Consider the following 57671-nt stretch of genomic DNA (forward strand, 5'->3'; position numbering starts at 1 on the left):
CAACTGTCTATAATAATTTGCATGTTTTTAAAGATGCAAATATTGTGAAAGAATTATCATACGGAGATTCATCAAGCCGTTTTGATTTTACAACGCACGATCATTATCATGCAATTTGTAATAAGTGTGGTAAGATTGTTGATTTTTCATATCCTGGGTTAGAAGAAGTTGAAAGTTTAGCGTCACATGTGACAGGTTTTGAAATAGCGAGCCATCGTCTGGAAGTTTATGGTATTTGCGAAGAGTGTAAGAAAAAAGGTTAAAAAGTAATAAAGTTATTGACGGCGGTAAGATGATTTGATAATATAAAGAATGTTCTTGTTAAAACAACGTTTGAAAAAGAATTGCATGAATGCAAAAAACTTTGTAAATGTTGTTAAGATACTGTTTGTAAATGCATGAAAAGTTATTTTAGTAAATTACTAATAAGTCTTTAAAAAACAATTGACACACAGGTTCATATAGTGTTATTATTAGTAAGTCTTAAATAAGTTTCCTTGAAGAAACATTTTTTATAAATAAAAAAATGTTGACTTAAGAAACATGGCGTGTTATTATTAAGTAGTTGTCAGCGAGAGCTTGATAACGATTGACCTTTGAAAACTGAATGAACGAAAAGACATATTATATGCTTAAACTCTTCGGAGTTTAACCAATTAATTTCGTAACGCAAACAAGTAACAAATTTTTAGCTAGCGAACTAGTTAAGGATCATTTGATGGTTTAAACACTATCACTTTTTAACGAGAGTTTGATCCTGGCTCAGGACGAACGCTGGCGGCGTGCCTAATACATGCAAGTCGAACGAACGGATAAAGAGCTTGCTCTTTTGAAGTTAGTGGCGGACGGGTGAGTAACACGTGGGTAACCTGCCTCACAGCTGGGGATAACATCGAGAAATCGATGCTAATACCGAATGTGCTGAACATCATAAGATGTTCAAGTGAAAGACGGTTTCGGCTGTCACTGTGAGATGGACCCGCGCTGGATTAGCTAGTTGGTAAGGTAATGGCTTACCAAGGCGACGATCCATAGCCGACCTGAGAGGGTGATCGGCCACATTGGGACTGAGACACGGCCCAAACTCCTACGGGAGGCAGCAGTAGGGAATCTTCGGCAATGGACGAAAGTCTGACCGAGCAACGCCGCGTGAGCGAAGAAGGCCTTCGGGTCGTAAAGCTCTGTTGTTAGAGAAGAACATGGGTGAGAGTAACTGTTCACCCCTTGACGGTATCTAACCAGAAAGCCACGGCTAACTACGTGCCAGCAGCCGCGGTAATACGTAGGTGGCAAGCGTTGTCCGGAATTATTGGGCGTAAAGCGCGCGCAGGCGGTCTCTTAAGTCTGATGTGAAAGCCCCCGGCTCAACCGGGGAGGGTCATTGGAAACTGGGAGACTTGAGGACAGAAGAGGAGAGTGGAATTCCAAGTGTAGCGGTGAAATGCGTAGATATTTGGAGGAACACCAGTGGCGAAGGCGGCTCTCTGGTCTGTTACTGACGCTGAGGCGCGAAAGCGTGGGGAGCAAACAGGATTAGATACCCTGGTAGTCCACGCCGTAAACGATGAGTGCTAAGTGTTAGGGGGTTTCCGCCCCTTAGTGCTGCAGTTAACGCATTAAGCACTCCGCCTGGGGAGTACGACCGCAAGGTTGAAACTCAAAGGAATTGACGGGGGCCCGCACAAGCGGTGGAGCATGTGGTTTAATTCGAAGCAACGCGAAGAACCTTACCAGGTCTTGACATCCTTTGACCATTCTGGAGACAGAACTTTCCCTTCGGGGACAAAGTGACAGGTGGTGCATGGTTGTCGTCAGCTCGTGTCGTGAGATGTTGGGTTAAGTCCCGCAACGAGCGCAACCCTTGATTTTAGTTGCCAGCATTTAGTTGGGCACTCTAAAGTGACTGCCGGTGTAAGCCGGAGGAAGGTGGGGATGACGTCAAATCATCATGCCCCTTATGACCTGGGCTACACACGTGCTACAATGGATAATACAAAGGGTCGCGAAGCCGCGAGGTGGAGCCAATCCCATAAAATTATTCTCAGTTCGGATTGCAGGCTGCAACTCGCCTGCATGAAGCCGGAATCGCTAGTAATCGTAGATCAGCATGCTACGGTGAATACGTTCCCGGGCCTTGTACACACCGCCCGTCACACCACGAGAGTTTGTAACACCCAAAGCCGGTTTGGTAACCTTCGGGAGCTAGCCGTCTAAGGTGGGATAGATAATTGGGGTGAAGTCGTAACAAGGTAGCCGTATCGGAAGGTGCGGCTGGATCACCTCCTTTCTAAGGAATAGGAACACATCTTCGGATGTGATAATGTTACAAATTAATTGTTTTAAAATGATGAGAAACGCTCGCATACACCGTTATCAATGCACACTCTCAGACACGTACGTAAAGTACGCTTTCTTATGAGTATTGTTGATACCTAGTATGACAAACGTCATCACTCACTTTAAAATATATATGATATGTCTAGCGTTCATTTAGTTTTGAGAAGTCAATCTTCTCTATAAAAATTTGTTCTTTGAAAACTGAATACTAATTGATATTAAATAGAAAGACCAAGTAACAACCGAGACTCATTTTAGGTGATTTATAATCATCAGATCGTATCGCACGATCAACCAGACATGTGTTCATCATGTCGAACTTTGCCTCTTCGGAGGCAAGGTAAAGACGAAGTTGTTTTTTTATCAATCGAGGAAGAACGAGCACTCGTAAGTAATTGTACTTCGGTACATGTCTGAGAGCGCGCAATTCTGACAAAGAGAGATAGGAAAAGAAGTAAGTCTGAAGGTTAAGTTAGAAAGGGCGCACGGTGAATGCCTTGGCACTAGGAGCCGATGAAGGACGGGACTAACACCGATATGCTTTGGGGAGCTGTACGTAAGCTTTGATCCAGAGATTTCCGAATGGGGAAACCTACTATGCTTGATCGCATAGTGTCTTCAACTGAATACATAGGTTGTTGACGGCAGACGCAGGGAACTGAAACATCTTATTACCTGCAGGAAGAGAAAGAAAAATCGATTTCCTAAGTAGCGGCGAGCGAAACGGAAACAGCCCAAACCAAAGAGCTTGCTCTTTGGGGTTGTAGGACACTCTACACGGAGTTACAAAAGAAACGTTTAGTTGAGTAACCTGGAAAGGTTAACCAAAGAGGGTAACAGTCCCGTAAACGAAAAGCGTTTCTCTCCAGAGTGGATCCTGAGTACGGCGGGACACGAGAAATCCCGTCGGAATCCACGGGGACCATCCCGTAAGGCTAAATACTCCCTAGTGACCGATAGTGTACCAGTACCGTGAGGGAAAGGTGAAAAGAACCCCGGAAGGGGAGTGAAATAGTTCCTGAAACCGTGTGCCTACAAGTAGTTAAAGCCCGTTAATGGGTGATAGCGTGCCTTTTGTAGAATGAACCGGCGAGTTACGTTTACTAGCAAGGTTAAGTTGATAAGACGGAGCCGCAGCGAAAGCGAGTCTGAATAGGGCGAATTAGTTAGTAGGCGTAGACCCGAAACCAGGTGATCTACCCATGTCCAGGATGAAGGTAAGGTAAAACTTACTGGAGGTCCGAACCCACGTAAGTTGAAAATTGCGGGGATGAGGTGTGGGTAGCGGAGAAATTCCAATCGAACCTGGAGATAGCTGGTTCTCTCCGAAATAGCTTTAGGGCTAGCCTCGAGGTTGAGAGTCATGGAGGTAGAGCACTGTTTGAACTAGGGGCCCATCTAGGGTTACTGAATTCAGATAAACTCCGAATGCCATCGACTTATACTCGGGAGTCAGACAGTGAGTGATAAGATCCATTGTCGAGAGGGAAACAGCCCAGACCACCAGTTAAGGTCCCTAAATATACGTTAAGTGGAAAAGGATGTAGTATTGCTTAGACAACTAGGATGTTGGCTCAGAAGCAGCCACCATTTAAAGAGTGCGTAATAGCTCACTAGTCGAGTGACACCGCGCCGAAAATGTACCGGGGCTAAACGTATTACCGAAACTGTGGATGGACATCTAAGATGTCCGTGGTAGGAGAGCGTTCTAAGGACAGTGAAGTCAGACCGAGAGGACTGGTGGAGTGCTTAGAAGTGAGAATGCCGGTATGAGTAGCGAAAGACGGGTGAGAATCCCGTCCACCGAATATCTAAGGTTTCCTGGGGAAGGCTCGTCCGCCCAGGGTTAGTCGGGACCTAAGCTGAGGCCGATAGGCGTAGGCGATGGACAACAGATTGATATTTCTGTACCAGTCATTAATGTTTGAGCGATGGGGGGACGCAGGAGGATACGAACGCATGCTGATGGATATGCATGTACAAGCAATTAGGCAGGGAAGTAGGCAAATCCGCTTTCCGTGTAAGCTGAGTTGTGATGTGGTGGCACCTAGTGCCGTAGGTTCTGATTCCACACTGCCAAGAAAAGCCTCTAGTTAGTTAATGACTGCCCGTACCGCAATCCGACACAGGTAGATGAGGAGAGAATCCTAAGGTGAGCGAGAGAACTCTTGTTAAGGAACTCGGCAAAATGACCCCGTAACTTCGGGAGAAGGGGTGCTCTATTAAGGTGAAAGCCTGAGAGAGCCGCAGTGAATAGGCCCAAGCGACTGTTTACCAAAAACACAGGTCTATGCAAAATCGTAAGATGACGTATATGGGCTGACACCTGCCCGGTGCTGGAAGGTTAAGAGGAGTGCTTAGCGCAAGCGAAGGTGCGAATTGAAGCCCCAGTAAACGGCGGCCGTAACTATAACGGTCCTAAGGTAGCGAAATTCCTTGTCGGGTAAGTTCCGACCCGCACGAAAGGTGTAACGATTTGGGCACTGTCTCAACAAGAGACTCGGTGAAATTATAGTACCTGTGAAGATGCAGGTTACCCGCGACAGGACGGAAAGACCCCGTGGAGCTTTACTGCAATCTGATATTGAATGTTTGTGTCACTTGTACAGGATAGGTAGGAGCCTTAGATTCCGGAGCGCTAGCTTCGGAGGAGGCGTTGGTGGGATACTACCCTTGTGACATGACCATTCTAACCCGCACCCCTTATCGGGGTGGGAGACAGTGTCAGATGGGCAGTTTGACTGGGGCGGTCGCCTCCTAAAGAGTAACGGAGGCGCCCAAAGGTTCCCTCAGAATGGTTGGAAATCATTCGCAGAGTGTAAAGGCACAAGGGAGCTTGACTGTGAGACCTACAAGTCGAACAGGGACGAAAGTCGGGCTTAGTGATCCGGTGGTTCCGCATGGAAGGGCCATCGCTCAACGGATAAAAGCTACCCCGGGGATAACAGGCTTATCTCCCCCAAGAGTCCACATCGACGGGGAGGTTTGGCACCTCGATGTCGGCTCATCGCATCCTGGGGCTGTAGTCGGTCCCAAGGGTTGGGCTGTTCGCCCATTAAAGCGGTACGCGAGCTGGGTTCAGAACGTCGTGAGACAGTTCGGTCCCTATCCGTCGCGGGCGCAGGAAATTTGAGAGGAGCTGTCCTTAGTACGAGAGGACCGGGATGGACACACCGCTGGTGTACCAGTTGTTCCGCCAGGAGCATCGCTGGGTAGCTATGTGTGGAAGGGATAAACGCTGAAAGCATCTAAGCGTGAAGCCCCCCTCGAGATGAGATTTCCCATCACTTTATGTGAGTAAGACCCCTGAGAGACGATCAGGTTGATAGGTTCGGAGTGGAAGTACAGCAATGTATGGAGCGGACGAATACTAATAGGTCGAGGACTTAACCTTATTAATTTTTAAAAAAGCGAAAATGACGATTGGTTGTCGCAAATTCTTTCTATATCAATAAGTATTCAGTTTTGAGAGTGCAAATTCTCTTGATAATTTCATATTATCCAAGCAATTAACAGGTAATGTATCTGTTAATATGAATTTTGTAAAAGCGAGTTATTCTAGGCGTTTATGAATCGATTGAGGAACATACTTAGGGTATGTGACAATTGAGATGAAGAAGACAACAACGAAAAACGAAGCTTAGATAAAATTCAAAAAAACGTTTGGTGACGATAGCAAAGAGGATACACCTGTTCCCATCCCGAACACAGTAGTTAAGCTCTTTAGCGCCGATGGTAGTTGGGGGTCTCCCCCTGTGAGAGTAGGACGTTGCCAAGCAATGGGGGATTAGCTCAGCTGGGAGAGCATCTGCCTTACAAGCAGAGGGTCGGCGGTTCGAGCCCGTCATCCCCCACCATTTTTTTGCCGACTTAGCTCAGCTGGTAGAGCAACTGATTTGTAATCAGTAGGTCGCGGATTCGACTTCTGCAGTCGGCATATATTTTTTGGAAAAATTCAAAAAATACTTGTCAAAACCATATCGAAATGTTATAATTAATCTTGTTGACAAATGACAAGAGCCGTTAGCTCAGTTGGTAGAGCATCTGACTTTTAATCAGAGGGTCGCTGGTTCGAGCCCAGCACGGCTCATATGCGAAAGTAGTTCAGTGGTAGAACATCACCTTGCCAAGGTGGGGGTCGCGAGTTCGAATCTCGTCTTTCGCTTGTAATAAAATTTTTAAGCCGGGGTGGCGGAACTGGCAGACGCACAGGACTTAAAATCCTGCGGTGAGTGATCACCGTGCCGGTTCGATTCCGGCCCTCGGCATAGTACGACTAATAAAAAGCGCCCATAGCTCAATTGGATAGAGTACTTGACTACGAATCAAGCGGTTAGAGGTTCGACTCCTCTTGGGCGCATTTACAGCACGGGAAGTAGCTCAGCTTGGTAGAGCACTTGGTTTGGGACCAAGGGGTCGCAGGTTCGAATCCTGTCTTCCCGATTGTATAGACATACATATACAAACGTAATATTCCAGTAATTACCCATTTTTATGGGGCCTTAGCTCAGCTGGGAGAGCGCCTGCCTTGCACGCAGGAGGTCAGCGGTTCGATCCCGCTAGGCTCCACCAATTTTTATTAATAGTTAAGTAATAACATCATGGCGGTGTAGCTCAGCTGGCTAGAGCATTCGGTTCATACCCGAAAGGTCGTGGGTTCGACTCCCTCTGCCGCTATATATTTTCACCTTGGAGGATTACCCAAGTCTGGCTGAAGGGAACGGTCTTGAAAACCGTCAGGCGAGTAAAATCGCGCGGGGGTTCGAATCCCTCATCCTCCTTAACTGAAATTACTGTGATGGTTTTGTACTATAACAGGTAATAACAGTGCTTTGTAAACGAAGTAAGCAAAGTAGTCTTGACTCTGTAAAGAGTTGTAATCTAATATTTTTATTTCGGAGGATTACCCAAGTCTGGCTGAAGGGAACGGTCTTGAAAACCGTCAGGCGAGTAAAATCGCGCGGGGGTTCGAATCCCTCATCCTCCTTAACTGAACTCACTGTGATGGTTTTATACTATAGCAGCTGATAACAGTAACTTACAAACGTAAGCGAGTAAGGTAAGCAAAACTAGTTAAAAGTTAAAATCAAATATTTTTATTTCGGAGGATTACCCAAGTCTGGCTGAAGGGAACGGTCTTGAAAACCGTCAGGCGAGTAAAATCGCGCGGGGGTTCGAATCCCTCATCCTCCTTAACTGAACTCACTGTGATGGTTTATACTATAGCAGTTGATAACAGTAACTTACAAACATAAGTGAGTAAGGTAAGCAAAACTAGTTAAAAGTTAAAATCAAATATTTTTATTTCGGAGGATTACCCAAGTCTGGCTGAAGGGAACGGTCTTGAAAACCGTCAGGCGAGTAAAATCGCGCGGGGGTTCGAATCCCTCATCCTCCTTAACTGAGAATCACTGTGAAGGTTTTAATCGAGCAGTTGATACACAGTAAATTAACAAGTACTATTTATATTATCGCGGGATGGAGCAGTCTGGTAGCTCGTCGGGCTCATAACCCGAAGGTCGTTGGTTCAAATCCAGCTCCCGCAATTGCAAGTTAGCTTGCAAACAAGTTTTTGGTCTGGTAGTTCAGCTGGTTAGAATGCCTGCCTGTCACGCAGGAGGTCGCGGGTTCGAGTCCCGTCCAGACCGTTTTTTTTTGGCTCAGTAGCTCAGTTGGTAGAGCAACGGATTGAAGCTCCGTGTGTCGGCAGTTCGACTCTGTCCTGAGCCATATTTTATGATGGCGGTTGTGGTGAAGTGGTTAACACACCTGATTGTGGTTCAGGCATGCGTGGGTTCGATCCCCATCATCCGCCTTTTGTATATGCGAGTGTAGTTTAGTGGTAAAACTACAGCCTTCCAAGCTGTTGTCGTCGGTTCGATCCCGATCACTCGCTTTAGTAAGTTAGAAAATAGGGCCTATAGCTCAGCTGGTTAGAGCGCACGCCTGATAAGCGTGAGGTCGATGGTTCGAGTCCATTTAGGCCCATTGTTATCCGCAATAGCTCAGTTGGTAGAGCACACGACTGTTAATCGTGTTGTCGTAGGTTCGAGCCCTACTTGCGGAGTTAGGGGAAATACTCAAGTGGCTGAAGAGGCGCCCCTGCTAAGGGTGTAGGTCGCGAAAGCGGCGCGAGGGTTCAAATCCCTCTTTCTCCGTATTATATTTAGGCCCGTTGGTCAAGCGGTTAAGACACCGCCCTTTCACGGCGGTATCACGGGTTCGAATCCCGTACGGGTCATAGCAGTAAAAAAATATTGACAATGAAAGCATACGTGTTATACTTACTATTGTCGTGTTAAGCCGACTTAGCTCAGTTGGTAGAGCAACTGATTTGTAATCAGTAGGTCGCGGGTTCGACTCCTGCAGTCGGCATACATCTTCCTAGAAGATGTTGCTAGAAATAAATATTCAGCTTGTTGAAAAACAAGAGCCGTTAGCTCAGTTGGTAGAGCATCTGACTTTTAATCAGAGGGTCGCTGGTTCGAGCCCAGCACGGCTCATATGCGAAAGTAGTTCAGTGGTAGAACATCACCTTGCCAAGGTGGGGGTCGCGAGTTCGAATCTCGTCTTTCGCTTGTAATAAAATTTTTAAGCCGGGGTGGCGGAACTGGCAGACGCACAGGACTTAAAATCCTGCGGTGAGTGATCACCGTGCCGGTTCGATTCCGGCCCTCGGCATAGTACGACTAATAAAAAGCGCCCATAGCTCAATTGGATAGAGTACTTGACTACGAATCAAGCGGTTAGAGGTTCGACTCCTCTTGGGCGCATTTACAGCACGGGAAGTAGCTCAGCTTGGTAGAGCACTTGGTTTGGGACCAAGGGGTCGCAGGTTCGAATCCTGTCTTCCCGATTGTATAGACATACATATACAAACGTAATATTCCAGTAATTACCCATTTTTATGGGGCCTTAGCTCAGCTGGGAGAGCGCCTGCCTTGCACGCAGGAGGTCAGCGGTTCGATCCCGCTAGGCTCCACCAACAAAAGCAAACTCATTATATTATATATGGCGGTGTAGCTCAGCTGGCTAGAGCATTCGGTTCATACCCGAAAGGTCGTGGGTTCGACTCCCTCTGCCGCTACCATTTTTTTATTATAATGCAGGACCTTTAGCTCAGTTGGTTAGAGCAGACGGCTCATAACCGTCCGGTCGTAGGTTCGAGTCCTACAAGGTCCATTATCATCATTTTTATTTCGGAGGATTACCCAAGTCTGGCTGAAGGGAACGGTCTTGAAAACCGTCAGGCGAGTAAAATCGCGCGGGGGTTCGAATCCCTCATCCTCCTTAACTGAGAATCACTGTGAAGGTTTTAATCGAGCAGTTGATACACAGTAAATTAACAAGTACTATTTATATTATCGCGGGATGGAGCAGTCTGGTAGCTCGTCGGGCTCATAACCCGAAGGTCGTTGGTTCAAATCCAGCTCCCGCAATTGCAAGTTAGCTTGCAAACAAGTTTTTGGTCTGGTAGTTCAGCTGGTTAGAATGCCTGCCTGTCACGCAGGAGGTCGCGGGTTCGAGTCCCGTCCAGACCGTTTTTTTTTGGCTCAGTAGCTCAGTTGGTAGAGCAACGGATTGAAGCTCCGTGTGTCGGCAGTTCGACTCTGTCCTGAGCCATATTTTATGATGGCGGTTGTGGTGAAGTGGTTAACACACCTGATTGTGGTTCAGGCATGCGTGGGTTCGATCCCCATCATCCGCCTTTTGTATATGCGAGTGTAGTTTAGTGGTAAAACTACAGCCTTCCAAGCTGTTGTCGTCGGTTCGATCCCGATCACTCGCTTTAGTAAGTTAGAAAATAGGGCCTATAGCTCAGCTGGTTAGAGCGCACGCCTGATAAGCGTGAGGTCGATGGTTCGAGTCCATTTAGGCCCATTGTTATCCGCAATAGCTCAGTTGGTAGAGCACACGACTGTTAATCGTGTTGTCGTAGGTTCGAGCCCTACTTGCGGAGTTAGGGGAAATACTCAAGTGGCTGAAGAGGCGCCCCTGCTAAGGGTGTAGGTCGCGAAAGCGGCGCGAGGGTTCAAATCCCTCTTTCTCCGTATTATATTTAGGCCCGTTGGTCAAGCGGTTAAGACACCGCCCTTTCACGGCGGTATCACGGGTTCGAATCCCGTACGGGTCATAACAGTAAAGATGTTAACTTTTAAAGTTAGCATCTTTTTTTATTTTTCTCGTAGTGAATTTCTCCGCATACGAGGACAGTATGGGGCGGAGTGAAAGCGAGTACCAATCCATTCTATTAAATTAAGAACCTTTTTGGAGTATAGATTAAGTTCTATCCTCTTTTTTTGTATACGATTAATTATTGAAACAGAGAAAAAACGATTTCGGAATTTGTGAAATTATTAGCTCCAAAAAAGAAGCACTTATGAGGGCCTATTTGCCGACGTAAGTGCTTCTTTAATATAATAACTGTTTGATTTAAAAAGCTAAGCCAATGATTAAAGCGAGTGCTGTCAGTAATCCGTAATATTTGATTGCCTTAGAACATGTAGCCATTCCAGGAATCATCTTCATGACTTCATTTTGTTTCCAAAAGATATAGATAGACATGAGTGCTGGTGGTACAGCAATAAGTGTAATAAAGAGGAATGGTGTAAGGTTCATTGTAAATACTAATGACCAAGTCCATCCAAATGCGAATAACCACATAGCTGCATAAAATACCGTTGCCCAACGTCTACCCAGTAAGATTGCTAAAGTGAGTCGTCCGTTGCGAGTATCTTCTTCAATATCACGTAAGCTGTTTGCTAACAACATGTTACCAATCATAACGATTAACGGGAATGAAAGGAAAATAATTGTTTTATTCAAGTAGCCTGTCTGAATAAAAAAGCTGAGGTAAGTAATAATACCACCCATGAAAAATCCAGCGATCAATTCACCAAAGGGTGTATGTGCAATTGGGAGTGGACCACCGGTATATAAAAAGCCGACAATCATTGAAATTACTCCGATAGCAGCGAGATACCAACTCACAGTGATACAAAGATAGACGCCTAGAAGAAGGGCGATTAGGAAGCTTAAAATGGCTAAATTGCGAATCAAGCTAGCAGACATCTTCTCTTTTGTGATAGCACCACCATGACCTACTTTATTTTCATCGTCATGACCACGTTTATAATCGTAGTACTCATTAAATAGATTAGTTCCTGTTTGAATTAAAAAGGCTGCAAATAACATTGCTAAAAATGGTAAGACCTTAAAGGTTGAATAGTGCAATGCTGCTGCAGAACCAACAAATACAGGAACATAGCTGGAAGCCAACGTATGTGGACGTAATAATTTCCACCATTTATTTTGTGTGATGCGAGCCAGTTTAGAACTCTGACCTTGTTTCAAAAAAACCCTCTCCTTTATTGCGTAATTATACAAATTTAACTATAACACACTATAAACTGCCATAACAGTAAGTAAGAGTATGATACAGTGATATTTTTTGTTATAATTGGTGTGGCAGAGTAAACATAAGCTGATATAAAAAGAGCTATTCGTTGGTTTTATGCGTTCGAATAGTTTCTCTCTTTTTATATGGAGCATCTATATAGGGGCGATATATCTAATGAAACTAGCAAATAAAGTGACAGAGTCTATTAAACAGGCAGTTGAACAAGCAAGAAAGACTGAAAATGCAGTGTTATTGAGCATCATTACTCCGATAGAAGAAATTAATTTTCCAAAGGTGTTAATTAATTTACCTCAAACAGAGGATGCTTTTTATTGGCAAACACCCGATGATTCATTAGAATTTACAGGGATAAAGACAGCGGCAGTGTTTAATGAAAAAATGATGAGTGCAACAGGGGTACAACAAGAGTGGTCGCAGCTTCTAAAAGATGCAGTAATAAGCGATCAAGATAAGGCAAATAGTGGTTTGCCATTACTTTTTGGTGGTTTTAGTTTTGATGATAAAGCAGAAACAACTGGAACAATTTGGAGTGTTTTTGGAAAACAGATGTTTTTGTTACCTGAGTTAATGTTTATGCGCAAAGAGAAGCTAAATACGTTGACAATTAATTGCATTGTTCAAGCGGATGATACTTTTATGAGTATTGAAAAAAAACTGAATAACAGTTATGCGCAAGCAAGGACTTTAAATATAACGTCAGAAAAAGAAAGAACACCTTTAATAATTAAGAAGATTGAAGATTTGATTACGCCCACTGATTGGGATAAGATGTTAAATAAGGGCATTGAACATATTGAGGCAGGTGTATTTACGAAAGTCGTCCTTGCACGCCAAAAAGAAATTGTGTTTAATCGTTCATTACACATTGGTGAATTAATGGCAGCCTTACTTTTACAACAACCGAATTGTTACCGTTATTTGTTGCGTTATCAAGGCACTAGCTTTTTAGGTGCATCACCTGAGCGTTTATTATATAAAGAAGGGCAATCAATCTATTCAGCAGGTGTCGCAGGGTCAATTGCAGCAGGAAAAACAGAAGAACAGCGACAAATGTACGCCGATGAATTATTGGCAGATCCTAAAAATCTACATGAGCATGAAATTGTTGTGAGCATGATTACTAATAAATTAGCAGGTCTTTGTCATGATTTAAACTACTCATCACAGCCTCAAATTTTAAGCAATCGTGATATTCAACATCTATATACACCCATTAAGGCCGAATTAAATAGTGGAATGTCTTTTTTAACATTGGTGAAACAAATGCATCCAACCCCAGCTTTAGGTGGTTTTCCATCTAAGAAAACAGTGGAATGGATTGCAAAAGAAGAACCGCTTATCCGAGGCTTTTTTGGTGCACCAATCGGTTGGTATGATAGTAATGAAAACGGCGAATTCGCAGTAGGTATTCGCTCATTAGCTGCACAAGAAAAAACAGCTCGCTTATTTGCGGGTTGTGGGATTGTTGCGGATTCTGTTCCTGAAAATGAATGGCATGAAACAGCAATGAAATTTCAACCAATGTTAAGATTATTAGGAGGGACAGACAATGACACAGCATCAAATTGAAATGACGCGTTATCTTTCGTCTTTTATTGAAGAGCTTGTACAAGCAGGAGTCAAGGATGCAGTGATCAGTCCAGGTTCACGTTCAACGCCGTTAGCAATGCTAATGGCAGAACATCCGACTTTAAAAATATATGTGGATATTGATGAACGTTCAGCAGGTTTTTTCGCATTGGGATTGGCTAAAGCGTCACACCGTCCCGTTGTATTGCTTTGCACATCAGGCACAGCAGCAGCTAACTATATGCCAGCAGTAGTAGAAGCTAACCTCTCTCAAATTCCATTGGTTGTATTAACATCAGATCGCCCACACGAATTGCGCGGTGTAGGTGCACCACAAACAATTGATCAAATTCATTTGTATGGTCATCATGTGAAAGATTTTGTTGATATGGCTTTACCAGAAGATCGTCCAGAAATGTTACAATATGCCAAATGGCATGGAGCACGTGCTGTAGATTTGGCTTTAAAGGCGCCTAGTGGGCCAGTTCACCTTAATTTCCCACTAAGACAACCATTGATGCCTATATTAGACCCCTCGCCTTTTAGTGGCGAAGAAAAGCGTCATCATGTACATATCTATTTGACAAAAGAAACAGTTGAAAAAGATCTTTTAAACCAAATTATCGCAGTTTGTCATGGGAAAAAAGGTTTGATTGTCATTGGTGATCTTGATAAAGCTGAAGGTTTTGCAGAAAAATTGGTTGAGCTATCCTTGCAACTAGGTTTCCCCGTTTTAGCAGATCCGTTATCGCAAATTCGTTCTTTTGGTAAAAATGATATTAAAGTAATTGATCAATACGATAGTTTCTTACGTATCGATAGAGTAAAACAAGCGATGAAAGCAGATGTGGTTATCCGTTTTGGAGCAATGCCGGTTTCAAAATTCCTTAGTCAATATCTTGATACCTTAGACGATGCCCGTCATTTTGTAGTTGACCCAGGCTCTAGTTGGCGCGATCCAATTAAAGCAGTGACAGATATGATTCATTGTGAAGAACACGTTTTTGTAGAAGAATTGTTAACGACAGTTGATTATACACAACGCAATACGGAATGGTATGATCAATGGCAACGATTAAATACTTTAAGTAAAGCTACTGTTAATAAGTATTTACAAACAATTGAAGGTTTGGATGAAGGGAAAGTTATTAGTGAATTACAGCAACATCTTCCGAACAATGCGACTTTATATATCGGAAATAGTATGCCAATTCGTGATATTGATACGTTCTTCCAACAAACAGAACGTCACATTAAACTCTACGCCAACAGAGGCGCTAACGGTATTGATGGTAATGTGTCAACTGCGTTAGGAATGAGTGTTGTTAAGCAACCAATGTATGCCTTAATCGGCGATGTCACATTCTTTCATGATATGAATGGTTTATTGATGTCACGTACAAATCAACTTAACATGACTTTAATTGTTATTAATAATAATGGTGGAGGTATCTTTTCATTTTTACCACAAGCAGACAGTCCGCGTCATTATGAGCAGCTATTTGGAACACCAACGGACATATCTATTGAGAAAGCAACTTCATTGTATGATGGTAATTACTATGGCATATCAGATTGGGAAGAATTCCAAGACGCTTTAGACCAATCTGCACATGATAAAGGCTTAAATATTATTGAAATTAAAACAAATCGTTATGAAAATGTAGTCACTCATCGCAGTGTGTGGGATAATATACAGGAAGTGATTGGTTATGAAAGCTTATAATGTGAAGATACGTTCGCGTTCCTATCATCTGTTGATAGAAGGTTCTGATGAATTACCTACAATATTATGGTTACATGGTTTTACTGGCAGTTCACAAACCTTTTTAAAGACCGCTACTTCAATCGATGGTTTTCGCCATGTTTTACTTGATTTAGCAGGGCATGGTCAAACTATTGCCACAGAATGTAATTATGCTGAACAGTTGGCTGATATCATCGCTATAATGACTCAATTGGGTAGTGAACACTTTAATGTTGTTGGCTATTCAATGGGTGGCAGAGTGGCATTGGGATTAGCTTGTGAATACCCTGAAAAAGTGACACGACTTGTTATTGAAAGTAGTTCTCCGGGGTTGGCAACAGCAGAAGAACGGGCAGAACGCCGTCACAGTGATCAAAAACTTGCTCAACGGTTGGAAACAAATGGATTGGAAGCCTTTATTGATTTTTGGGAAGGGATTCCACTGTTTGAGTCGCAACGAATATTATCAACGACTGTAAAAGAACACCTTCGCAAACAGCGAGAAAATAATACTGTGGTTGGTTTGCAGGAATCGTTGTATGGCATGGGAACAGGTTCACAACCCAGTTACTGGGATAAACTTAGTGACATTAACTGTCCTGTTACATGCATTGTTGGTCTATTGGACAATAAATATGTCAGCATCGCAAATGCGATGAGGCTCAACCAGCCAAGCTTCGAAATCGAAGGTGTACCAGATGCAGGTCATGCGGTACATATTGAAAAAAGTGGTTATTTTAATAACTATTTAAAAAAAGTGTTTAAAAATTAGGAGGAATAGAGAATGAAAACATATGACTGGAAACAAGTGAAAGAATATCAAGAGATTAAATTTGAAAAAACAAACCACGTGGCAAAAATAACAATTAATCGTCCACATGTACGTAATGCATTTACACCTTTAACTGTAATGGAAATGATTGATGCATTTACAATCTGTCGTGAAGATGCAGATACAGGTGTTATTATTTTAACTGGTGAAGGCGATTTAGCATTCTGCTCAGGTGGGGATCAAAAAGTACGTGGAAACGGTGGTTATGTAGGTGATGATAACATCCCACGTTTAAACGTTTTAGATTTACAACGCCTTATCCGTGTAATGCCTAAACCTGTTATTGCAATGGTTCGTGGTTATTCTATCGGTGGTGGTAACGTTCTACAATTAGTGTGTGATATTACAATTGCAGCAGACAACGCCATCTTTGGTCAAACAGGGCCTAATGTTGGTAGCTTTGATGCTGGATATGGTTCAGGCTACTTGGCACGAGTTATAGGTCATAAACGTGCGAAAGAAGTTTGGTTCATGTGTCGTCAATATACTGCAGCAGAAGCTTATGATATGAACTGGGTAAATAAAGTGGTACCATTGGCACAAGTAGAAGAAGAAACAATGGATTGGGCAGAGGAAATGTTGAAGAAAAGCCCAACATCATTACGTTTCATCAAAGCAGCCTTTAACGCAGATACAGATGGTTTAGCTGGTTTACAACAATTTGCTGGTGATGCAACATTGTTATACTATACAACAGACGAAGCAAAAGAAGGCCGCGATGCTTTTAAAGAAAAACGTGAGCCAAACTTTGATCAATTCCCTAAATTCCCATAAAGTGAGAGGGTGGAGTAAATGTTTGTGAATAATTGGTTAAGCCAAAGGGTGGAACAGTCACCCACAGCCAGTGCACTTATTTATGATAACGAAACAACGACCTTCCGTGAATTAGGGAAACGTGTGTGGTCAATAGCGGGGAAATTACAAACAGTTATTTCTCCGGGACAACACGTGGCGTTGCTAGGTGAAAATAATCGTGCAATGTATGAGCTAATATTGGCATTACAACAAATCGGAGCGGTAACCGTTTTTATTAATAACCGCTTAACCGCCTCTGAAATTAACTATCAATTAGAGCAAAGTGATACAACACAACTCCTTTATGCAGATAACTTCAAAGAGTTGGTTGCCGTGCTAGATTTAGCACAGCGACCTGCTCTTTCGTTTGTATCGTTAGAGAAGTTAACCGCACCTGCGATGATACCAAATAAAACGGTATCTTTAAAGGCGACAGCATCCATGATGTTTACGTCAGGCTCGACGGGTCATCCTAAAGCGGTGCAACAAACCTACGGAAACCATCTCGCATCAGCAATGGGAACCGCCATGACAAACGCTTTAGGAGTGGGTGATTGTTGGTACTGTGCGGTGCCCTTGTTTCACATAAGTGGTTTATCAATTATGATGCGCTCATTATTGTTTGGTACGGCTGTGATGCTAGAACAAAAATTTGATGCGTTTCGCCTCGGTTTATTATTAACCGAAGGTACCATTACGCATGCGTCAGTTGTAACAACAATGTTGCATCGACTGCTTGATACAACATCATCAACCTATCGTTGTCACCCAGCAGTTAAAGTAGTATTGCTTGGTGGTGGACCGGTGACAAAAGAATTATTAGCAGCCTGCCAAGAACGAAATATTCCAGTCATACCTTCATACGGTATGACAGAAACCGCAGCACAAGCTGTTGCAATGCCTTTGGACAAAGTTGCTGATAAATTAGGTTCTGCAGGTTTGCCGCTTTTTCAAACGCAATTGCGTATTAATAAGGGAACTGAAGCCGCTGATACTGTCGGTGATATTTGGCTCAAAGGTGCTAATATTACACCAGGCTACTATGGTAAACAATCAACTGATTTTCAAAACGGATGGTTTAGAACAGGCGATGTCGGTTACCTTGATAACGAAGGCTTTTTATATGTAAAAGAACGTGCGGGTGATTTGATTATTTCTGGTGGCGAGAATATTTACCCCACTGAAATTGAACATGTACTTTTGGGTCATCCTGCAATAAAGGAAATTGCTGTTGTCGGTGTTCCAAATGAGCAATGGACACAAGTGCCTGTTGCCTACATTGTTACAGATAAAGCAGTGACAGAAGCTGAACTCGCTCACTTTTTGAAGAATAAACTAGCAAAATATAAATGGCCACAGGCCTATTATCACGTAGAAAAGTTACCACGAACAGCTACGGGTAAGATACAACGCCACTTGTTGCGTCAACAATAGCTTACTATTTTGGAAGAAACAACACATGTGGTAAAATAAATTGAATGAATACGATTGATTGGAAGGGGAAATAACATGTCACTACGTAGTAAAATGGCAGCTGTGGTCGGGAAAACCGTCTACATGACAGTGCAGACATTAACCAAAGGAGGAAGCAGTTTTCCAGGCCGTGTTGCGCTGAAACTTGATCCGACTGTGTTAGAAGAAATCTCTAAAAATTATGAAGTGATAATTGTTACCGGTACAAATGGTAAAACAGTAACGTCAGCTTTGATGCATAATGTATTGAAACAACTTGATCCTGATACGATTTCGAACACAACAGGGGCTAATATGTTACAAGGAATTACCTCAACATTTTTGAAAAATTATCAACCAGGTCGCAAAGAAAAATGTCATGCTATTTTAGAAGTAGATGAAGCAAGTCTTGTGAGTATTACTGAGTATGTAAAACCACATGCGATTGTTTTTACCAATGTATTCCGCGATCAACTTGATCGTTATGGTGAAGTCTATACGACATTAAAATTAATGCTTGATGGCGCTCGTTTAACGCCTGAAACAAAATTATTTGTAAATGGTGATGCACCGATCTTCCATGATTTAGATGTACCGAATCCAGTAACTTATTTTGGTTTTGACATTGAAAAAGGTGAAGCACAAGAAGCGCAAATCAATGCAACCGCTACTTTGTGTCCACATTGTAAAAAACCATTAAAATATAACTTTATTACTTATAATAATCTTGGAGATTACTATTGTGAAACATGTGATTATAAACGTCCAGAACTGACGTATCGCTTGAATGAAGTGACGCGTTTAACGGACCAAGAAGCGGATGTTCAAATTGATAATGACCCTTACCACTTAACTGTCGGAGGCTTGTATAATAGCTATAATGCTTTATCGGCTTATGCAATTGGACGTGAATTTGGTTTATCAACAGAGCAACTTCAACGAGGATTAGTCCTTGATCAAGCTGTTTTTGGACGTCAAGAAGCCGTAATGGTTGGTGACAAACGAGTACATGTTATTTTAGTTAAAAACCCTGTTGGGTTTAATCAAGCGATTGAAACGATTGCTTTGCATGAGAAGGAGTTCTCATTGTTCTTACTGATGAACAACCATTATGCAGATGGTATTGACGTGAGTTGGATTTGGGATGTTAATTTTGAAAAATTAGCTGAAATGCCAATCCCAAGTTATAGTGTAGGTGGCGAACGTTATTACGATTTAGGTGTGCGTTTGAATGTTGCTGGAATTCCAGAAGATGAAATTGGCATTGTACCGACAATCGATGGTTTAATCGAAGCGATTCAAAAAGAAAAAACAGATGATGTCTACGTATTAACAACGTACACAGCAATGTTGCGTTTCCGTGAAGAGCTGTACAAAAATAACATGTTGAAAGGAAAGTGGTAATATGGATATGTCATTAACAATGTGTCATCTTTACGCCAACCTGTTAAATACGTATGGCGATAATGGCAATTTATTAGTGCTTAAACATCGTGCGAATGCGCGCGGTATTGCTTTCGATATCGAAACAATCAGCTTGGATCAACCATTTGATGGCGATAAATACGATATGGTTTTTATTGGTGGCGGTCAAGATTATGAACAACTATTAGTAGCAAAAGATTTACAAACAAAAAAAGCAGCCTTAACAGCCTACATTGAGAATAATAAAGTGATGTTAGCTATTTGTGGTGGCTATCAAATGTTGGGTCAATATTACATGGACGCTGATGGCAATCGTATCGATGGTATTAGTGTGATGCCACACTATACGGTGAATGGCGACGAACGTTTTATCGGTGATGTAATTTTACACAATAAAACGTTTGACGAAAAATATGTTGGCTTTGAAAATCATGGGGGACGTACATACCTTGGTGAAGGTCAACAACCGTTGGCAATGGTTGAAAAAGGACGAGGCAACAACGGTGAAGATGGTACAGAAGGAACGATTTATAAAAATACATTTGGTTCGTATTTACATGGTGCATTGTTAGCAAATAATGCGGATTTAGCTGACCGTTTATTATTAAATGCGTTACAAACGAAATATCCTGAATTAGCGGAATTACCACCGTTAGTAAGTAAATTCCAGGCAAAAGCGAAAGCCGAACGTCTATTGGGACGAGATGCTACAGATAAGTAATACCGTAAAACTATGGCTCTATGTCAAATAGTGTTGTTATTCAAAATTTAGTAAAATAAGTCATTTTTGCAGCTGCCTTTTTTGGTAGCTGCTTATTTTTTGTCATTGCTAATACCGTAGCGGATTGCTAATATCGTTGCGAATTCATGAGCTTACGAGAATAGTATGGGACGGAGATTGCGTAAGCAATTGAGTACCAATCAGTAGTTAGAAGCTTTACGAGAGTACCATTCCTTTCAACTATTTCTTCTAAATTTGCGGATAACTCCTTATCCTCCTCGCTCCGCGGTGGGGTATTCGGACGCCACTTTTCCGTTTCGCGCAGTCACCCTCACAACCATCACGACTGTACACGTTTATGTTTAAAAGCAAATAGAATTCAATTTCGAAATGAGTGGGATTTCGATAACCAAAAGAAACCCGTTTGATGAGCTTAATTTTGTTGTTGATTCCTTCTATATGTCCATTCTAATCTTTGTATATAAAGCTGATTGATAAGCTGAATTTTTTTGGTTTGCAGATCAATCAGTAATTTATATGTTAATGGATAGACTTCCTTGGATTTAACATCCTCCTTGATACACACACTGCGGTGTATTAAAATGTCACTCTTTCCGACAGCTCCACGCTCAAAATTGTCATGACTATCTTTGAGGCGTATACACTCACACGGAATAGAAACCCATCGTAAGTTTAATAACGTTATCAACCGTCGGATAGCTGGTTATGTAAGATTAATGTGAAATATAACGGTGTTAATGAGGTGTTGATTAATGGATTATTCAGAAGATACAGGTTATTAGGAAAAGAAAATGCTTGATTGTTTTAATAATGGTTTCAGTCGTTTCTTTTATCTTAAATAGCCATTGATTCGTCTATTAATTCCTTCGACTGATTACATGGATCTAGATTTTTTTTAAAAGTTTTTTGTAACAGGTCTGTTTCTTTACTAATAATCTATTTTGTTAAGTTGTTCCATACCATAAAGATGTTAAGTGCTTTTTTGTCATCGTAGTACCTCATAATTTTAAATGTTTTTTAATTGTACAACATATAAAGTTTCTAAGAGCGCAAAAAAACTAGTATTAAACGAACAATAACGTATAATTAAAGTATATTATTGATATTGGAGGGTGAATTTTGACAGAAGATGAGTTACAAGCACTGTATACAAAAAGAAAAGAGATAAAAAAAGAATTTGATGGAATTTTGGAAGATCTTTTCGATGACGATGAAGCTAAGGAATTACATAGGGTACAAAACCCTGATGAAACAGAAGAATATTTAAGTAGCCTTCCAGAAAACAGGTTGAGTGATTTAAAAAAACAATTACATACTATTGATAATCGGTTAGGCACGCATCATCAAAAAGAATTTCTAGACAAGCATCGAATCTCTATTGAGGAAGAATATACAACACATATATCTGAAGATTATTTAGACCGCAGTTCTTTGGCCGATTCAGTTGCTAAGTTAATTGGATCAAATAATTCGAAAAATAATATGAGTGTAGGCATTATAGGAGAGTGGGGGAGTGGTAAATCTACATTTTTAGAGTTAATTAAAAAGAAAATGATAGCTAATAAATTTGAAGGAGTTTCTGTTGATTTTAATGCCTCGAAGTACGATGATCAGGAACAAATATGGCATTCACTCCTTCAATCTGTTTCTGAAAAACAGTTATTATTGCAACCATACTTTGGTAAAATACGTTTTATTTTGAAGTCTATTAAAAACAAGAAAAAAATAAAGTCAACAATTGTATCTATTTCGATGCCTTTTGTTTTTATAATCCTATTAAATTGGACGATACATATACTAGCTGACGCTAACTTTAAATACAATAGTTTAAGTCTAGTAACAGGTTTTTCGAGTTTAATAGCGGGTGTTATTTCTTATGACCTTATCAAAAAACTATATTTAGATACGTTAAGTTATTTTAAAAGAAAAGGAGAAGATATACTGCGGAGTCATAAATACCCTAATTATGAGAAAATGTTAGGTTTAAGAGCTAACGTTCGTCAAGAACTTACTACTTTCAAGGACGTCATGGTTAATAAAAATAAAGATAGCAGCTTAGTTATATTCGTGGATGAACTTGATAGGTGTTCTAAAGATACAATAATAAACTTCTTCTCGTCAATAGAGGCTTTTATAGACATAAAAGGAATAACTTTTGTGTTCTCTATAAATCCATTTGTTGTATACCCAGCTTTAGATAAGATATCTTCTTTAGATAGTACAAATTCCATGTTAAATAGTGATGAACCTTATTATGAAGATAGTTCTGGCAAGCTCTTTATAGAGAAATATATAACGAATTTTATAACGCTACCTGTCAGTAATGACTATAAAGAATTTATAAATATAAATTTGAAACAAGCGCTTAAATCAGATGTTATAGATAATATCTCTAATCTAATAACCTCTATCGCGCATTATCAAACGATGACTCCTAGAGAAGTTAAAAAGATATTAGATATCATCTTAATTAATTCCAATTACTTTAATGATTTTACTACAACTCAATTTGCATCTTTAGTTATAATGAAAAGATATTTCAAAGACTGTATGAAATTGTTTAACGAAGTTCCTGAAAATTCAAATGCTTTAATAAAAGATATTGCTAGTACATATATAAAATACAGTGATACAAAAATACCTTTTGATGTTTTTTCACAATTTATCGCAATGATAGGTAGCTCAAGTACATATACAGTTAAGAGTTATAGCGATAAAATTGATCGTATACTTTATTACGTATAAAAATACCTCTTGTATACAACTGAAGTATTTTGACACTTTATGTCAGAATGCTTTTTTTAGTGTGATAATTAGCCATCAACCCGACACAGAAAAACGAGCTGACAAATGTTATAATCATGAGATAGTATATAAAGTAGTATAAAGGAGCGGAACGTATGAAAATAACGATTGTGGGCGGTGGCATTGTCGGAATGACAGCAGCCTATTTATTAACAAAAGAAGCAGATATTGAGGTGACATTGATTGATCGTGAAGGTGCTGGTCAATCATCGGCAGCAGCATCCGGAATTGTTTGTCCATGGGTATCAAAAAGACGTAATAAAACATGGTATCGTTTAGCTGTAGAAGGCGCACGTTTTTACCGTGAATTAATTCCTCTATTGGAGCAAGAAGCGACAGTTGATACAGGGTATAAACAAACGGGTGCATTAATATTACGCGATCAACTTTCTAAAATCGTTGAGTTGCAGGAGATTATTACTGAACGTTTAGAAGAAGCCCCTGAAATAGGAGAGCTATTAATACTAGATGAAGCGGATATTCAAAATCGTTACCCATTTTTAGCAGCTGAATTAGTGGGACTCTTTGTGAGTGGGGGAGCCCGTGTTGATGGTACTAATCTTGTGGCAGCTTTACAAGAAGTGGCACTACGTAATGGATTGAAGTTAGTGAAAGGCACAGCTGTATTAAAACGCAAAGAAGAACAACTGCAGGTGTGGGTAAATGATAACGAACTAATTGCTGATAAAATCATTTTAGCTGCAGGTGCGTGGTTAGGAAAAATGTTTGATGATGATGTTTTTTGTGATATTGATACGCAAAAAGGGCAACTTTTTCACTTGAACCCTCAACAAGCGACAGGAGAATGGCCAGTGATGATGCCAGCTTCTGCTTATAGTTTCGTGCCGTTTGATGGTCAGCATCTTGTCATTGGGGCTTCACATGAAAAGGGCAAAGACTTTGATTTAGCACCCACTATCGGTGAACTGAATGATATTGCAACAGAAAGTTTACGTTTTGCGCCGGGATGGCGCGATTCTCAAATAATTGAAGTGCGTACGGGCACACGAGCCTATACCTCGGATTATACACCAGTAATTGGTCAAGTACCGTTTGCTAGTAATGCCTACGTAGCAAACGGACTAGGTGCATCTGGGTTAACTGTAGGACCTTATGCTGCCAAAATCGTAGCCGATTTAGTTTTAGGGCGTGATGTTCAAATTGATTTGAGTGACTATCCTGTGGCGCAGTATTTACGATTGAAAGATTGAACAATTGAACGTTTTTTTGATTTAGAATGTTTTCAATCGTTAAGAGTATTATCACAGCTGCTTTCCAAGTACAATTTTCCCTATAAAAAAAGCTTAATCAGATGATTAGGCTTTTAAACGGATCATTTATTGCAAGAAGGGGTAAGGATAAAATAAGGTATGATTGATTGAGTTGATTATTCTCTGAAATTATAAACGGATGACATGCTAATAACAGCAAATAATCCTAGTGAAAAAAGGAAATTAATAAACAATGTACGAATAATGTTATCACTCGAGTTGAAAATGATGCTTAAAAGTGAGATGAAGACGAAAAAAGCGAGACAAATCAATAATTTTTTTAGCATAGTGGACCTCCTAGTATGAATCATAATCGGTAGTGCTAAACTAATTGTATAATGAGTGAACTGAAAAGTATGTAAACGTATTCTATTGTAAGTATAACAAAAAACGTATCAATAAAGAAATTTTCGATGGATGCAAACAATTTAAACCATCAAAAAAAGACACTTAACAGTGTCTTTTTATTTGTAAGAAGCTACTAATAACCTGCTTCAACACTCGCATTCACGATATACATTAAGTCATTTTTATCGCCTTTTTCGGGAATAATAATGCCATGAGTTGTTACCATACCACCGCGTTGTGTTTCAACGGTAACTGTGCCAAAAGGGATGCGAGCTTTAACAGCTTCTATATCCAGCTCTGCTTCATCAGTAGGAATTGCTAATTTAACAGTAACACACATATTATTTAAATCTTCATTTGGGAGCATTGCTTCAATACCAGCCATTGAATTATGATAAATGGCATTATCAACAGCTCGAACAGCTGCTTTAGTGACATCTTGGCCATGAACATCGACACCAAAACCCGTTTGGATAAAGAGTACTTTTTTCATAACAAAAAACCTCCATTCGTATAGTTTCAGTATAGGTGTAGAAAGCTGTTAAATCAAGTTGTTCAGCCTTTACAAAAAATGATACAATAATGTATGAGTATTATTGTAAAATTGAGTCCATATAAACGTCAAAGTGACGAATGAGCAATTGTCTTAATATAATAGACAGTTGGGAAATCGAAAGGATGATAACGATGACAGATAAGTCAATGCGCACGATCCAACAAGAAGTAGATGACCATATCGGTCAATTTAAAACGGGTTATTTTTCACCATTAGCGATGATGGCACGTATTACCGAAGAAACCGGTGAATTGGCACGTGAAGTTAATCATTTTTACGGTGAAAAACCCAAAAAAACGAGTGAAGCAGAAGTCACTGTTAAAGAAGAACTTGGAGATGTTTTATTCACAATAATTTGTATGGCTAATTCATTAGGCATTGATTTACAAGAGGCACACGAAGAAGTGCTGCATAAATTTAACACCCGCGATAAAGATCGTTGGGAACGAAAGGATGACTAAAATGATAAAAATTGCGGTAACAGGTTATACGGGACGCATGGGTTCAGAGGCGGTTCGTTTAGTTTTAAATGATGAAAATTATGAATTGGTCGGCGTATTAGGTTACCGTCACCAACATCAAAATATAAATGAAATTGCTGAATTTAATACTTATGATGTACCGGTTTACAATGAGATTGAAACATTATTTTCTGAGGAAAATTTTGATGTACTCATTGAATTAACAACACCTGCAGTGGGTTACAAACATACTAAAATGGCACTTTCACACAAAGTAGCACCTGTTGTAGGAACAACTGGTTTTACACCAGAACAGATAGAAGAATTACAGACTTTAGCAATCACAAATCAAACAGGTGGTTTAATTGCACCTAATTTCGCAGTCGGTGCTGTCTTGATGATGAAATTTGCACGTATGGCAGCGAAGTATTTTCCTGATGTTGAAATTACAGAACTCCACCATGATCGTAAGTTAGATGCTCCATCTGGAACCGCTGTTAAAACAGCTGAGATGATTGCAGAAGTACGTCCAGAGCATTACCAAGGAAATGTAGATGAAGAGGAAACAATGCCTGGTGCTCGTGGTGCTAATTATGAAGGTATGCGTATTCATAGTGTCCGCTTACCCGGTTTAATTGCACATCAAGAAGTGCTATTTGGTGCATCAGGACAAGGTTTAACAATTCGTCACGATTCATATGACCGTGCGTCATTTATGTCGGGTGTAAAACTAGGTGTGGATCACGTGGTTGTAAATCCTGGATTAGTTTATGGATTGGATAACATATTAGATTAGGTAGGGATGTCATGTTAACAGGAAAATTTAAAGAGGCTCTGCCTTTATTAGAAACATTAACAACTGCTGGATACGAAGCTTATTTTGTTGGTGGCTCCGTGCGGGATGTCATTCTTAATCGACCAATCGCTGATGTGGATATTGCCACTTCGGCTTATCCAGAAGAGGTTAAAAAACTCTTTAGCCATACAATTGATACGGGAATTCAACATGGAACCGTGACGGTAATGATGGAAAAAGAAGGGTATGAAATCACAACCTTCCGAACAGAGTCAACATACCAAGATTATCGCCGTCCAGACGAAGTCACATTTGTACGTTCGTTAAAAGAGGATTTAAAACGTCGTGATTTTACGATGAATGCCATCGCAATGGATCAATTTGGTATTTTGCATGATCCTTATCAGGGTCAAGCAGCGATTGTGGCACAAATAATTGAAGCAGTTGGTATTGCTGATGAGCGTTTTTCAGAAGACGCATTACGAATGATGCGTGCATTACGATTCGTGAGTCAACTCGGATTCACATTGGAGCTAGCAACAAAGAACGCCATTAAAAATAACCGTGCATTATTGGAGCATATTGCAGTTGAACGTTGTTATGTTGAAATGACAAAACTATTATTAGGGAGTAATGTGCAACAAGGATTAGCGTTAATCACTGATACAAACATATACCAGCATCTGCCCGGTTTAGCAGAAGCTGCCACCAGTTTAGAAAAACTACAAACAATTAACTGGCCAAGTGAACGTCAACCGCAATTAGTATGGACGCTTTTTTGTTCCGAGGTCGCGCCACTAGAAGCGAAACGTTTCTTAAAAAAATGGAAAGCTTCAAATGAAATGATGACGGCTGTCAGTCACGCATTGACTTATTACCAAACAGTGCCTGTGTGGTCTTCACTTACATTATACGATGCAGGTGAAGCTACAATCACATTAGTAGAGCAACTAAAGAGGGCACATAATATAGCAACAGACACAACAGAAGTTTTGGAACAATACCACCAATTACCAATTCAGAATCGTCATCAATTGGCAGTTAGTGGTCATGATTTAATGCTTTGGTTAGAAAAAGCACCAGGTGCTTGGATTGCGACACTGATACGCAAGATTGAAGTTGCTATTGTTGAAGGTTTATTAGCGAATGAAGCAAGTGCAATTAGAGAGTGGGTAGAAAATGAAAACTGATATTCGAAAAGCCTTATTAGAACTTTTTTCTTCAACAGAAACTGAATTTGTTTCTGGACAAGCGATTGCGGATCATCTTAACTGTTCACGCACAGCGGTTTGGAAACATATGAATGCCTTGAAAGAAGAAGGTTTTTTGGTTGAAGCCGTGAGAAATAAAGGGTATCGCCTAGAACAAAACACCGATCAAATTTCAGAAAATGAACTTTATCTTGGTTTGAAGACAGAGGTAATTGGCCAAAAAATTGTGTATGTCGAAGAGACAAGTTCAACCCAATTGATTGCACAACAACTACTGCACCAAGATACACCAGAAGGCACGCTTGTTGTGACTAACTTTCAAAGTGCAGGTCGCGGACGTTTGTCACGCACTTGGTTATCAGAGCCAGGGGATAATATCGCTATGAGTCTCATTTTAAAACCAAAGTTATCGATGCAACAGTTTCCACAATTGACATTTTTAGCTTCAGTATCAATCGTAGCGGCTATAAAAGAAGTTGTAGGGATTGAAGCACAGATTAAATGGCCTAATGATATTTTCATTGCAGGTAAAAAAGTTTGTGGCGTATTGACGGAAATGGTCAGTGATCCGGAAGAAGTAAAAGCAGTCATCATCGGCATGGGAATCAACGTTAATCAGGCTGTTTTTTCTGAGGATATTGCAACGATTGCAACGAGTTTACGACTTGAAAGTGGAGAAAAACAACAGCGCAGTGCTTTAATACAAGCAATTTTAGTACACTTCGAAGCATTTTATCAACAATACTTGACTGAAGGTTTTTCTCCAATTAAAAAATATTGGGAAGCGCATGCTTTGCAGTTTAATAAAAACATTAAAGCTCGTACCTTAAAAGGTGTTTTAGAAGGCGAATTTAAAGGTATTACCGATGATGGCGTATTATTATTACAAGATGTAGCAGGTGAAATTCACCACGTATATTCAGCTGATATTGAAATATAAATAGTCAACATAAACTTCAATATGTAGTGACCCCGATAAGTAAGACTTTTAGGGAGTGGATAAATCCACTCTTTTTTTATGTTTTAAAATGGATGATTATTTTAATGATTTTATCAAGTAATACAAAAGTAAAAACGACAAAGAAAGAAGAATTAATATTAATATTGAGATAGGTATCAGTATGTTAAAAACCCTTTGGATATTTACCGGTACGAATAAATAACTGAATACAATTATTAATATGAAAATTAAAGGAATGAAAATCATTTTCCTATTCAATAGGGATGCAACTCTTTTGCGATGTTTTGAAATTCTTTTAACGTAGAAAGTTCATTATAAAACATCTTATTTATTTTGTCTTATTACTTTTTGAGCAAAAGGTAACTATTAATATAACCTAATAAAAATGCCTTTTTTAGCTAGTGATATTTATTAAATATATAAATACAAGAAATATAAAATCCCTAATCGTTTCTTTGCAGAGCATCAAAATATTCTGATATCTAGAAGTAAGGAGTTAAACTTGTTACTTCTTTTTTATCAACTTCTAATAAATATCCTAGCTTTTTTTGATGCATACGGCTATCATTTAAAGGGAATAGCTAAAGGCAATAACCAAAGAGGAGTGTCGAACATGCCGGAAGAAAAAGGTCAATTAAGTGTTGCAGTTGCTCGCTTATATTATGAAGCGGAATTAAGTCAACAAGAAATTGCTAATCAATTACAAATATCACGACCAACCGTTTCACGTTTATTGGCGTATGCCAAAGAGAAGGGGTATGTGCAAATCAATATTTCTGATCCGTTCACTGATATTGAAGGTGTAAGAACAGCTTTACGGGAGCGCTACCAGCTTAAAGACGTACAATTAGTATTTGCACCCACTACCTCAGAAGAGAAACTATACGACACCTTAGGTGAGTTTGCAGCGCGTTATATTGAATCAATCACAAAGGATGATGATGTTATTGGCGTGAGCTGGGGAAAAACAATTCATGCCATTGCAAAACATCTCACACCACAAGAATATAAAAATATTCAAGTCGTGCAACTAAAAGGGGGTATCAGTCAATCGAAAGTTGATACTTATGCAAATGAAACATTGAATATTTTCGCGAAAACGTTTAATACAGTGCCTCAAGCATTGCCTTTGCCAGTCGTTTTTGATAATGAAGTAACAAAACATGTAGTCGAACAAGATCGTCACATCCAAGCAATTAGTAATTTAGGTAAACGTGCGAATACTGCTATTTTTACTGTGGGTACAGTTCGCCCAGAAGCATTGTTGTTTCAATTAGGCTATTTAACAGCAGATGAAATAGAATTATTAAAAAAGAAAGCTGTTGGCGATATTTGCTCGCGTTTTTATGATGAAAACGGAGAAGTTTGTGCCCCGACAATTGATAATCGTACGATGGGAATTGAATTAGCGGATTTGCAAGATAAGGAAAATGCGATTTTGGTTGCTGGCGGTGTTCGTAAAATTCAAGCGATTGATGCGGCATTAAAGGGAAAGTATGGCAATATCTTGCTGTTAGATTATGAAACAGCAAAAGGTTTGTTAGCCTATCCGTCATAATTAAAAATAAATTTGAACATTGGTTCAAACTAATGTTGTACATTTGTTCACGATGTAGTATACTCAAAATATAAAGAGAAAAGGAGTGATTGAATCATGAACTTAGCAAATATGATTGATCATACATTATTAAAACAAGACGCAACACGCGAACAAATTTTAAAACTGACAGCAGAAGCTCGTGAACACGATTTTGCATCAGTATGTGTTAATCCTTACTGGGTTAAATTATCAAGTGAAGAATTAGATGGCGCATACGCAAAAGTATGTACTGTTATTGGTTTTCCTTTAGGTGCATCAACAACAGCAGCGAAAGTAGCAGAAGCTAAAGATGCTGTGGCAAACGGTGCAAACGAAGTAGATATGGTTATTAACGTTGGCGCTTTGAAAGATGGCGATAACGAAGTTGTAAAAAATGATATTCAAGCAGTCGTTGAAGCTGTTAAAGGTCAAGCAATTGTAAAAGTTATCATTGAAACATGTCTGTTAACAGACGAAGAAAAAGTACGTGCATGTGAATTAGCAGTTGAAGCAGGTACTGATTTTGTTAAAACTTCAACAGGTTTTTCTACTGGTGGAGCAACAGCGGAAGATATTGCTTTGATGCGCAAAACAGTTGGACCTAACATTGGAGTTAAAGCTTCAGGTGGCGTTCGCTCAAAAGAAGATGTTGATGCAATGATCGCAGCAGGAGCAACTCGTATTGGAGCAAGTGCTGGTGTCACAATTATTGCTGGTGGAACTTCTAAATCGGACTACTAAGAAATAGCGAAAGCTAAGTCGATTTTTGTCCGGAATATTACGAAAAAGCTCAGTTGGTGTTACAACTACTAAAACTGAGGATGAATAAGCACAATCTGTTGCTTATTCATTTATTTTTCACCTTTATTGTAGTTCATGTTGTATAATGTTAAATGTAAACGATTGCAGTTGTAATCGTAAAAACTAAAAGGTGGTCTCTTATGAAATATTTAATTGGTATTATCGGTATTATTGTTGTGTTATTGATGGCATGGGCTTTCAGTAAAGATAAGAAAAAAATCAAGTACCGTCCTGTTGTTATCATGATTGTTTTACAATTTATTCTTGCTGCCGTATTGTTGAATACGAACGTAGGTAATATATTAGTCGGTGGGTTTGCTAAAGGATTTGAATACCTTTTATCTTACGCTGCTGAAGGAATCAACTTTGTATTTGGTGGTCTCCTTAATGCTGACGCACAATCAAGCTTCTTTTTAGGCGTGTTAATGCCAATTGTATTTATCTCAGCGTTAATCGGGATTTTACATCACTTCAAAATTCTACAAATTTTCATGCGTAGCGTCGGTTACTTATTAAGTAAAGTAAACGGTATGGGTCAATTAGAGTCATATAACGCTGTTGCATCTGCAATACTGGGTCAATCAGAAGTTTTCATTTCAGTGAAAAACCAATTGAGCCTATTAAATGAAAAACGTCTCTACACATTATGTGCATCAGCAATGTCAACAGTATCAATGGCAATTGTTGGCGCATATATGACAATGTTAAAACCAGAATACGTTGTTACAGCAATCGTATTAAACCTTTTTGGTGGTTTTATCATCGCTTCAATCATCAACCCTTACGAAGTAGCACCAGATGAAGATATTCTCGAAGTTAAAAAAGAACGTAAACAATCGTTTTTCGAAGTACTTGGTGAATACATCATGGATGGTTTCAAAGTAGCTATTACAGTTGGGGCAATGCTGATCGGTTTCATCGCAATTATTGCGTTGGTTAACGGTATTTTCTCAGCGATTTTAGGAATTTCTTTCCAAGATCTATTAGGATATGTTTTTGCTCCGTTTGCTTTCATCATGGGTATTCCGTGGTCAGAGGCAATCAGTGCCGGAAGTGTTATGGCAACGAAATTAGTATCGAATGAATTTGTTGCAATGGACTTCTTGACAAGTGGTAACTTCGACTTCTCAGGACGTACAACAGCAATCGTTTCAGTATTCCTTGTATCTTTTGCAAACTTCTCTTCAATCGGTATCATTTCAGGTGCGATTAAAGGATTGAACGAAGAAAAAGGTAACATGGCAGCTAAATTTGGGTTACGCCTTCTTTATGGTGCAACACTTGTAAGTTTCTTAACAGCTACAATTGTAGGATTAATTTACTAAAAAACAAAGGACTGGTGATTTATTATGAGAATGGTAGATATTATAGCAAACAAACGCGATGGAAAAGAATTATCAACAGAGGAAATTAATTTCTTTATCGATGGTTACACAGCTGGCGATATTCCTGATTATCAAGCAAGCGCATTAGCGATGGCAATTTTCTTTCAAGATATGACAGATAATGAACGTGCCTCTTTAACAATGGCAATGGTTAATTCTGGAGAAACAATTGATTTATCAGGTATTGAAGGCGTAAAAGTGGATAAACATTCGACTGGTGGTGTTGGTGATACAACAACACTTGTATTAGCACCACTTGTAGGAGCTTTAGATATTCCTACAGCTAAAATGTCTGGTCGTGGTTTAGGTCATACGGGTGGAACAATCGATAAATTAGAAGCTGTTAAAGGCTTCCATGTTGAAATTACGAACGAAGAGTTTATGGAAATCGTCAACCGCGATAAAGTTGCTGTTATTGGTCAATCAGGAAACTTAACACCAGCAGATAAAAAAATGTATGCATTACGTGATGTTACAGGAACAGTTAACTCGATTCCTTTAATCGCAAGCTCAATCATGAGTAAAAAAATCGCAGCAGGTGCTGATGCAATTGTCTTAGATGTTAAAACAGGTGCCGGTGCCTTCATGAAAACAGATGAAGATGCACAAAACCTTGCACATGCAATGGTTCGTATAGGTAATAACGTGGGTCGTCAAACGATGGCAGTTATTTCTGATATGTCACAACCTTTAGGTTATGCGATTGGTAATGCTCTGGAAGTTAAAGAGGCAATTGACACACTTAAAGGTGAAGGACCAGAAGATTTAACAGAATTAGTTTTAACATTAGGCTCGCAAATGGTTGTGCTTGCTAAAAAAGCAGAAACATTAGAAGAAGCGCGTGAATTGCTTAAAGAAGTAATTGCTAATGGAAAAGCACTCGATAAATTCAGAACGTTCTTACACAATCAAGGTGGCGATGAAACAGTTGTGGATCATCCAGAACGCTTGCCACAAGCAGAATTTGTGATTGATGTACCAGCTAAACAAACGGGTGTTGTATCAAATATGGTTGCCGATGAAATTGGTATCGCAGCAATGTTATTAGGTGCAGGACGTGCAACTAAAGAAGATGAAATTGACTTAGCAGTTGGTTTAATGTTACGTAAAAAAGTTGGCGAAGCAGTGAAAGAAGGCGAGCCACTTGTAACAATTTATTCTAATAGAAAAAATGTTGATGATGTTATTGCGAAAATCTATGCTAACATTTCAATTGCTGATAGCGCAGTGGAACCAACACTTATCCACTCAATCGTTACTGAATAAAAGCAAGTTTAACCGTGTTAAAACACTGGTAAATTGGAATCTATAACAAAGTCACTACTTTTAGACTAAGGAATTTAAGTTAGGATAGACTGATCCATGTCTATTTAAAACTTAAATTTCAGGTCTGGTAGTGGCTTTTTTTATAGGGTATGAAATTTCCAGATGTTTTAGGTTAAAGTGCTAGAGAATTAAGAGAAACGTCAATCTAGGTTGTTACAATTTGCTCATTCGGGATTGCGTACCTTATGTACGCGCACCGTCATTCACGCATCGTGCCTACTAGCTCAACATTTCTCTTCTTCTAAAAAATATTATAAGAAAACCATCATTAGAATTTTTCTAGTGGTGGCTTTTTTTATAGGGTATGAAATTACTATCATCGTTGCAAATTTATTTGCTTACGAGGATAGTGTGGGTGTTGACACCGTTGCAAATTAATTTGCTTACGGAGACAATATGGGACGGAGCGAAAGCGAGTACCATTCCTTATGTTAATGTCTTGAGAGTACCAATCCTTATATTAATTCCTATGCTAATTCCTTAAGAGCATCATTCCTTAGAGTAAGAGAGTACCAATCGTTGTTGTTTTTTCAATACAGTTAAAATGAAAACCGTATCATTTAATATAACCTCCATAAAATTAAGAATTATATCCTAAATAAAGAGCAATAAGCATAATAAAACAAAGTACTAAAATAAGACTAAAAGATAATATCATAGATATGATAGTTAGTAGTGTAGAATTCTTTGTTCTATTTTTCCATGATAATATAAACCAAAAAAAGCAAAATAATGTAGGTATCATAAGGATAATAATATACATATAGCGTTGTTTAAACATAAACCAAAATTCAGTTATAAACTCATTCATTGATACACCTACTTTCTTGAGAAGCGGTTACATACACTTTTATAATACACATTTTATGTCGATAAGACAATGATGGTAATATAAGAAGTTCAAAAGTTAATCCCAATATAGTTTATGCAAATGAAAATAGTGTATCAAAAGACTTAAAAATGATGGATGTATGAAATGTTGACAAATTATGCTTGTAATTCTAGAGATAAAGCTAACATTTCTCTTCTTCTAAAAAATATTATAAGAAAACCATCATTAGAATTTTTCTAGTGATGGCTTTTTTTTGGAAAATAGATAAGATGATTTAGTTTTATGACAAGTATTAATAGTCATTTGTTAAAATTTACAGTTGATTTGATAAAACTACCTTGATATGAAACGTTTTGTAGCTATAAAAATGGTGCTGTGTTTGTTATAATGGTAAGGATAATAACAATAATAAAAGGCTACCTGTGTGACATTATATAGAGGGAGCTAAGAGAAATTAGGTGATTCACATAGCGAGATATGTTGTTGTAGATATCGAAACAACAGGCCATCGCCCAAATGAAGGCGATCGAATAATAGAATTTTCAGCCATTGTCATTGAGCATGGGGAAATTGTACATGAATTTTCAACGCTAGTGAATCCTGATCGGACGATTCCACCGTTTATTACGGAGTTGACTAAAATCAATTCAAAAAAGGTGGCAACCGCCCCTTATATTGAAGATATAATGACAATCATAGCTTCATTATTGTCAGATTCTGTTTTTGTAGCACATAATGTCCAGTTTGATTGGCCATTTATACAATCGGAAGCAAAACGTTTAGGGTACGATTTTGATATAGCTCGTGTGATTGATACGGTTGAATTAACACGCATTTTATTTCCAACTTTAGATAGTTATCGTCTCAGTGATTTGAGTGAGGATTTTAATATCACTCATGACCAACCCCACTCAGCAGCAAGTGATACTTTAGCAACTGTACATTTATTTTTAGAAGCCATGCAAGCATTGGATAAAGTACCCACTTCAGTTTTAGAGCAATTATATGAATTAATGCCTCATTTACTTAGCGACTTTTCAAAGGAGATTTATACTCTTATTCAGAAAAAAGAGCGACGTAATGAACCGTTGTCAAAATCATTAGTAGCATTTGAAGGATTGATTTTTCGCCGACCAATTGAAACTGAAATCTTAAATAAAACAGTTGAAGATGTTTCTTATCCACATACAATGGCGGAAAAAGAGAACTTAATCCAACAGTCTTTTTCAAATTATGAGCCGCGATCGAATCAGTTCGTGATGATGGATCAAATATATGATCAATTACGATTAGATCATCATCAAGCAATTGAAGCGGGCACTGGTATTGGTAAAACGTTGGGTTACTTACTGCCTGCAGCTTATTTTTCACAAGAAAGTGGGAAGCGTGTAGTTGTTGCAACATACTCACTTTTATTACAAAACCAAATGATGGCTCAAGATGTACCACGGCTGCAAAAACTGTTACCTTTTCCAACAAAAGTTGCGACGGTCAAAGGGCGCACTCATTATGTTAGCCTTAACAAACTATCCGTTGTATTAAAGGCACCAGGGAATAATTATGATGAATTTTTAACGAAGGCTCAATTGTTAATATGGTTATTACAAACAAATAGCGGTGATATGACTGAGCTTAATCATCCTGGTGGCGGTAAAAATATTATGTATCAGGTAACAAGTAGTGCGCGTGATGATGGTTCTATTTTTGAAGAGTACGAGTATTACTCACGAATGAAACGTGAAGCTGCAGCAGCGAACATTGTTGTTACAACACACGCAACATTATGGTTAGATACTGTTTCTCAAACCGATGTGTTAGGAGATTATGACCACGTTATTGTCGATGAAGCCCATCACCTTACGGATTCTGCTCGCCAATTTTTAGGTGCACAGTTCTCATTACAACAAACGCGTTATATGTTGAATCGGATTACGTCATTGCATAAAGAGAATACTTGGAGTGAAATGAAGAAAAAAAGTGATTTAGCAGATTCTCTCTTTGAGATTGGTCTTACGGTCACTAGTTTAGATATGGAACTGGGCCATTTTTTCACTTATATAAATGAATTATTTTTGAATGAAAAAGAAAAACGACCTGGCGCATTTCGTGTCGCATTATCGGATGGTGAGAAAGCCACAGTTGCCCAATTACCTGATCATATTGTTGTTTCTTACCGACGTTGTGAAAATTTTTATAAGGTTTTAAGCGAGCAGTTGTTAGAAATGAGCACTGCAAAATCGGTGAGTGAAGAAGCGCTCTTTGAAATTGAAGTCACACGAGCAATTAGCTTTATCAAGGAGCAACAGCAAGCCTTGGTTAGACTAATGACAGAGACAGAACCTGAGATGGTTGTTTGGTACGAAACAGACCGTAAAAACACTCGTAATGGCAGTCGCTTGGTTGGTGAGCCATTGCAAACGGCACCACTTATTCAAGAACGTCTTTTTCAAACGAATAAGTCAGTGATTTTAACATCAGCAACACTCACCACTGACCGATCGTTTGATTATTTAGAAAAAGAATTGGGTTTTGAAACGAGTGCGCTACCAACGCTAGCTTTAGCGGCTTCATTTGATTATGCCACGCATGTGCGATTGTGCTTGCCTGAAGATATGCCATCAGTAAAACAGGTCAGTGTGAATGAGTACGCTCATGCTTTAGCTGATTATCTGAGTGATGTTGCTCAAGTAACTGATGGACGGATGTTAGTATTATTTACAGCCTATGATATGCTGACTGCAACCTACCATCGATTAAATAAAGATAAAAAATTAGATGCTTACCGTGTATTAGCACAAAATGTAACATCGGGTAGTACACAACGATTGATTCAACAATTTAAACGGACGGATAAGGCAATTTTATTAGGGACGACTAGTTTTTGGGAAGGGCTCGATATTCCAGGGGAAGCATTAAGTTGTATTGCTATTGTAAGATTACCCTTTATTTCACCAGAAGACCCTTACATGAAAGCGCAGATGCGTCGTTTCAAAGAACAAGGTGAGAATGCTTTTGAAAAATATGCATTACCACAGGCTATCTTACGATTTCGTCAAGGGTTTGGCCGTCTGATGCGTCATGAAAATGATCGTGGTATCATTTTAGTATTTGATCAACGAATTGATAACACGGATTTTGGACAAGCCTTTCTACATTCGATCCCTTCCGTTGATATTGTTAAAGGAACAAGCGAAGTGATTTTACCAGCAATTGCTGAATGGTTGCCACAAACAACAATAATCGACCATTGAAAACGATTTTTACTTTATTTTAAGCAGTAAGATTGCTATAATATGCTAGTGAGTAGGGTGGAATTTCACCTTTTACAAATAACTGAAATAAGTGACAGAAAGTGTGAGACTTATCAAAACATTATTGAAGAGAAGTCATGAACATCGTAGACGTCGTCGTTGGCCGTGGATTGTGTTAGGTTGTTTTTTAGTTATCATAGGTATCGCTACAACAGTCTACCTGGTTTCAACAGCACCACTTCGAGAAGCGAAAGCTGATGCGTTTGAAGTGGCTCAAAAAGAAAAGAATATTGTCTCCGTTAGTGATTTTTACTACTATAATGGTATTAAAGATAAATATTCTGTTATTGTGGGACCAAATAATAAAAAACAAGAAACAGCTGTTTTTGTTCCGCGAGGCGTTAAAGGGAAATACGCGAACAAAACAATTAGCTATCTGATGAAAGATGGCATCACTAAGGAAAAAGCAATTGAAATTGTAGAAAAAGAAAAAAGTCCTAGCAAGATATTAACAACGCATCTTGGAATGGATGAAGGCACTCCGATATGGGAAATTTCTTATCGTAAAGCCGACGGGACACTCAATTATTTAGAAATTAATTTCATCACGGGTTCGTGGTATCGCCAGATTAATAATTTATAAGGAGGCAGTAACAATGACATTTGAATTATCGAAGCGTGCGTTAAACATTACGCCATCAGCAACATTGGTTATTTCAGGTAAAGCAAAAGAGATGAAAGCCTCTGGTATTGATGTAATTGGTTTAGGTGCAGGTGAACCGGATTTTAATACGCCAGATTATATTTTGGATGCTGCAAAAGCAGCGATGGATAATGGCGAAACAAAATATACTGCAGTTGGTGGTATCATTGAGTTGAAACAAGCAATTGTTGATAAATTAGCCATTGATAATGGTTTAACTTATACAACCAATCAAGTTATTGTTACAACGGGTGCTAAAAATGCTATTTATACATTGTGCCAAGCAGTGTTAAATGCAGGGGATGAAGTTATTATTCCTGCACCTTATTGGGTCAGCTATACTGAAATGGTTAAATTGGCCGAAGGTGTTCCTGTTATTATTGAAGGAAAGCAAGAGCAACAATTTAAAGTGACAGCTGCTGAAATTGAAGCAGCGATCACGCCAAAAACACGTGCTCTTTTTATCAATTCACCAAGTAATCCAACGGGTACAGTTTATAGTCGTGAGGAGTTACAGGCGATTGCAGAAGTAGCAGTTAAACACCAAATTATGGTTATTTCAGATGAAATTTACGAGAAATTAATTTTTGGTGAGGCTGAACATATTTCAATTGCTTCTTTAGGTGATGAAATCAAACAGTTAACGATGATTATAAATGGCGTGTCAAAATCACATGCAATGACAGGATGGCGTATTGGATATGCAGTCGGTGATGCACAAGTGATTAAAGCGATGACCGAGCTAAATGGTCATGCCACAAGTAATCCAACGTCAATTGCGCAGTATGCTGCATTGGGAGCTTATACAGGAGATCAAACAGCAATTTCTGTAATGAAGGAAGCCTTTGGCAAGCGTTTAGATACAATTTATCCGCAAATCACTGCAATTCCTGGTTTCAAAGTAGATAAACCAAGCGGCGCCTTTTATCTCTTTATTGAGGTAAGTGAAGCAGCAAAACAAACAGGTTTTGATTCGGTCGATGCGTTTGCAACGGCATTGTTAGAAGAAGCGCACGTTGCGGTTATTCCGGGATCAGGGTTTGGTACGCCAAACTATATTCGTATCTCGTATGCTACCTCATTAGAGTTATTGGAAGAAGCGGTCAAACGAATGAAAAACTTTGTTATTTCAAAACAACATTAAAGTGAAATTATTGGAGGCAATGAATTGAAAATTACAATTAAGCAAGCAAAAGATTATGTAGGACAAGTCGTAACAATCGGTTGTTGGTTAGACAACAAACGTTCAAGTGGTAAAATTGCGTTTTTACAATTACGTGATGGTTCTGGCTTTATGCAAGGTGTTGTCGTTAAAGCTGAGGTTTCAGAAGAAATGTTTGATTTAGCAAAACATATCACTCAGGAAACAAGTCTTTATGTAACTGGTGAAATCCGTGAAGATTCACGTTCTAAATTTGGTTTTGAAATGGGCGTGCAATCAGTTGAAGTCATCGCTGAAGCAAAAGATTACCCAATCACACCTAAAGAACATGGAACAGAATTTTTAATGGACAACCGTCATTTATGGTTACGTTCTAAACGTCAACATGCCATTATGAAAGTGCGTAACGAATTAATTCGTGCGACATATGAATTCTTCAATGATAATGGTTTTACAAAAGTTGATCCGCCGATTTTAACTGGTAGTGCACCAGAAGGAACAACGGAATTATTCCATACAAAATATTTTGATGAAGATGCATTTCTTTCTCAAAGTGGCCAACTATACATGGAAGCGGCAGCAATGGCTTTAGGTCGAGTATTTTCATTCGGACCAACATTCCGTGCTGAAAAATCAAAAACACGCCGTCACTTAATTGAATTCTGGATGATTGAACCAGAAATGGCATTTGTACAACATGCAGAAAGTTTAGAAATTCAAGAACAATATGTTTCTTATATTATCCAATCGGCGCTTAAAAACTGTGAATTGGAATTAGATACATTAGGTCGTGATACATCTAAATTAGAATTAGTAACAGGTGAATTCCCACGTATTACTTATGATGAAGCAATTGAATTATTACACAAATTAGATTTTGATGATATTCAATGGGGTGATGACTTTGGTTCGCCACATGAAACAGCAATTGCTAATCATTTTGATAAACCAGTCTTTATCACTGAATACCCAACAGCAATCAAATCTTTCTACATGCAACCAAAACCTGGACGTCCAGAAGTTGTTTTATGTGCTGATTTAATTGCTCCTGAAGGTTATGGTGAAATTATTGGTGGGTCAGAGCGTATTCATGATGCTGATTTAATGTTAGAACGTGTTAAAGAGCATGGCTTAGATCCAGAAGCATACTCATGGTACTTAGATATCACTAAATATGGCGATGTGCCACACGCTGGATTTGGTTTAGGTTTAGAGCGTTTAGTAGCATACGTAACAGGTGTTGAACATGTGCGTGAAACAATTCCGTTCCCACGTTTGTTAAACCGTATCTACCCATAAATAAAAGCTCAGACCACAAGCTTAACACCAAAGCATTTGGAATCTTTGACAAACGACTAGTTGTGTCGGTAGGAGAAGATGAAAATGGACAGGTGTTAGTGGTCTAAACTAGATAATAAAAAAAGTACAGACCACAAGATATAAATCTGAGACGCATCATCCAATTATTGTGATGGTGCGTTTTATTAATACAAGGAGGTACTGATGGATTATCAATTTTTAGCTAAAAGCATGATGGCTGGTTCCGTTAACCTGCCTGTACCTTTGTTACAATATCACCACCAATTAGGTTTGGAAGATACAGATGTGTTGTTATTAATTCATCTACATGGTTATATCCAACAAGGCGAATATTTACCACCTATTGCTGAATTAAGTAAACGGATGGCGCTGACACAATCGGAGTGTTATATTAAAATACAAAAACTGATTGATGCTAAAGTACTTAAAATTAACACTGAAATTGATGCACAACGTCGGGTAACTGAAAGATATGATTTAACACCACTGTGGGAAAAAATTGCACTCCAGGTTGTTAATCAAGTTGAGGATGAAGTTGTAGAAGAAAAGCAGGCTCGTGATATGAGTATGTATGCCTTGATTGAGCGAGAGTTCTCGCGACAATTATCACCTATTGAAGGTGAAACAATTGCTAATTGGACTGAACTAGAACATTATGAACCAGAACTTATTAAAGAAGCGTTGAAGGAAGCTGTAATTGCAGGCAAAAAAAACATTCGTTATATTGATCGGATTTTAAGTAATTGGCAAGCAAATGGTGTTAAAACCTTGGATGATGCTAAAGCTGCTAGCCGTGAATTTGGTACTCATACGATGAAAACAAATACCAAATCATCCCCCAATTTAACCAGTGAAGCAAAACCAGCAAAACCATTTAAGATGTATAATTGGTTAGACGATAATAAACCAAAAACATAGGTGTAAAGGAGAATGATATGCTCTCTAAGCAAAAGACAACTGAAGTAATTGCAGAGATGGGTGAGCTTTTTCCAAATGCTCACTGTGAATTGATACATGAAAATCCGTTTGAATTGTTAGTTGCTGTCATGTTATCGGCGCAATGTACAGATAAACTTGTTAATCGTGTCACGGAAAACTTATTTGAAAAGTATAAAAAACCGACAGATTATCTCGAAGTGCCATTAGAAGAACTGATGGATGATATTAGATCAATTGGTTTATATCGGAATAAAGCTAAAAACATTCAAGCAACAGCTAAAATAATTCATGAACAATATAACGATGAGGTACCAGAATCAATGAAAGCACTCGTGAGTTTACCAGGTGTTGGACAAAAAACAGCAAATGTTGTGATGTCAGTGGCATTTGATTACCCAGCAATTGCCGTAGACACACATGTCGAACGTGTTTCTAAACGATTGGGTATTTGTCGTTATAAAGATAATGTTAAAGAAGTGGAAATCACGCTTCAAAAAAAGATACCTCAGGAATTATGGTCGGTATCACATCATCGAATGATCTTTTTTGGACGTTATTTCTGTACAGCACGATCACCAAAATGTCCAGAATGTCCCTTCCTTTCTTTTTGTCGTGAAGGTAAAAAACAAGCAAAAGCACGAGGTTTTGACGGTTGATAAAACAGTAACAGCTACGATTGATAGGCAGCGACACTTTTTTGTTGCTGCTTATTTTTCATCAAACATTGTGGTTGCGCTCTCATTCTAGTCGTGTTATTATAAGGTTAGTTAAAAACAGGCATGTGACTGGTAAAGCAGGCAGGACCTAAATAAAGCAATTTTCAACTATTATCATGAGGTTGAATGTTTTATTTAGTTTCTGCCTGTTTTTTTTGCGTAATATTTGGCCAATATTGCGTAACTACCTAAAAAAGGAGCGTTAGTTATGGATTATAAAGAAACCGCTAAATCAATTTTAAAATTAATTGGTGGCAAAGAAAATGTTTCTCATCTTGAACATTGTTCGACTCGATTACGTTTTACTTTAAAAGATAATCAAATAGTCGATACAGATAAACTTGAAAAAGTAGATGGGGTCATTGGTGTTCGCCAAAATGTTCAAACGCAAGTAATTATTGGGAATGAGGTTGTAGAGGTTTACGATGAAATAAAACCATTAATAGGTGAAGTTTCTCAGACTAATACATCAAAAGAAAAACAAAAAATAGGGGCAGTTATTCTTGATTTTATTATTTCTATCTTCCAACCATTAATACCAGCAATTGCTGGTGGTGGTATCTTAAAATCACTGCTATTACTTGGATCAGCAACTGGGGTGATGAACGACCAAAGTTCAACTTATCAATTATTGAACCTGATCGGTGGCGCACCCTTGTATTTCTTACCGATTTTAGTTGCAATCACAACAGCTAATAAATTAAAAGTGAATCAATTAGTTGCAGTCTCTGCAGTAGGTGTGTTAATTCTACCTGAAGTAACAACCATGCTAGCTGACGGAACATCATTTTTGGGAATGGGAGTAACTAATATTGCTTATGCTTCCCAAGTCTTCCCAGCAATTTTGACAGTTCTATTTTATGCTCAAATTGAAAAACTATTTACTAAAATTTCACCGAAACCGATTAGAATTTTCTTTGTACCTATGATGAGCTTATTAATCACTGTACCAATCGCGCTACTTATCTTAGGCCCATTGGGTTATAACGGCGGTACAGTTTTCTCAGCAGTGATAATTTGGTTATACAATCATTTTGGTTGGGTGGCAACTGGCTTACTTGCGGCAGTACTTCCTTTCATGGTTGTTACGGGTATGCATAAAGCGATGATTCCTTATGCTGTTTCATCAATGAGTAAAATGGGTGCGGAATTATTATATTTACCAGCTTCATTAGCTCATAATATTGCAGAATCGGGTGCGTCGTTTGCTGTTAGTATTAAAACAAAAGATAAAAAATTAAAAGCAACAGCAGTATCAGCAGGTATTTCAGCCTTGTTTGGAATTACTGAACCTGCCTTATACGGCGTAACAATTTTACATAAACGCGTCCTATATAGTGTGATGTTTGCTAGTTTAATTGGTGGTAGCTTTGCTGGAATTATGGCAATCAAAGCATTCGCTCTAGTTGGACCTGGATTGGCAAGTATCACAATGTTTGTTGAAAAAGTAAATCCCATGAATTTAGTATGGGCGTTTGCTACATTCGGTATTTCTTTTGTTATAGGTTTTATTGCCGTATTAATTATCTATAAAGACCCACAAGATGTTTCAGAAGAGGTGTTAAAAGAAAACGGATTAGAACATTTAACAAGTCCTACTAGTGGAGAAATTGTCTCACTTTCATCAATCAATGATGAAGTCTTTGCAAGTGGCATGATGGGTGATGGCCTTGGGATTGTTCCAAAAGAAGGAGAATTGGTTGCGCCTGAAGAGGGTGAGGTAACAATGGTGTTTGATACGAAACATGCTTTAGGATTAAAAATGAATAACGGTGCAGAAATATTGTTTCATATTGGTTTAAATACTGTGCAGTTAGCGGGTGAAGGATTCGAAACATTTGTTAACGTTGGAGATAGAGTAATTAAAGGACAAAAATTAATAGCTTTTGACTTAGATAAAATTGTTGCAGCTGGATATGATCCAACCGTTATTTGTGTCGTTACGAATAAAGAATCCTATCAAGTGAAATCAATACATCAGTCTGAGTCGGTAACAACGGATACGGAAGTTTTATCAATCGTACCCATTGTTTGACAAAAAAATTAATAATAGGAGGACAATATGAATAAAACAAATGAATTTCCAAAAGATTTTTTATGGGGTGGTGCAATTGCTGCCAATCAAGTGGAAGGCGGGTGGAACTTGGATGGTAAAGGACTCTCAGTAGCTGATATTGCAAGTTACAAACCAAATATCGATAATAAAGATTATGCAGCTCATATGGAGATATCAACGTCTAAAATTGAAGAAGCGATTGCCGATAAGAGTGATAAATGGTATCCAAAACGTCGTGGGATTGATTTTTATCATCGTTACAAAGAAGATTTAGCGATGTTTGCTGAATTAGGTTTTAAAACACTGCGTCTTTCGATTGCTTGGAGCCGTCTATTTCCAACGGGTGAAGAAGAAAAACCGAATGAAGCGGGCGTTGAGTTTTATCGCAATGTCTTTAAAGAAATGAATCGTTTAGGTATTAAACCAATTGTGACACTTTCTCATTATGAAATGCCATTATCCCTAAGTCTAAAGTATAATGGTTGGGTAGAGCGTCGAGTGATTGATGATTTTGTGAGGTTTTCAACGGTTTGTTTTAAAGAATATGATGAATATGTTGATTATTGGTTAACATTTAATGAAATTGATAGTATTCATCGTCACCCCTTCACAACAGCAGGCATTATTCCAGATAAATGCACGACAGGTAAAGAAGAACAAGAAGTTTATCAAGCACTTCATCACCAATTTGTCGCAAGTGCATTGGTCACAAAAGTTGCTCACGAAGTGAATGCAAAAAATCAAGTAGGCTGTATGTTGACGAAATTGATGACTTACCCATTAACTTGTGCCCCGCTTGATGTAGAATTAACATTGAATAAAAACCTCGAAAATCATTTTTATACGGATGTTCAAGTTAAAGGTGAATATCCTCGAATGATTGAAATTAATTTGGAAAACCGAGGCATTCATTTAGATATATCAGACGAAGATCGTCGCATTTTAAAAGAAAACACAGTAGACTTTTTAACTTTTAGTTACTATATGTCAATGGCAGAATCTGGTAATCCAGAGGCTGAAAGAACACCAGGTAATACGGTCTTAGGTGTTAAAAACCCCTATTTACCTTCAACTGATTGGGGTTGGCAAATTGATCCTAAGGGGCTGAAAATTTCAATGATTGAATTGTATGATCGTTATAGAATTCCAATGATGATCGTTGAAAATGGTATGGGGTCTGTTGATCGTATTGAAAATGGTGAAATTCATGACCCTTATCGCGTGGAATATTTTAAAGAGCACTTCAAACAAATGAAAGAAGCGATTGATGAAGGTGTTGATTTGATTGGTTATACAAGTTGGGCACCCATCGATTTAGTAAGTGCGGGGACATCACAAATGTCTAAACGTTATGGCTTTATCTATGTTGATGCAGATGATGAAGGTAACGGTACATATAACCGAATGAAAAAAGATTCGTTTGATTGGTATCAAAAAGTGATAGCAACTAACGGGGCTAGTTTAGCTGACGAGTGATAAGGAGTGAGTTTAAATGATTTTAGTGAAAAAAATATTGAACTCAAGTGTTGTTTTGGTAGATAATGATGGACAAGAAATGATTGCCTTAGGTAAAGGGATTGGCTATGGAAAGAAAAATGGAGATATCATTTCAGATTCAGTTGTTGATAAAATTTTCTTGCCAATTGAAGCAAAAAAATCAACCCACTTTGCAGAGTTAGTTAATGAAATTCCAATAAAGTTTTTTGAAATAACGAAAGAGATTGTATCTTTGGCAGAAACTGAATTGTCTTATCAATTAAATCCTTCGATTTATTTAACACTATCAGATCATCTGCACTTTGCTGTTGAACGGAATGAAAAGGGGATTAATACATCGAATCGCTTGTATTGGGAGATTAAAAATTATTATCCAAAAGAGTATCATGTTGGTGAAGTGGCGCTTAAACAAATCAAAGAGAAACACTCTTTTAATTTACCAGAAGAAGAGGCTTCTAATATTGCTTTTCATCTTATTAATGCTCAGTCAGATATTGCTGAAGACCAAGATGGGCTAAGAAAAGCTAAATTAGTTGGTACCATTGTTAATATGGTAAGGTACTCCATTCAACACAACTTAGATACAAATTCAATCCATTATACGCGATTTATTACCCATGTTCGTTTTTTCGTCGACCGTTTTTTCTCAGGAGGCTTAATTCAAGAAAAAGAAGACGAATTGTATCGACAAATGTGGTCGTTATATCCAGCTGCTATGGAGGTAGCAACGAAGGTGAAAAGTTATGTTGATCAAGCCTATAATACAAAGATACCAGAAAATGAAATTGTCTATCTAGGTGTTCATATTAATCGACTAATGAATCATACACTACTAAATAAAGAGTGATAGATAAAGCTATAAAAGCACAATCCTCAACTGGATTGTGTTTTTTATTATTTTATTACATAAATGATTATTTTTTTGTCTATAAGGGGCTTGTAATTGACAAAAAAACGAGTGCCGTCTATGATAAGAATGTAATTATTTATCAGGGTATTGAGTACAAAAAGGAGAGTGCACGGCATGGCACAACCAACCAATCGCGCATTGGAAATGCAAAAGACACGTCAACGTATCGTCGCAACTGCAGAAGCATTATTTATGGATAAGGGGTATCGTTTTGTAACAACCCGTGAAATTGCCAAAGAGAGCAATATCACGCAACCTGCACTCTATCATCATTTTAAAGATAAAGAAATGATCTATGTTGCAGTTATGGATGCTGTTACCACAGATGTTCGAGAGCATTACGCAACATTAAAACTGGATGAATTAGCGCTAAAACCTGCGTTAATTTCGTATTTTGAATTATTGATTGTTAAACATCCTTCTAACTTAGCAATGATGATTAATGATATAAACAGTCAATTTTCAGAAGCTAACCGTCTGTTCTTGTTTAAAATGTGGCAATCGACTTATTTTATTCCAATGACAACGTTTTTTGAAGATCGAATTAAAAAAGGCGAACTACGATTGGATAAAACGGCGTCTTCAATGACCCAGTATACTTTTGGAGTTGTTATGTCGCTAGTATCGTTGAAGCTTCCTCATCAAACGGATGAACAACTTTTGATTAAAATAAGCGAAAGTATTGATTTTTTACTTGAAGGTTTAGTATAATTAAAGAACTTAAGATAAGCCTTTTGCAGAAAAGTTTTTTTTTATAAATTTTCACTTATCGAATGATAAATGAAAAAAGGAGGAATAATATGTTTTTAGGGTGGAAGGAAATTAAGCATGCAAAATTGCGATATGGTTTAATCATAGGGGTTCTTGTACTTGTTAGTTATCTTGTATTTGTATTATCTGGATTAGCAAATGGTCTAAAAGATATGAACCGTCAAGCAGTTGATCAATGGGATGCATCAAGTATTGTATTAACGTCGGATTCTGATGTGAGTTTGACAGCCTCAACGTTAACGCTTAAAGAAGGGAAAGCGATAGATGTTCCTGAGAAAAACAAAGCGTACATAGGTAATATGGCAACAGTTATTAAGAAAAAAGGAACAGAAGATAAAGAAAAAATCACTCTTATGGGGATTGAAAAAAATCAGTTTATCATGCCTGAAATCACTAAAGGTAAGGCCTTTGCCAAAGAAGGTGAAGTTGTTGCTAATGATTCTTTAGAGGATGCGGGTTATAAAATCGGTGATACTTTTACAGTGGCATCATCTGAAAAAGAAGTGAAAATTGTTGGTTTTACAACAAAAGCAAAATTCAATGCCGCGCCAGTCTTATATACATCAATGGCTTCTTATCAAGATTTAAAATATGGAAAAGTTGATGAAAAAAATGCGCCTATTAATGCGGTTGTTTTAAAAGGTGAAGACGCGAGTAAAGTGAAGGTATCTAAATCTTTAGAAGTCACACCAATTGAGACTTTTATTGAAAAATTACCAGGATACAGCGCTCAAAATCTCACATTAAACTTTATGATTATCTTTTTGTTTGTGATTGCATCGATTATTATCGCAATCTTCTTGTATGTTTTAACAATTCAAAAAGTAAGTATGTTTGGAGTATTAAAAGCGCAAGGAATTTCAAGCGCGTTCCTAGCACGTTCAGTTGTTGCACAAACATTTATATTATCAGTTATAGGTGTTTTAATTGGTTTTGGCCTAACCGCAATTACTGGAGTTGCTTTACCTGCTGCAGTTCCAATTTCAATTGATTACGTGACATTAGTCTTTTATGCGCTGATTTTTGTAGCGGTGGCGATACTTGGTGGACTTGTATCCGTACGTACAATTGTGAAAATTGATCCATTAAAAGCGATAGGGGGTTAAGAGATGTCGATTTTAGAATTAAATGACGTAACAAAAACATATGGTGAGGGTCATAAAAAAGTAGAAGCGTTAAAATTAACTAACTTTGTAGCGAATAAAGGTGAGTTAATCGCTATTATTGGACCATCTGGATCAGGTAAAAGTACGTTTCTAACGATTGCTGGTGGCTTACAAACACCATCAAAAGGCAGTATTCTTATTAATGGCACAGATTTTACGAACATGAAAGAAAAACAACGAGCAGCGACACGTTTGCAAGAAGTTGGTTTTATTTTACAAGCATCAAATCTCGTACCATTTTTAACAGTAGAAGAACAATTGACGTTATCGGACAAAGTGAAGAAAAATAATATGAATGCAAAAGAACGAAAACGTTTGTTGGAAGAGTTAGGAATTGAGGATTTACTAGCTAAGTATCCAGCAGATTTATCTGGTGGGGAGCGTCAACGTGTAGCCATTGCGAAAGCTCTTTATACCCAACCAAGTTTGATTTTGGCTGATGAGCCAACCGCATCGCTCGACTCGGATCGTGCATTTGAAGTGATGAAAATACTTTCGCGTGAAACGAAAGAAAACAATAAAGCAACCATCATGGTGACGCATGATCAACGTTTAACACAGTTTTGTGATCGAGTTTATAAAATCGTTGACGGCACCCTAAGTGAACAATAAAAGCAAAATCCACTCATTATAGATAGTGTTTTTGAAATTTAAAAGTTATTAGTGGGTGTAGCTAGAAAACAATAAAAGTAAAACCCATTCATTCAATAACGATTAAATTGGAACCACTGAAAACGATAACAGCCTGTTAAATGGTGACTAGCTTGAATGAAAATGAAGACGGCTATCTGTCCCTACTGATTTTATGGAAAGAAAGTAAGCCATTGACTGTTATAGTTGGAGAAAAAATTAGTGTGATGCTTTTTGAATAACGATAAAAATTCAGCAGCCATTTATGGCTGCTTTTTTATTCTTAGGCAGTGTATAAATAATTCGATAGTGAAAAAAACGGCTAATTTAAAGATAGTTCATGAGGGACTTAATGTGCTTTTTTCATGATAAAAGTAAGCTTTTTTGAAAGAATCTATGAAAACACAAGCCATTTGCGCTAAAATAAGTTATAATTAAAAACGAGTGTAGTGCGAGAGAGAACGTAGAAGGCTCGCCACAAAGGAGAGAAAATCGAATGACAGAAAAAAAATCGAAATTTGATATTTTTGGGTTCAAGCCATTTATTAACGAAGCAATTGCTAAAAAGGCTTTCTTTAAACCAACAAAAATTCAAGAACAATTAATGCCAACAATTCACCGTGGTGAATCTGCAATTGGACAATCACAAACAGGAACAGGTAAAACACATACTTACTTGTTACCATTATTGGATAAAATTGACCCTTCATTGAATGAAGTGCAAGTGATCATCACTGCACCAAGTCGTGAGTTAGCAACACAAATTCACGAAGAAGCACGTCAAATCGCAAAATTATCAGACCCAGAAATTCATACGCGTCTAATGATTGGTGGAACTGATAAGAAACGTGCAATGGGGCAACTCAAAACACAACCGCAAATCGTTATTGGAACACCAGGTCGTATTTATGACCTTATGCGTGAGAAAGCATTAGAAACTTATACAACAACAACACTCGTTGTCGATGAAGCTGATTTAATGTTGGACATGGGATTCCTTGAAGACGTAGATAATATTGCAAGTCGTTTAGCTGAAAAATTACAAATCTTAGTTTTCTCTGCAACTATTCCAGAGAAATTAAAACCATTTTTAAAGAAATATATGGAAAACCCGCGTTATGCGCATATTCAACCTGAAGCGATTATCTCACCAACAGTAACAAATGTACTTGTTGATTTGAAAAGTAAATCGCGCGAACACTTAATTTATGATATTACAAAAACAATGACACCGTTTATGGCGTTAATTTTCTGTAATACAAAAGCTGACGCAGATACTTTAACAGAGTTCTTATTAGAGAAAGAGCTTAATGTTGCAAAAATTCATGGTGGCGTACCTGCTCGAGATCGTAAACGTATCATGAAACAAATCCGTAACCTTGATTTCCAATATGTTGTTGCAACTGATTTAGCAGCACGTGGCATTGATATTGAAGGCGCAAGTCATGTGATTAACTACAACTTGCCAGATGATCCTGATTTCTTTATTCACCGTGCAGGTCGTACAGGTCGTGCAGGACAAGAAGGAATTAGTATTTCAATCTATGAACCAGAAGATGAAGAGAAATTAGTAGCACTTGAAAAACGTGGTGTTGAATTTGAATACAAAAACCTTAAAAAAGGTGAATGGATTCAAATGGCTGACCGTAACCGTCGTAAATATCGTAAAGAAAAACGTGACGATGTTGATCCACGTATTGGTGGAATGGTTAAAAAAGCAAAAGCAAACATCAAACCTGGTTATAAGAAAAAAATTAACCGTGCGATTGAAAAAAATAAAGAACGTGCAAAACGTGCTGGTACTCGTGCTGGTAAAAACTCGCAAGGTAAACATAATTAATTAGGAGGTAGCTTATGTTGAAAATTGGCTCACATGTGTCAATGGCTGGCAAGCGCATGTACGCTGGCGCAGCAGAAGACGCACATAGTTATGGCGAAACAACTTTCATGGTTTACACGGGCGCACCTCAAAATACGCGTCGTAAACCAGTGGAAGAACTAAATATTGAAGAAGGCCAAGAATTAATTGAAAAATATGGTATGAGTGACATTGTCGTTCATGCACCATATATTATTAATCTTGCCAATACGACAAAACCAGAAACCTTTGAATTGGCTGTAGAATTTCTAACAAAAGAAATTTTACGTACTGAAGCGTTAGGTGTTAATCAAATTGTCTTGCACCCAGGTGCGCATGTTGGTGCTGGTGCTGATGTTGGGATTGCTCGTATTATCGAAGGGTTAAATCAAGTGCTTCATGCAGACCAAACAGCTCAAATTGCCTTGGAAACAATGGCAGGTAAAGGTACTGAAATTGGTCGCTCATTTGATGAATTAGCACGTATTATGGATGGTGTGACTCACAGTGATAAGTTATCAGTTACGTTAGATACCTGCCATGTGAATGATGCTGGATATAACATCAAAGAAGATTTTGATGGTGTATTGAATGAATTTGATAAAATTGTTGGTTTAGATCGCTTGAAAGTTTTACATATTAACGACAGTAAAAATGAACGTGGTGCTGGAAAAGATCGTCATGCCAATATTGGTTTTGGAACAATCGGATTTGAAGCACTTAACTATATCGTTCATCACCCACAATTGACAGAACTGCCTAAAATATTGGAAACACCCTTTGTTGGTGAAGATAAAAACAATAAAAAAGCACCTTATCGTTTAGAAATTGAAATGTTTAAGAAACAAACATTCGATCCTGATATACTTGCAAAAGTGTTAGCTGAATAGAAGACTGAGCCACTCTGTGTCATTGGGGTGGTTTCTGTCATAAAAAAGATATGAAAAGAGGAATCAAATAATGAGTTTATGGATTGTCGCAATTGTACTGGGAATCGTTGAAGGTTTGACTGAATTTTTACCAGTATCATCAACAGGACACATGATTTTAGCTGCTGAGTTAATGGGTGTTCAAAACACTTGGAAGCAAATTAATACCTTTGAAGTCGTTATTCAACTAGGATCAATCATGGCGGTAGTTGTGGTCTTCTGGCGTCGTCTTTGGGCAGTTGTAGGTGTTAAAACAGGTGAATACAAAGGTCGTAAGAATCAGTTAAATCTTATTCACGTTATTGTTGGTTGTATTCCAGCTATCATTGCCGGATTGATTTTTGACGATATGATTGATAAGCATCTGTTCTCTTATCAAACTGTTATTATCGCATTAATTGCAGGTGGTATTTTAATGTTGATTGCTGAAAAAGTTGCGCATAAAAATCGTAATTTATCGGAAACACTCGATCAATTATCATATAAACAAGCATTATATATTGGTTTTTTCCAAGTATTAGCTTTGTGGCCAGGTTTTTCACGCTCTGGTTCTACGATGTCAGGTGGTTTAATCGTTGGAGTGGGTCGTAAGACAGCTGCTGAGTTTTCATTTATTATTGCTGTGCCAATGATGATTGGTGCAACGGGATTAAAAGTATACAAAGCACTTGATACAATGACAATGAGTGATGTTCCGATTTTTATTGTCGGAAGTATTGTTGCATTTGTTGTTGCAATGTTAGCGATTGTATTCTTCTTGAAATTGATTGAGCGTGTGACATTACGTGGTTTTGCTTATTATCGCTTTATCATCGCGTTCATCTTTATTTTATACATGATTTTCAGATAAAACTATTTTTAAAAGCAATCAATTGACCGTTTTCACAGCGGTAGTTGGTTGCTTTTTTTAGTGATAGCCTCATCGTATTAGTGGTAGTTTTATTCCAATCAAAATCAATGAAGATCAGTGTGGATATTGCTTCTTTACCTAATTTAGAAGGTATGCTATCATAAAGTTAATAAAGTGAAACGGAGGTGGTTAGTATGTGTTTATTATCTGTGGTTACGAGTGAAAAAAGACAAGCGGTTCTTACATTCACACGTGGTCTTTCTTATGCATTTTTCAACTCACTGGAGGAGTCTGTCAAAAATCATAATAAAGTAAACCACAGCTGATATTACCGTATTAATCACTATTTTAACCCCATTCATTTATGATGAAGGTTATAACTAGAGTCGGATGCTGTTAGCATGCGGCTATTTTTATACACAAAAATAGCTGTGGTTTTCTAATAAACGGAGGAAAACAAAATGTTGATTAAAGCGGAAGCAGTTACAAAAATAATAGGTGGGACACTCATCTTTGAAGATTTAACATTAACAGCGAATCAAAAACAAATCATCGGAATTGTGGGTCGTAATGGTTGTGGAAAAACAACATTACTTAAATTATTAGCAGATGTCGAAACAGCAGATGTGGGTCGGATAATTAAACGTAAAGGGATTAGAACGGGATATTTGCATCAGATTCCACAGTTTGAAATAGAATACACTGGAAAAGATGTCTTACATCTAGCGTTCTCTCAAACGTTGGCACTACAGGTAGAATTAGAAGAATTAGAAAGGCGTATGGTGACACTTACTGGTGATGCGTTAGAGCGGAAATTACTTGTTTATGGTGAAAAACAAGAGGCTTTTATTCAAGCTGGTGGTTATGAGATTGAAGCTAAAGTAAATCGTGTAGTAAAGGGACTGAAATTAGAGTCAATCATTGAGACAACGTTTACCCAACTTAGCGGGGGTGAACAGACCAAAATTATGTTGGGGCAGTTGCTTTTGAGTGAACCTGATGTCTTGTTGCTAGATGAACCGACCAATCATCTTGATATGTTGGCGATTGATTGGTTAGAAGACTATTTACGTAATTTTGAAGGTGCTACGCTTATCATTTCACACGATCGTTATTTCCTTAATGCTGTATCTACAAGTATTGCTGAGATAGAAGACGGTGTTTTGAAGACATACAATGGAAATTATGATCGTTATGTTAAAGAAAAAGAAGCTGAAATCATGCAAGCCTTCCAACAGTATGATGAGCAACAAAAGAAAATTAAAAAGATGCAAGAAGCCATTAAGCAATTAAAAATATGGGCGAATGAGGCATCGCCACCTAGTGCTTCGTTGCATCGTCGTGCTAAGAATATGGAAAAAGCCTTAGCGCGAATTGTTGTGAAAAAACGCCCACCTGTTGCTAAAAAAATGAACCTTAGTTTACAAAATGCTGACCGTGCTGGAAATGATGTATTAGGATTAGAAGCGGTTAGTTTTGGTTACGGTCAGACGCTCTTTAATTGTGTAAATGTATCTATTGGTTGGAAAGACCATATTGCTATTGTCGGTGAAAACGGGGCAGGTAAAACCACTTTATTGAAGATAATGAGTGGTGAATTGTCGCCCGACAATGGTCAGGTGAAAAGTGGAAGCAACGTGAAAATAGGATATCTCTCACAAAAGTTGAATCATCAAGCGACTGATATACGATTAATCGATGCCTTTCGAGAAAATATCAGTATAACGGAAGAAGAAGCGAGAAGCGTTCTTGCTAGCTTCTTGTTTTATGGTTATGATGTCTTCAAGCAAGTTGCTTCATTAAGCGGTGGTGAGCGTATGAGGTTACGTTTAGCGCAGTTGATGTACGAAGATGTTAATGTCCTGGTGCTAGATGAGCCAACTAACCATTTGGATATTGAATCGCGTGAGGTTCTAGAAGAACAGTTAGCTCTATTCAAAGGCACAATTATAGCTGTTTCACATGATCGTTATTTTCTTAATGCCTTGTTTAATCGCATAATCTGGCTAGAAAATCGGACAGCTAAGCTTTATTCGGGCAACTACGACGAGGCTAAGAAGCAACACGGTATCGCTCATGCAAAAGTACCTTTGGAAAAAATTGCGGTAAAAAAAGATTATCGTAATAATACAACTATGCGTGATTATGAAGGAGAATGCTCTAATATAGAGCAACAAATCTCCACTTTGAAGCAGGAAATCACGAACGAATCTAACTGGGAAAATTACCAGGATTTAGAAAAAGAGTTAACAACATTGGAAAAAAAATTACAGGTGCTTTTAAACGAATGGGTCATGAATGAGTAAAGAAAAACGCCACTGAGATATTAGTCTCAGTGGCATTTTTAGTATTATGATTCTTTTTTATCACCAGAATTATTTGTCCTTTTTGGAGGAGTCGCATTGTTTTCTGGTTTATCGTTAGATGCATTACTTTCATTGGAATTGGTTTCTTTTGTTTGTTCCTGACTACTTGAAGAAGAACTTTCGCTTTCTTTTTCTTCAGTAGTTGAAGAAGAACTTTCGCTTTCTTTTTCTTCAGTAGTTGAGGAAGAAGAAGATGATGAACTTTGTTTTTCTGATGATGAAGATTCTTTCTTTTTACTTGTTGATTTTTTTGCTTTATCTATTGGAGATGTTCCATAACTAAATGGCTGTGTTCCTGCTATAAATAATTCAGTTGTTGATGTTGTTCCTTTTGCTGCAAGTAGTGGTGGGTTAGACTTAGCAGCAATACTGAGGCTTAATACATCATCAGGTTGATTGAAATCTTCGGTGCTTGTTTTGCTTGAAATATAACTCATCATTTCACGATAGATCAGTTTGGCATAATTTTGTTCGGATTTTGAAAGATAAACTTTCTTTTGCTCATATCCAGTCCAAACACCCATCGTATAACGAGTTGTATAACCAGCAAACCATGAATCAGGTACACTAGCAGGATCAGAAATACCGTAATCAGACATTTCTTGATCTGTATAGTTAGTTGTCCCAGTTTTACCAGCAGCCTGTAAACCACTAATAGCAGCTGTTGTTCCTGTTCCTTTAGTCAGTGTATCTTTTAACATATCTGTAATCATATAGGCAGTATGAGGTGCCATAACGCGCTTGCTTTCGGGTGCCATTTCGATTGTATCCCCTTGGCGAGTCGTGATTTTTTTAACTGTGTGTGGTTTATTATAAACACCATTATTTGCGAATGCGCCATAACCACCTGTTAGTAGAAGAGGGTTAACTTTGTCATAGGCACCAATTGCAATCGATTCACCTAATTTGTCACGATCAAATTTAAAATCCATTTTTTCCATAAAGTTGAGTGAACGATCGAGCCCAACCGCTTGTAAGGCTTTTAATGCAGGAATATTACGTGAATCGTATAATGCTTGACGAATAGTAATTTTCCCTTGGTAAGAGCGATCCCAGTTATTAATTTCAGCACCATTGCTATATTGATAAGATGAATCATCAAGAATATGGGCTGTAGACCAGTTCAAATATTCAATTGCGGGCGCATAATCTGCTAACGGTTTGAATGTAGAACCTGGTTGACGGTTAATATCGGTTGCAAAGTTAAAACCAAGTTTAATATCTTGTTTAGAATTACGATTACCACTACCAATTGCTAATATTTCACCGTTTGTACTATCCATAAACACAAAACCAGTAGTTAAACGATCATCTGAGTAGGAAATTATTTTGTTTGTTGTTGCTAATTTATCAGCATACTGTTGCGCATCTCTATCTAAAGTAGTATAAATTTGTAACCCATCAGTATAAATATCGTACTTACCATCAGCTTGTACTTCTTTTATAACTTGGGTGATATAGTTATTGTATTTTGAATCTGTTTTGCTATCAATAGATGTTGTACGTTTACTTTCTGGTACAAGTCCAGTGTTGATTGGTTCTGCACGGTACTCGTCCATTTTTGCTTGCGTTAATTTTCCATTTTCAACCATACGTTGCATCACAGTATCGCGACGTTCTTTTGCAGCTTCTGGATGGTCATAAGGATTTAATTCGTTGGGACTGTTCGGAATTCCCACTAACAAAGCCACTTGTGGAATTGAGAGCTGACTTAGTTTTTTGTTATAAAAGTGTTTTGCTCCAGTAGACATCCCATAAACACTGTCGCCCATATATACTTTATTGATATATATTTCAAGAATTTGTTCCTTGCTATATTTTTTCTCTAATTCCATTGCTAGATAAGCTTCTTGAGATTTTCGCTTAATTGTTGCATCGGTGTAATCAAGTAGTGA

38 protein-coding genes, 41 tRNA genes, 3 rRNA genes and 1 pseudogene (2 of these 83 only partly in view) are annotated in these 57671 nt (G+C 38.3%); 78 read left to right on the plus strand and 5 right to left on the minus strand.

Annotated features, from left to right (window positions below; translation table 11 throughout):
• The 45 genes from perR to V6S17_RS04880 form a co-directional block, all read left to right on the plus strand.
• A protein-coding gene (perR, locus tag V6S17_RS04660) for a peroxide-responsive transcriptional repressor PerR (protein WP_036027813.1) crosses the window boundary here: on the plus strand, positions 1–263 show its 3' portion. Its footprint begins 187 nt before the window's first position; only the last 263 of its 450 coding nucleotides appear in the window; its start codon lies beyond the left edge, outside the window; the stop codon is at positions 261–263.
• A 476-nt stretch (positions 264–739) separates the two neighbouring features.
• A 16S ribosomal RNA gene (locus V6S17_RS04665) occupies positions 740–2287 on the plus strand.
• A gap of 515 nt (positions 2288–2802) precedes the next feature.
• A 23S ribosomal RNA gene (locus V6S17_RS04670) occupies positions 2803–5731 on the plus strand.
• Positions 5732–5999: 268 nt separating this feature from the next.
• Positions 6000–6115, plus strand: a 5S ribosomal RNA gene (gene rrf, locus V6S17_RS04675).
• The 16S, 23S and 5S rRNA genes sit together here with 41 tRNA genes alongside, the layout of an rRNA operon.
• A gap of 3 nt (positions 6116–6118) precedes the next feature.
• A tRNA-Val gene (locus V6S17_RS04680) sits at positions 6119–6194 on the plus strand.
• A gap of 7 nt (positions 6195–6201) precedes the next feature.
• A tRNA-Thr gene (locus tag V6S17_RS04685) sits at positions 6202–6274 on the plus strand.
• A gap of 80 nt (positions 6275–6354) precedes the next feature.
• Positions 6355–6427 (plus strand) — tRNA-Lys (locus V6S17_RS04690).
• Positions 6428–6430: 3 nt separating this feature from the next.
• Positions 6431–6502: transfer RNA gene (locus V6S17_RS04695), tRNA-Gly, on the plus strand.
• Positions 6503–6519: 17 nt separating this feature from the next.
• A tRNA-Leu gene (locus tag V6S17_RS04700) sits at positions 6520–6605 on the plus strand.
• Positions 6606–6623: 18 nt separating this feature from the next.
• A tRNA-Arg gene (locus tag V6S17_RS04705) sits at positions 6624–6697 on the plus strand.
• Positions 6698–6706: 9 nt separating this feature from the next.
• Positions 6707–6780: transfer RNA gene (locus V6S17_RS04710), tRNA-Pro, on the plus strand.
• 53 nt (positions 6781–6833) lie between these two features.
• Positions 6834–6909 (plus strand) — tRNA-Ala (locus tag V6S17_RS04715).
• A 31-nt stretch (positions 6910–6940) separates the two neighbouring features.
• Positions 6941–7014, plus strand: a tRNA-Met gene (locus tag V6S17_RS04720).
• 14 nt (positions 7015–7028) lie between these two features.
• Positions 7029–7118, plus strand: a tRNA-Ser gene (locus V6S17_RS04725).
• 116 nt (positions 7119–7234) lie between these two features.
• Positions 7235–7324, plus strand: a tRNA-Ser gene (locus tag V6S17_RS04730).
• 116 nt (positions 7325–7440) lie between these two features.
• Positions 7441–7530, plus strand: a tRNA-Ser gene (locus tag V6S17_RS04735).
• 115 nt (positions 7531–7645) lie between these two features.
• A tRNA-Ser gene (locus V6S17_RS04740) sits at positions 7646–7735 on the plus strand.
• Positions 7736–7809: 74 nt separating this feature from the next.
• Positions 7810–7883: transfer RNA gene (locus V6S17_RS04745), tRNA-Met, on the plus strand.
• 28 nt (positions 7884–7911) lie between these two features.
• Positions 7912–7985 (plus strand) — tRNA-Asp (locus V6S17_RS04750).
• 9 nt (positions 7986–7994) lie between these two features.
• Positions 7995–8067: transfer RNA gene (locus V6S17_RS04755), tRNA-Phe, on the plus strand.
• A 12-nt stretch (positions 8068–8079) separates the two neighbouring features.
• Positions 8080–8152, plus strand: a tRNA-His gene (locus V6S17_RS04760).
• Between the two features lie 10 nt (positions 8153–8162).
• Positions 8163–8233: transfer RNA gene (locus tag V6S17_RS04765), tRNA-Gly, on the plus strand.
• Positions 8234–8251: 18 nt separating this feature from the next.
• Positions 8252–8325 (plus strand) — tRNA-Ile (locus tag V6S17_RS04770).
• 6 nt (positions 8326–8331) lie between these two features.
• Positions 8332–8404: transfer RNA gene (locus V6S17_RS04775), tRNA-Asn, on the plus strand.
• 3 nt (positions 8405–8407) lie between these two features.
• Positions 8408–8495 (plus strand) — tRNA-Ser (locus V6S17_RS04780).
• A gap of 11 nt (positions 8496–8506) precedes the next feature.
• Positions 8507–8578 (plus strand) — tRNA-Glu (locus tag V6S17_RS04785).
• Positions 8579–8639: 61 nt separating this feature from the next.
• A tRNA-Thr gene (locus V6S17_RS04790) sits at positions 8640–8712 on the plus strand.
• A 55-nt stretch (positions 8713–8767) separates the two neighbouring features.
• Positions 8768–8840: transfer RNA gene (locus V6S17_RS04795), tRNA-Lys, on the plus strand.
• 3 nt (positions 8841–8843) lie between these two features.
• Positions 8844–8915: transfer RNA gene (locus V6S17_RS04800), tRNA-Gly, on the plus strand.
• 17 nt (positions 8916–8932) lie between these two features.
• Positions 8933–9018 (plus strand) — tRNA-Leu (locus tag V6S17_RS04805).
• Positions 9019–9036: 18 nt separating this feature from the next.
• A tRNA-Arg gene (locus tag V6S17_RS04810) sits at positions 9037–9110 on the plus strand.
• A gap of 9 nt (positions 9111–9119) precedes the next feature.
• Positions 9120–9193: transfer RNA gene (locus tag V6S17_RS04815), tRNA-Pro, on the plus strand.
• Between the two features lie 53 nt (positions 9194–9246).
• Positions 9247–9322 (plus strand) — tRNA-Ala (locus V6S17_RS04820).
• Between the two features lie 28 nt (positions 9323–9350).
• Positions 9351–9427 (plus strand) — tRNA-Met (locus V6S17_RS04825).
• An 18-nt stretch (positions 9428–9445) separates the two neighbouring features.
• Positions 9446–9519: transfer RNA gene (locus tag V6S17_RS04830), tRNA-Ile, on the plus strand.
• A gap of 19 nt (positions 9520–9538) precedes the next feature.
• Positions 9539–9628, plus strand: a tRNA-Ser gene (locus V6S17_RS04835).
• Positions 9629–9702: 74 nt separating this feature from the next.
• A tRNA-Met gene (locus V6S17_RS04840) sits at positions 9703–9776 on the plus strand.
• A 28-nt stretch (positions 9777–9804) separates the two neighbouring features.
• Positions 9805–9878, plus strand: a tRNA-Asp gene (locus V6S17_RS04845).
• 9 nt (positions 9879–9887) lie between these two features.
• Positions 9888–9960 (plus strand) — tRNA-Phe (locus tag V6S17_RS04850).
• 12 nt (positions 9961–9972) lie between these two features.
• A tRNA-His gene (locus V6S17_RS04855) sits at positions 9973–10045 on the plus strand.
• Positions 10046–10055: 10 nt separating this feature from the next.
• Positions 10056–10126: transfer RNA gene (locus V6S17_RS04860), tRNA-Gly, on the plus strand.
• An 18-nt stretch (positions 10127–10144) separates the two neighbouring features.
• Positions 10145–10218: transfer RNA gene (locus tag V6S17_RS04865), tRNA-Ile, on the plus strand.
• 6 nt (positions 10219–10224) lie between these two features.
• Positions 10225–10297, plus strand: a tRNA-Asn gene (locus V6S17_RS04870).
• Between the two features lie 3 nt (positions 10298–10300).
• Positions 10301–10388 (plus strand) — tRNA-Ser (locus V6S17_RS04875).
• Positions 10389–10399: 11 nt separating this feature from the next.
• A tRNA-Glu gene (locus V6S17_RS04880) sits at positions 10400–10471 on the plus strand.
• A 299-nt stretch (positions 10472–10770) separates the two neighbouring features.
• On the opposite strand, the gene V6S17_RS04885 is transcribed toward V6S17_RS04880, so the two are convergent.
• Positions 10771–11691, minus strand: coding sequence for a 1,4-dihydroxy-2-naphthoate polyprenyltransferase (locus tag V6S17_RS04885; protein WP_051457255.1), 921 nt, complete (start codon positions 11689–11691; stop codon positions 10771–10773).
• Between the two features lie 220 nt (positions 11692–11911).
• Here V6S17_RS04885 and V6S17_RS04890 point away from each other — a divergent pair, with 220 nt between their 5' ends.
• From V6S17_RS04890 to V6S17_RS04920, 7 genes are all read left to right on the plus strand, one after another.
• Positions 11912–13327, plus strand: a complete 1416-nt coding sequence (locus tag V6S17_RS04890; protein ID WP_029092638.1) for an isochorismate synthase — start codon at positions 11912–11914, stop codon at positions 13325–13327.
• Complete coding sequence (gene menD, locus V6S17_RS04895; RefSeq protein WP_029092637.1) at positions 13308–15053, plus strand: 2-succinyl-5-enolpyruvyl-6-hydroxy-3-cyclohexene-1-carboxylic-acid synthase; 1746 nt, start codon at positions 13308–13310, stop codon at positions 15051–15053. Before V6S17_RS04890 ends, menD begins: the two co-directional genes overlap by 20 nt.
• The gene (gene menH / locus V6S17_RS04900) at positions 15040–15846 is read left to right on the plus strand and encodes a 2-succinyl-6-hydroxy-2,4-cyclohexadiene-1-carboxylate synthase (protein WP_051457257.1); all 807 of its coding nucleotides are present in this window, start codon (positions 15040–15042) and stop codon (positions 15844–15846) included. The genes menD and menH overlap by 14 nt, the downstream gene beginning before the upstream one ends.
• Positions 15847–15858: 12 nt before the next feature.
• On the plus strand, positions 15859–16680 hold the full coding sequence (gene menB / locus V6S17_RS04905) for a 1,4-dihydroxy-2-naphthoyl-CoA synthase (protein ID WP_029092635.1): 822 nt from the start codon (positions 15859–15861) through the stop codon (positions 16678–16680).
• 18 nt (positions 16681–16698) lie between these two features.
• Positions 16699–18135: an o-succinylbenzoate--CoA ligase gene (locus V6S17_RS04910; protein WP_029092634.1), complete on the plus strand. Its 1437-nt coding sequence runs from the start codon at positions 16699–16701 to the stop codon at positions 18133–18135.
• A gap of 75 nt (positions 18136–18210) precedes the next feature.
• Complete coding sequence (locus V6S17_RS04915) at positions 18211–19557, plus strand: Mur ligase family protein (RefSeq protein ID WP_029092633.1); 1347 nt, start codon at positions 18211–18213, stop codon at positions 19555–19557.
• 7 nt (positions 19558–19564) lie between these two features.
• Entirely contained in the window at positions 19565–20299 is a 735-nt protein-coding gene (locus tag V6S17_RS04920) for a type 1 glutamine amidotransferase (protein WP_080712985.1), read from the plus strand.
• 249 nt (positions 20300–20548) lie between these two features.
• On the opposite strand, the pseudogene V6S17_RS12665 reads toward V6S17_RS04920, so the two are convergent.
• Positions 20549–20767 (minus strand): annotated as a pseudogene (locus V6S17_RS12665) (transposase); the annotation flags it as partial.
• A 672-nt stretch (positions 20768–21439) separates the two neighbouring features.
• On the opposite strand from V6S17_RS12665, the gene V6S17_RS04930 reads away from it, so the two are divergent.
• Positions 21440–23065, plus strand: coding sequence for a KAP family P-loop NTPase fold protein (locus V6S17_RS04930; protein WP_029092632.1), 1626 nt, complete (start codon positions 21440–21442; stop codon positions 23063–23065).
• 155 nt (positions 23066–23220) lie between these two features.
• Positions 23221–24336: an NAD(P)/FAD-dependent oxidoreductase gene (locus V6S17_RS04935; RefSeq protein ID WP_029092631.1), complete on the plus strand. Its 1116-nt coding sequence runs from the start codon at positions 23221–23223 to the stop codon at positions 24334–24336.
• A gap of 176 nt (positions 24337–24512) precedes the next feature.
• Here the strand turns inward: V6S17_RS04935 and V6S17_RS04940 are convergent, their stop codons facing one another.
• Both V6S17_RS04940 and V6S17_RS04945 read right to left on the minus strand, forming a co-directional pair.
• Positions 24513–24683 (minus strand): hypothetical protein, encoded by a 171-nt coding sequence (locus V6S17_RS04940; RefSeq protein WP_154657754.1) that lies wholly within the window; start codon positions 24681–24683, stop codon positions 24513–24515.
• A 194-nt stretch (positions 24684–24877) separates the two neighbouring features.
• Positions 24878–25237 carry a Lin0512 family protein gene (locus tag V6S17_RS04945; RefSeq protein ID WP_029092630.1) on the minus strand — a complete coding sequence of 120 codons (360 nt, stop codon included), beginning with the start codon at positions 25235–25237 and terminating at the stop codon, positions 24878–24880.
• A gap of 194 nt (positions 25238–25431) precedes the next feature.
• Between V6S17_RS04945 and V6S17_RS04950 the strand changes: the two genes are divergently transcribed.
• The 24 genes from V6S17_RS04950 to abc-f all read left to right on the plus strand — a co-directional run bounded on the left by V6S17_RS04950 (position 25432) and on the right by abc-f (position 55716).
• On the plus strand, positions 25432–25761 hold the full coding sequence (locus tag V6S17_RS04950) for a nucleotide pyrophosphohydrolase (protein ID WP_029092629.1): 330 nt from the start codon (positions 25432–25434) through the stop codon (positions 25759–25761).
• Positions 25762–25765: 4 nt separating this feature from the next.
• Positions 25766–26557, plus strand: a complete 792-nt coding sequence (gene dapB / locus V6S17_RS04955; RefSeq protein WP_029092628.1) for a 4-hydroxy-tetrahydrodipicolinate reductase — start codon at positions 25766–25768, stop codon at positions 26555–26557.
• An 11-nt stretch (positions 26558–26568) separates the two neighbouring features.
• The gene (locus tag V6S17_RS04960; protein ID WP_029092627.1) at positions 26569–27747 is read left to right on the plus strand and encodes a CCA tRNA nucleotidyltransferase; all 1179 of its coding nucleotides are present in this window, start codon (positions 26569–26571) and stop codon (positions 27745–27747) included.
• Positions 27737–28708 (plus strand): biotin--[acetyl-CoA-carboxylase] ligase, encoded by a 972-nt coding sequence (locus V6S17_RS04965; RefSeq protein WP_029092626.1) that lies wholly within the window; start codon positions 27737–27739, stop codon positions 28706–28708. Before V6S17_RS04960 ends, V6S17_RS04965 begins: the two co-directional genes overlap by 11 nt.
• A 634-nt stretch (positions 28709–29342) precedes the next feature.
• Entirely contained in the window at positions 29343–30287 is a 945-nt protein-coding gene (locus V6S17_RS04970) for a sugar-binding transcriptional regulator (RefSeq protein ID WP_029092625.1), read from the plus strand.
• Between the two features lie 96 nt (positions 30288–30383).
• Complete coding sequence (deoC, locus tag V6S17_RS04975) at positions 30384–31049, plus strand: deoxyribose-phosphate aldolase (protein WP_029092624.1); 666 nt, start codon at positions 30384–30386, stop codon at positions 31047–31049.
• 200 nt (positions 31050–31249) lie between these two features.
• Positions 31250–32434, plus strand: a complete 1185-nt coding sequence (locus V6S17_RS04980; protein ID WP_029092623.1) for a NupC/NupG family nucleoside CNT transporter — start codon at positions 31250–31252, stop codon at positions 32432–32434.
• Between the two features lie 24 nt (positions 32435–32458).
• Entirely contained in the window at positions 32459–33760 is a 1302-nt protein-coding gene (locus V6S17_RS04985; protein WP_029092622.1) for a pyrimidine-nucleoside phosphorylase, read from the plus strand.
• Positions 33761–35110: 1350 nt separating this feature from the next.
• Positions 35111–37903 carry an ATP-dependent DNA helicase DinG gene (dinG, locus tag V6S17_RS04990; protein WP_029092621.1) on the plus strand — a complete coding sequence of 931 codons (2793 nt, stop codon included), beginning with the start codon at positions 35111–35113 and terminating at the stop codon, positions 37901–37903.
• A 103-nt stretch (positions 37904–38006) separates the two neighbouring features.
• On the plus strand, positions 38007–38546 hold the full coding sequence (locus V6S17_RS04995; RefSeq protein WP_141690176.1) for a DUF5590 domain-containing protein: 540 nt from the start codon (positions 38007–38009) through the stop codon (positions 38544–38546).
• 13 nt (positions 38547–38559) lie between these two features.
• The gene (locus V6S17_RS05000) at positions 38560–39750 is read left to right on the plus strand and encodes a pyridoxal phosphate-dependent aminotransferase (RefSeq protein ID WP_029092619.1); all 1191 of its coding nucleotides are present in this window, start codon (positions 38560–38562) and stop codon (positions 39748–39750) included.
• 24 nt (positions 39751–39774) lie between these two features.
• The gene (gene asnS / locus V6S17_RS05005) at positions 39775–41067 is read left to right on the plus strand and encodes an asparagine--tRNA ligase (RefSeq protein ID WP_029092618.1); all 1293 of its coding nucleotides are present in this window, start codon (positions 39775–39777) and stop codon (positions 41065–41067) included.
• A gap of 204 nt (positions 41068–41271) precedes the next feature.
• The gene (locus V6S17_RS05010; RefSeq protein WP_051536027.1) at positions 41272–42006 is read left to right on the plus strand and encodes a DnaD domain-containing protein; all 735 of its coding nucleotides are present in this window, start codon (positions 41272–41274) and stop codon (positions 42004–42006) included.
• A 17-nt stretch (positions 42007–42023) separates the two neighbouring features.
• The gene (gene nth / locus V6S17_RS05015) at positions 42024–42683 is read left to right on the plus strand and encodes an endonuclease III (protein WP_029092617.1); all 660 of its coding nucleotides are present in this window, start codon (positions 42024–42026) and stop codon (positions 42681–42683) included.
• 268 nt (positions 42684–42951) lie between these two features.
• A complete protein-coding gene (locus V6S17_RS05020) occupies positions 42952–44778 on the plus strand; it encodes a beta-glucoside-specific PTS transporter subunit IIABC (RefSeq protein ID WP_029092616.1) in 1827 nt (608 codons plus the stop codon).
• Between the two features lie 27 nt (positions 44779–44805).
• Positions 44806–46275, plus strand: a complete 1470-nt coding sequence (locus tag V6S17_RS05025; RefSeq protein WP_029092615.1) for a glycoside hydrolase family 1 protein — start codon at positions 44806–44808, stop codon at positions 46273–46275.
• Positions 46276–46291: 16 nt separating this feature from the next.
• Entirely contained in the window at positions 46292–47143 is an 852-nt protein-coding gene (locus V6S17_RS05030) for a PRD domain-containing protein (RefSeq protein ID WP_029092614.1), read from the plus strand.
• A gap of 177 nt (positions 47144–47320) precedes the next feature.
• Positions 47321–47917: a TetR/AcrR family transcriptional regulator gene (locus tag V6S17_RS05035; protein ID WP_029092613.1), complete on the plus strand. Its 597-nt coding sequence runs from the start codon at positions 47321–47323 to the stop codon at positions 47915–47917.
• 89 nt (positions 47918–48006) lie between these two features.
• Entirely contained in the window at positions 48007–49083 is a 1077-nt protein-coding gene (locus tag V6S17_RS05040) for an ABC transporter permease (RefSeq protein ID WP_029092612.1), read from the plus strand.
• A gap of 3 nt (positions 49084–49086) precedes the next feature.
• Positions 49087–49755 carry an ABC transporter ATP-binding protein gene (locus V6S17_RS05045; RefSeq protein WP_029092611.1) on the plus strand — a complete coding sequence of 223 codons (669 nt, stop codon included), beginning with the start codon at positions 49087–49089 and terminating at the stop codon, positions 49753–49755.
• A gap of 514 nt (positions 49756–50269) precedes the next feature.
• Entirely contained in the window at positions 50270–51613 is a 1344-nt protein-coding gene (locus V6S17_RS05050) for a DEAD/DEAH box helicase (protein ID WP_029092610.1), read from the plus strand.
• A gap of 17 nt (positions 51614–51630) precedes the next feature.
• The gene (locus V6S17_RS05055; protein ID WP_029092609.1) at positions 51631–52521 is read left to right on the plus strand and encodes a deoxyribonuclease IV; all 891 of its coding nucleotides are present in this window, start codon (positions 51631–51633) and stop codon (positions 52519–52521) included.
• Positions 52522–52591: 70 nt separating this feature from the next.
• Complete coding sequence (locus V6S17_RS05060; RefSeq protein ID WP_029092608.1) at positions 52592–53410, plus strand: undecaprenyl-diphosphate phosphatase; 819 nt, start codon at positions 52592–52594, stop codon at positions 53408–53410.
• A gap of 461 nt (positions 53411–53871) precedes the next feature.
• Positions 53872–55716 carry a ribosomal protection-like ABC-F family protein gene (abc-f, locus tag V6S17_RS05065; RefSeq protein ID WP_036027761.1) on the plus strand — a complete coding sequence of 615 codons (1845 nt, stop codon included), beginning with the start codon at positions 53872–53874 and terminating at the stop codon, positions 55714–55716.
• A 44-nt stretch (positions 55717–55760) separates the two neighbouring features.
• On the opposite strand, the gene V6S17_RS05070 is transcribed toward abc-f, so the two are convergent.
• Positions 55761–57671, minus strand: partial view of a transglycosylase domain-containing protein gene (locus V6S17_RS05070; protein WP_051536026.1) — the 3' portion only. 483 nt of this gene lie beyond the right edge of the window; the window shows 1911 of its 2394 coding nt (coding positions 484–2394); its start codon lies beyond the right edge, outside the window — the gene reads right to left on this strand; its stop codon occupies positions 55761–55763.

It is taken from the genome of Brochothrix thermosphacta DSM 20171 = FSL F6-1036 (genome assembly GCF_036884295.1).
In the GTDB taxonomy this organism is placed as follows: Bacteria; Bacillota; Bacilli; order Lactobacillales; family Listeriaceae; genus Brochothrix; species Brochothrix thermosphacta.

Bases quoted from the DNA above. Each gene is read 5' to 3' on its own strand.
- V6S17_RS04890 (WP_029092638.1), top strand. From the start codon at position 11,912: ATGAAACTAGCAAATAAAGTGACAGAGTCTATTAAACAGGCAGTTGAA.
- menD (WP_029092637.1), top strand. From the start codon at position 13,308: ATGACACAGCATCAAATTGAAATGACGCGTTATCTTTCGTCTTTTATT.
- menH (WP_051457257.1), top strand. From the start codon at position 15,040: ATGAAAGCTTATAATGTGAAGATACGTTCGCGTTCCTATCATCTGTTG.
- menB (WP_029092635.1), top strand. From the start codon at position 15,859: ATGAAAACATATGACTGGAAACAAGTGAAAGAATATCAAGAGATTAAA.
- V6S17_RS04910 (WP_029092634.1), top strand. From the start codon at position 16,699: ATGTTTGTGAATAATTGGTTAAGCCAAAGGGTGGAACAGTCACCCACA.
- V6S17_RS04915 (WP_029092633.1), top strand. From the start codon at position 18,211: ATGTCACTACGTAGTAAAATGGCAGCTGTGGTCGGGAAAACCGTCTAC.
- V6S17_RS04920 (WP_080712985.1), top strand. From the start codon at position 19,565: ATGTCATTAACAATGTGTCATCTTTACGCCAACCTGTTAAATACGTAT.
- V6S17_RS04935 (WP_029092631.1), top strand. From the start codon at position 23,221: ATGAAAATAACGATTGTGGGCGGTGGCATTGTCGGAATGACAGCAGCC.
- V6S17_RS04940 (WP_154657754.1), bottom strand. From the start codon at position 24,683: ATGCTAAAAAAATTATTGATTTGTCTCGCTTTTTTCGTCTTCATCTCA.
- V6S17_RS04945 (WP_029092630.1), bottom strand. From the start codon at position 25,237: ATGAAAAAAGTACTCTTTATCCAAACGGGTTTTGGTGTCGATGTTCAT.
- V6S17_RS04950 (WP_029092629.1), top strand. From the start codon at position 25,432: ATGACAGATAAGTCAATGCGCACGATCCAACAAGAAGTAGATGACCAT.
- V6S17_RS04960 (WP_029092627.1), top strand. From the start codon at position 26,569: ATGTTAACAGGAAAATTTAAAGAGGCTCTGCCTTTATTAGAAACATTA.
- V6S17_RS04965 (WP_029092626.1), top strand. From the start codon at position 27,737: ATGAAAACTGATATTCGAAAAGCCTTATTAGAACTTTTTTCTTCAACA.
- V6S17_RS04970 (WP_029092625.1), top strand. From the start codon at position 29,343: ATGCCGGAAGAAAAAGGTCAATTAAGTGTTGCAGTTGCTCGCTTATAT.
- deoC (WP_029092624.1), top strand. From the start codon at position 30,384: ATGAACTTAGCAAATATGATTGATCATACATTATTAAAACAAGACGCA.
- V6S17_RS04980 (WP_029092623.1), top strand. From the start codon at position 31,250: ATGAAATATTTAATTGGTATTATCGGTATTATTGTTGTGTTATTGATG.
- V6S17_RS04985 (WP_029092622.1), top strand. From the start codon at position 32,459: ATGAGAATGGTAGATATTATAGCAAACAAACGCGATGGAAAAGAATTA.
- V6S17_RS05000 (WP_029092619.1), top strand. From the start codon at position 38,560: ATGACATTTGAATTATCGAAGCGTGCGTTAAACATTACGCCATCAGCA.
- V6S17_RS05010 (WP_051536027.1), top strand. From the start codon at position 41,272: ATGGATTATCAATTTTTAGCTAAAAGCATGATGGCTGGTTCCGTTAAC.
- nth (WP_029092617.1), top strand. From the start codon at position 42,024: ATGCTCTCTAAGCAAAAGACAACTGAAGTAATTGCAGAGATGGGTGAG.
- V6S17_RS05020 (WP_029092616.1), top strand. From the start codon at position 42,952: ATGGATTATAAAGAAACCGCTAAATCAATTTTAAAATTAATTGGTGGC.
- V6S17_RS05025 (WP_029092615.1), top strand. From the start codon at position 44,806: ATGAATAAAACAAATGAATTTCCAAAAGATTTTTTATGGGGTGGTGCA.
- V6S17_RS05030 (WP_029092614.1), top strand. From the start codon at position 46,292: ATGATTTTAGTGAAAAAAATATTGAACTCAAGTGTTGTTTTGGTAGAT.
- V6S17_RS05035 (WP_029092613.1), top strand. From the start codon at position 47,321: ATGGCACAACCAACCAATCGCGCATTGGAAATGCAAAAGACACGTCAA.
- V6S17_RS05040 (WP_029092612.1), top strand. From the start codon at position 48,007: ATGTTTTTAGGGTGGAAGGAAATTAAGCATGCAAAATTGCGATATGGT.
- V6S17_RS05045 (WP_029092611.1), top strand. From the start codon at position 49,087: ATGTCGATTTTAGAATTAAATGACGTAACAAAAACATATGGTGAGGGT.
- V6S17_RS05050 (WP_029092610.1), top strand. From the start codon at position 50,270: ATGACAGAAAAAAAATCGAAATTTGATATTTTTGGGTTCAAGCCATTT.
- V6S17_RS05060 (WP_029092608.1), top strand. From the start codon at position 52,592: ATGAGTTTATGGATTGTCGCAATTGTACTGGGAATCGTTGAAGGTTTG.
- abc-f (WP_036027761.1), top strand. From the start codon at position 53,872: ATGTTGATTAAAGCGGAAGCAGTTACAAAAATAATAGGTGGGACACTC.